The 57,671-nt window shown below is 69.7% G+C and carries 42 protein-coding genes (1 of these 42 only partly in view); 26 read left to right on the top strand and 16 right to left on the bottom strand.

What is annotated here, in order from left to right:
* On the top strand, positions 1 to 823 hold the final stretch of the coding sequence (locus tag TFC3_RS23405) for an RHS repeat-associated core domain-containing protein (protein ID WP_067503791.1). Its footprint begins 5,249 nt before the window's first position; the window shows 823 of its 6,072 coding nt (coding positions 5,250-6,072); the start codon falls outside the window, past its left edge; its stop codon occupies positions 821 to 823.
* Between the two features lie 61 nt (positions 824 to 884).
* On the opposite strand, the gene TFC3_RS23400 is transcribed toward TFC3_RS23405, so the two are convergent.
* The 3 genes from TFC3_RS23400 to TFC3_RS23390 all read right to left on the bottom strand — a co-directional run bounded on the left by TFC3_RS23400 (position 885) and on the right by TFC3_RS23390 (position 5,201).
* Complete coding sequence (locus TFC3_RS23400) at positions 885 to 2,108, bottom strand: multidrug effflux MFS transporter (RefSeq protein ID WP_067507342.1); 1,224 nt, start codon at positions 2,106 to 2,108, stop codon at positions 885 to 887.
* 233 nt (positions 2,109 to 2,341) lie between these two features.
* Positions 2,342 to 4,435: an amino acid adenylation domain-containing protein gene (locus TFC3_RS23395; RefSeq protein ID WP_067503788.1), complete on the bottom strand. Its 2,094-nt coding sequence runs from the start codon at positions 4,433 to 4,435 to the stop codon at positions 2,342 to 2,344.
* A gap of 97 nt (positions 4,436 to 4,532) precedes the next feature.
* Entirely contained in the window at positions 4,533 to 5,201 is a 669-nt protein-coding gene (locus TFC3_RS23390; RefSeq protein WP_067503785.1) for a response regulator transcription factor, read from the bottom strand.
* Between the two features lie 250 nt (positions 5,202 to 5,451).
* Here TFC3_RS23390 and TFC3_RS23385 point away from each other — a divergent pair, with 250 nt between their 5' ends.
* Positions 5,452 to 5,766, top strand: coding sequence for a phosphopantetheine-binding protein (locus TFC3_RS23385; protein WP_161952666.1), 315 nt, complete (start codon positions 5,452 to 5,454; stop codon positions 5,764 to 5,766).
* A 76-nt stretch (positions 5,767 to 5,842) separates the two neighbouring features.
* Here TFC3_RS23385 and TFC3_RS23380 read toward each other — a convergent pair whose 3' ends face one another.
* From TFC3_RS23380 to TFC3_RS23360, 5 genes are read right to left on the bottom strand one after another with little or no spacing between them, the layout of a single operon-like run.
* Positions 5,843 to 7,093 (bottom strand): sulfate adenylyltransferase subunit 1, encoded by a 1,251-nt coding sequence (locus TFC3_RS23380; protein WP_067503780.1) that lies wholly within the window; start codon positions 7,091 to 7,093, stop codon positions 5,843 to 5,845.
* Positions 7,093 to 7,989 (bottom strand): sulfate adenylyltransferase subunit CysD, encoded by an 897-nt coding sequence (cysD, locus tag TFC3_RS23375; RefSeq protein WP_067503778.1) that lies wholly within the window; start codon positions 7,987 to 7,989, stop codon positions 7,093 to 7,095. Before cysD ends, TFC3_RS23380 begins: the two co-directional genes overlap by 1 nt.
* Before the next feature lie 8 nt (positions 7,990 to 7,997).
* Entirely contained in the window at positions 7,998 to 9,158 is a 1,161-nt protein-coding gene (locus tag TFC3_RS23370) for a hypothetical protein (protein ID WP_067503775.1), read from the bottom strand.
* Positions 9,155 to 12,436, bottom strand: coding sequence for a non-ribosomal peptide synthetase (locus TFC3_RS23365; protein WP_067503772.1), 3,282 nt, complete (start codon positions 12,434 to 12,436; stop codon positions 9,155 to 9,157). Before TFC3_RS23365 ends, TFC3_RS23370 begins: the two co-directional genes overlap by 4 nt.
* Positions 12,433 to 16,407, bottom strand: coding sequence for a non-ribosomal peptide synthetase (locus TFC3_RS23360; RefSeq protein WP_067503771.1), 3,975 nt, complete (start codon positions 16,405 to 16,407; stop codon positions 12,433 to 12,435). Before TFC3_RS23360 ends, TFC3_RS23365 begins: the two co-directional genes overlap by 4 nt.
* A gap of 189 nt (positions 16,408 to 16,596) precedes the next feature.
* Between TFC3_RS23360 and TFC3_RS23355 the strand changes: the two genes are divergently transcribed.
* On the top strand, positions 16,597 to 17,862 hold the full coding sequence (locus TFC3_RS23355) for an MFS transporter (protein WP_067503768.1): 1,266 nt from the start codon (positions 16,597 to 16,599) through the stop codon (positions 17,860 to 17,862).
* A 64-nt stretch (positions 17,863 to 17,926) separates the two neighbouring features.
* Here TFC3_RS23355 and TFC3_RS23350 read toward each other — a convergent pair whose 3' ends face one another.
* On the bottom strand, positions 17,927 to 18,673 hold the full coding sequence (locus TFC3_RS23350; RefSeq protein WP_067503765.1) for a hypothetical protein: 747 nt from the start codon (positions 18,671 to 18,673) through the stop codon (positions 17,927 to 17,929).
* 201 nt (positions 18,674 to 18,874) lie between these two features.
* Between TFC3_RS23350 and TFC3_RS23345 the strand changes: the two genes are divergently transcribed.
* The 10 genes from TFC3_RS23345 to TFC3_RS23300 all read left to right on the top strand — a co-directional run bounded on the left by TFC3_RS23345 (position 18,875) and on the right by TFC3_RS23300 (position 27,721).
* Positions 18,875 to 19,465, top strand: coding sequence for a hypothetical protein (locus TFC3_RS23345; protein ID WP_201787204.1), 591 nt, complete (start codon positions 18,875 to 18,877; stop codon positions 19,463 to 19,465).
* A complete protein-coding gene (locus tag TFC3_RS23340) occupies positions 19,462 to 20,553 on the top strand; it encodes a BtrH N-terminal domain-containing protein (protein WP_082772249.1) in 1,092 nt (363 codons plus the stop codon). Before TFC3_RS23345 ends, TFC3_RS23340 begins: the two co-directional genes overlap by 4 nt.
* A 1-nt stretch (position 20,554) precedes the next feature.
* The gene (locus TFC3_RS23335; RefSeq protein WP_067503760.1) at positions 20,555 to 21,847 is read left to right on the top strand and encodes a DegT/DnrJ/EryC1/StrS aminotransferase family protein; all 1,293 of its coding nucleotides are present in this window, start codon (positions 20,555 to 20,557) and stop codon (positions 21,845 to 21,847) included.
* Complete coding sequence (locus TFC3_RS23330) at positions 21,844 to 22,698, top strand: transketolase (protein ID WP_236718269.1); 855 nt, start codon at positions 21,844 to 21,846, stop codon at positions 22,696 to 22,698. Before TFC3_RS23335 ends, TFC3_RS23330 begins: the two co-directional genes overlap by 4 nt.
* Complete coding sequence (locus TFC3_RS23325; RefSeq protein ID WP_067503757.1) at positions 22,691 to 23,623, top strand: transketolase family protein; 933 nt, start codon at positions 22,691 to 22,693, stop codon at positions 23,621 to 23,623. The genes TFC3_RS23330 and TFC3_RS23325 overlap by 8 nt, the downstream gene beginning before the upstream one ends.
* A 27-nt stretch (positions 23,624 to 23,650) precedes the next feature.
* Positions 23,651 to 23,818 (top strand): lysine biosynthesis protein LysW, encoded by a 168-nt coding sequence (lysW, locus tag TFC3_RS23320; protein ID WP_067503753.1) that lies wholly within the window; start codon positions 23,651 to 23,653, stop codon positions 23,816 to 23,818.
* Complete coding sequence (locus tag TFC3_RS23315) at positions 23,815 to 24,690, top strand: RimK family alpha-L-glutamate ligase (protein WP_067503750.1); 876 nt, start codon at positions 23,815 to 23,817, stop codon at positions 24,688 to 24,690. The genes lysW and TFC3_RS23315 overlap by 4 nt, the downstream gene beginning before the upstream one ends.
* The gene (gene argC / locus TFC3_RS23310; RefSeq protein WP_067503747.1) at positions 24,687 to 25,712 is read left to right on the top strand and encodes an N-acetyl-gamma-glutamyl-phosphate reductase; all 1,026 of its coding nucleotides are present in this window, start codon (positions 24,687 to 24,689) and stop codon (positions 25,710 to 25,712) included. The genes TFC3_RS23315 and argC overlap by 4 nt, the downstream gene beginning before the upstream one ends.
* A gap of 93 nt (positions 25,713 to 25,805) precedes the next feature.
* On the top strand, positions 25,806 to 26,663 hold the full coding sequence (locus tag TFC3_RS23305; protein WP_067503742.1) for a [LysW]-aminoadipate kinase: 858 nt from the start codon (positions 25,806 to 25,808) through the stop codon (positions 26,661 to 26,663).
* On the top strand, positions 26,660 to 27,721 hold the full coding sequence (locus tag TFC3_RS23300; protein ID WP_201787203.1) for a M20/M25/M40 family metallo-hydrolase: 1,062 nt from the start codon (positions 26,660 to 26,662) through the stop codon (positions 27,719 to 27,721). Before TFC3_RS23305 ends, TFC3_RS23300 begins: the two co-directional genes overlap by 4 nt.
* 33 nt (positions 27,722 to 27,754) lie before the next feature.
* Here TFC3_RS23300 and TFC3_RS23295 read toward each other — a convergent pair whose 3' ends face one another.
* Complete coding sequence (locus TFC3_RS23295; RefSeq protein WP_067503740.1) at positions 27,755 to 28,219, bottom strand: CGNR zinc finger domain-containing protein; 465 nt, start codon at positions 28,217 to 28,219, stop codon at positions 27,755 to 27,757.
* A gap of 59 nt (positions 28,220 to 28,278) precedes the next feature.
* Here TFC3_RS23295 and TFC3_RS23290 point away from each other — a divergent pair, with 59 nt between their 5' ends.
* Complete coding sequence (locus TFC3_RS23290; RefSeq protein WP_067503737.1) at positions 28,279 to 28,920, top strand: LysE family translocator; 642 nt, start codon at positions 28,279 to 28,281, stop codon at positions 28,918 to 28,920.
* Positions 28,921 to 28,993: 73 nt separating this feature from the next.
* Here the strand turns inward: TFC3_RS23290 and TFC3_RS23285 are convergent, their stop codons facing one another.
* Entirely contained in the window at positions 28,994 to 30,637 is a 1,644-nt protein-coding gene (locus TFC3_RS23285) for a beta-1,3-glucanase family protein (RefSeq protein ID WP_067503733.1), read from the bottom strand.
* A gap of 106 nt (positions 30,638 to 30,743) precedes the next feature.
* Positions 30,744 to 32,291: a ricin-type beta-trefoil lectin domain protein gene (locus TFC3_RS23280; RefSeq protein ID WP_067503729.1), complete on the bottom strand. Its 1,548-nt coding sequence runs from the start codon at positions 32,289 to 32,291 to the stop codon at positions 30,744 to 30,746.
* Positions 32,292 to 32,486: 195 nt separating this feature from the next.
* Between TFC3_RS23280 and TFC3_RS23275 the strand changes: the two genes are divergently transcribed.
* Genes TFC3_RS23275 through TFC3_RS23260 form a run of 4 tightly spaced genes read left to right on the top strand, consistent with a single transcriptional unit; the run spans position 32,487 to position 37,085 of the window.
* The gene (locus tag TFC3_RS23275; protein WP_067503726.1) at positions 32,487 to 33,656 is read left to right on the top strand and encodes an NAD(+)/NADH kinase; all 1,170 of its coding nucleotides are present in this window, start codon (positions 32,487 to 32,489) and stop codon (positions 33,654 to 33,656) included.
* Complete coding sequence (locus tag TFC3_RS23270) at positions 33,653 to 33,946, top strand: UBP-type zinc finger domain-containing protein (RefSeq protein ID WP_067503723.1); 294 nt, start codon at positions 33,653 to 33,655, stop codon at positions 33,944 to 33,946. Before TFC3_RS23275 ends, TFC3_RS23270 begins: the two co-directional genes overlap by 4 nt.
* A 10-nt stretch (positions 33,947 to 33,956) precedes the next feature.
* Positions 33,957 to 35,615: an FAD-dependent oxidoreductase gene (locus TFC3_RS23265; RefSeq protein WP_067503721.1), complete on the top strand. Its 1,659-nt coding sequence runs from the start codon at positions 33,957 to 33,959 to the stop codon at positions 35,613 to 35,615.
* Complete coding sequence (locus TFC3_RS23260) at positions 35,616 to 37,085, top strand: ATP-binding protein (protein ID WP_067503704.1); 1,470 nt, start codon at positions 35,616 to 35,618, stop codon at positions 37,083 to 37,085.
* Positions 37,086 to 37,148: 63 nt separating this feature from the next.
* Here TFC3_RS23260 and ppdK read toward each other — a convergent pair whose 3' ends face one another.
* Positions 37,149 to 39,824 carry a pyruvate, phosphate dikinase gene (gene ppdK, locus TFC3_RS23255; protein ID WP_067503702.1) on the bottom strand — a complete coding sequence of 892 codons (2,676 nt, stop codon included), beginning with the start codon at positions 39,822 to 39,824 and terminating at the stop codon, positions 37,149 to 37,151.
* Positions 39,825 to 40,065: 241 nt separating this feature from the next.
* Here ppdK and TFC3_RS23250 point away from each other — a divergent pair, with 241 nt between their 5' ends.
* From TFC3_RS23250 to TFC3_RS23210, 8 genes are all read left to right on the top strand, one after another.
* Entirely contained in the window at positions 40,066 to 42,663 is a 2,598-nt protein-coding gene (locus TFC3_RS23250) for a carboxylate--amine ligase/circularly permuted type 2 ATP-grasp protein (protein WP_201787202.1), read from the top strand.
* A gap of 57 nt (positions 42,664 to 42,720) precedes the next feature.
* Entirely contained in the window at positions 42,721 to 44,484 is a 1,764-nt protein-coding gene (locus tag TFC3_RS23245; protein WP_067503699.1) for an N-acetylglutaminylglutamine amidotransferase, read from the top strand.
* A gap of 21 nt (positions 44,485 to 44,505) precedes the next feature.
* The gene (locus TFC3_RS23240) at positions 44,506 to 46,275 is read left to right on the top strand and encodes a S9 family peptidase (RefSeq protein ID WP_067503696.1); all 1,770 of its coding nucleotides are present in this window, start codon (positions 44,506 to 44,508) and stop codon (positions 46,273 to 46,275) included.
* A 72-nt stretch (positions 46,276 to 46,347) separates the two neighbouring features.
* Positions 46,348 to 47,670 carry a nitrate/nitrite transporter gene (locus TFC3_RS23235; RefSeq protein WP_236718268.1) on the top strand — a complete coding sequence of 441 codons (1,323 nt, stop codon included), beginning with the start codon at positions 46,348 to 46,350 and terminating at the stop codon, positions 47,668 to 47,670.
* A 40-nt stretch (positions 47,671 to 47,710) separates the two neighbouring features.
* Positions 47,711 to 48,568 carry a hypothetical protein gene (locus TFC3_RS23230; RefSeq protein ID WP_067503690.1) on the top strand — a complete coding sequence of 286 codons (858 nt, stop codon included), beginning with the start codon at positions 47,711 to 47,713 and terminating at the stop codon, positions 48,566 to 48,568.
* 102 nt (positions 48,569 to 48,670) lie between these two features.
* A complete protein-coding gene (locus tag TFC3_RS23225; protein WP_067503687.1) occupies positions 48,671 to 49,174 on the top strand; it encodes a DinB family protein in 504 nt (167 codons plus the stop codon).
* A 310-nt stretch (positions 49,175 to 49,484) separates the two neighbouring features.
* Positions 49,485 to 51,635, top strand: a complete 2,151-nt coding sequence (locus TFC3_RS23215) for a SulP family inorganic anion transporter (RefSeq protein ID WP_067503681.1) — start codon at positions 49,485 to 49,487, stop codon at positions 51,633 to 51,635.
* A gap of 71 nt (positions 51,636 to 51,706) precedes the next feature.
* Entirely contained in the window at positions 51,707 to 51,952 is a 246-nt protein-coding gene (locus TFC3_RS23210) for a hypothetical protein (protein WP_369819641.1), read from the top strand.
* 235 nt (positions 51,953 to 52,187) lie between these two features.
* Here the strand turns inward: TFC3_RS23210 and TFC3_RS23205 are convergent, their stop codons facing one another.
* The 3 genes from TFC3_RS23205 to TFC3_RS23195 form a co-directional block, all read right to left on the bottom strand.
* On the bottom strand, positions 52,188 to 53,327 hold the full coding sequence (locus TFC3_RS23205) for a hypothetical protein (protein WP_153040352.1): 1,140 nt from the start codon (positions 53,325 to 53,327) through the stop codon (positions 52,188 to 52,190).
* Positions 53,254 to 53,838: a SigE family RNA polymerase sigma factor gene (locus TFC3_RS23200; protein ID WP_067503675.1), complete on the bottom strand. Its 585-nt coding sequence runs from the start codon at positions 53,836 to 53,838 to the stop codon at positions 53,254 to 53,256. Before TFC3_RS23200 ends, TFC3_RS23205 begins: the two co-directional genes overlap by 74 nt.
* An 82-nt stretch (positions 53,839 to 53,920) precedes the next feature.
* On the bottom strand, positions 53,921 to 57,671 hold a 3,751-nt coding region (locus TFC3_RS23195), incomplete at its 5' end, for a discoidin domain-containing protein (protein ID WP_067503671.1).

Here is a 57,671-nt window from a genome sequence, read left to right as displayed (position 1 = left end):
CAACCGCTACCGCGGCTACAGCGTGACCGCGGGCGGTAACACCGTCGCGCACACCTACCACTACAGCGATGACACCGACAAGCCGAGCTGGATCGCCGAGAACGGCTGGTACACCCGCCGGGTCAGCGGCCTGAACGGTGTGGCCGCCTATGTCACGGGCTCCGACGCCCACCTGGAATGGCAGATCACCAACCTGCACGGCGACGTCGTCGGGCTGCAGACCGGCAGCACCGCCGGTCTGGCCGCCACCTACCCGGTCGACGAGTTCGGCAAGTCGCTGAACGGCTCGGCCCCGCGGTACGGCTACCTCGGCGATGAGCAGCGCTCCGCGGACAACCCGGGCGGGCTGGTCTCGATGGGCGTACGCACCTACAACCCGGAGACCGGCCGGTTCCTGTCGACCGACGCGGTCTACGGCGGCAACGCCAACGCGTACGACTACTGCTCGGGTGACGCCGTCAACTGCACGGACACGTCCGGCTTGATGTCGTGCTACAAGTTCAACACCACGAAGAAGAAGAACTGGGCGCACATCACCTGGCTGTGGCACAACTGGTACCGCTGCAAGATGAGCCACCAGGAAGTGACCAACTGGCTCATCGGCGGCAGCGTCCCCAGCATTCTCAAGGACCTGCTGGCCAAGCCGCACCTGGTGGTGGTGCGGTGGAGCGCCGTGATGGCCCTGGTGTCGATCATCGGTGGCTTCATCTACAACCACAAATGCGCTAAGAGCCGGGGTATCGGCTGGGACTACTACAGCGGATACAACTTCCACAGCGTGTTCGTGTTCGACATCGGCATCTCCCGGATGTGGTGCCGCTGATCAAGCAGTGACCTGAGAACGGGCCCGTCGCCGGTTGGCGAAGGGCCCGTTCTTCATCTCGTCAGTGGGCGACAACCAGTTCCGGGTTGGGTTCCTCGACCGGTAGCCGCCACGGCCGGACCACCAGCGCGAGCACGATGTTGGCGGCCACCATGCCGCCGGCGATCACCAGGCCCATGCCGACCGCGTCGTTGCCCAGCACCCCGACCAGCGGGGCGGCCAGGGCGCCGACGCCGAACTGGATGGCGCCCAGCAGCGCCGCCGCTGTGCCCGCGGCCTCGCCGTGGCGGGACAGGGCCAGCGCCGGGGCGTTCGGCATGGCCAGACCGGTGGCGGCCAGCACCACCCACAGCGGCACCAGGATGCCGGACAGTCCGCCGAAACCGGTGCTGGCGAACACGAGCAGCACCACGCCGGCCGTCGCGCCGACCGCCAGCGAGGTGATCAGGATGCGGGCCGGGCTGAAGCGGCGCAGCAGCAGCACGTTGCCCTGGGTCGCGGTGATGAGCCCGATGGCCCCCGCGCCGAACACGAAGCCGAACTGCTGCTCGCTCATCCCGTATTCGTCCTGAAAGACAAAGGACGAGCCGGAAACGTACGCGAAGAGCGCCGCCATCGCGAGCCCGGCCACCAGCACGAGCCCGAGGTACGCCCGGTCGGTGAACAGCCGGCCGTAGTCGCGCAGCGTGCCGCCAACCCCACCGTTGCGGCGGCGCTCGACGGGCAGCGTCTCGGGCAGCCCCAGCGCGGTGACGGTCAGGATGGCCACCCCGAAGACGGTCAGCACGACGAACACGCCACGCCACGACGTCCAGTTGAGCGTGATGCCACCCAGGGTGGGGGCGAGGATCGGGGCGGCGCCCATCACCAGCATGAGCCGCGAGAGCAGCCGGGCGGCGGGCAGACCGGTGAACAGGTCGCGCACGATCGCCATGGCCACCACCGCACCCGCGGCGGCGCCGAGGCCTTGCAGGACGCGCAGCGTGCCGAGCACCGCGAGGTTCGGGGCGATCACGCACAGCACCGAGGCGAAGATGTGCACGCCCACGCCGAACAGCAGCGGGGTGCGCCGTCCGACCGCGTCGGACAGCGGGCCGACCAGCAACTGGCCGAGCGCCAGGCCGACCAGGGTGCCGGTCAGCGTCAACTGCACCGCGGCGGCCGTGGTGTGCAACTCGTTGGTGATCGTGGGCAGAGCCGGTAGGTACATGTCGATGGTCAGCGGGCCGAGGGCGATGAGGAAGCCGAGAACCAGCACGAGCCGCAGCCGGGCACCGGAGGACATCAGCTCCCCTGGCGTCTTGGCGGCTTGCGGCGGGACAGCGGTCGCCGGGTTGCCGGGCGCCTGGGTCATGGTGGATCCGTCCGTCGTCGGGTCGGTTCGCCGAACGGCGTCCGACACGGCTACGACAAGTTCCCTCCGCCCAGACCCATTCCCCGGCGACGCTGTTTGGTGGGCCTGATCACAGCAATTGTTACGGGTGCGTCAATGGTGCCCAACCGATGGTAATTCGCTGACTAATTCTTGATCAGCTCGGCAACCTTCGCCACATCACCGATGTCGGCCTGCCGGTCGATGACCTGCGCGGGGGGATTCCACCGGGGCTCGGCCGAGCTGATTCGCACCACCGCACCGGTGAATTCCTCCGGTCGATAAGACGAAACCGCTTCGGCATTGACATAGGGCTGGTCAACTCCGGAAAAGCCGGGTTCGATCAGGACGACCCGGGCCACTTCGGCACCGCCGGCGCGCAGTTGCACGGCGATCTCGTACGCCACCAGCGCGCCCTCCGCCTGCCCGGCCAGATGGTACGGCCCGTCCGGCAGGGCCCGGCGCAGCTCGGCAACGTGGCGCGCGGCGATCGCCGGGATGCCGGCCAGCGGCTCGCCGTCGTCCAGCCCGAACGCCTCCAGGCCGACGCTGGGCCGCTGATCGGCAACGGCGTCGGCGAGGTCGGCGTACTGGCCCACCTCACCGTCGGCCGCGTGCACCCAGATCCACGGCGGGGTGGAGCCCGCAGCGGTCAGCGGGACCAGGCAGGCCGACTCGCCGGCGCGCACGAGGGCGGGATCGGGCAGCCGTTTGCGGTCGGTCTTGCCGCTGGTGGTCATCGGGATCTCGGGCACCACCAGCACGGCGGAAGGCACAAGGGCGCTGGGCAGCCGGGCCGCGACCTGCTTGAGCAGCGAGGTTGTTACACCGGGGTCGCGGGGGCCGCAGACGTACCCGATGAGCTCGGCCATCCCGCCCGCGGGCCGGTGCACCACGGCCGCGGCGGCGCTGACGTCGGGGTGGCTGAGCAGCGCGGCCTCCACCTCGCCGAGCTCGATGCGCTGGCCGTTCAGCTTCACCTGGTCGTCGTTGCGGCCCAGATAGGCCAGGGTGCCGTCGCTCTGCCAGCGGGCCAGGTCCCCGGTGCGGTACATCCGGCCCGGCGCGAACGGGTCCGGCGGGAATTTCCCGGCGGTCAGCTCGGGGCGGTTGAGGTAGCCGCGAGCCAGACCCACCCCGGCCAGGTGCAGTTCCCCGTCGGCGCCCACCGGCACCGGGCGGTCCTGCTCGTCGAGCACGTAGCACCGGATGTTGTCGATCGGGCGGCCGATCGGCACCACGGTCTCGGTGTGCTCGGGCCGGCACTGCCAGAACGTGACGTCGACCGCAGCCTCGGTGGGCCCGTAGAGGTTGTGCAGTTCGACGCCGGGCAGGATGGCAAAGCACCGGTCGCGCAGGTCGGCGGTCAGCGCCTCGCCGCTGCAGAAGATGCGCCGCAGAGCGGTGGCGCGGGCGGCGTCGCGCGAGTTCAGGAACGAGCGCAGCATGGTCGGCACGAAATGAATGGTGGTCACCTGTTCCGCCGCGATCAGCCCGGCCAGATAGCCGTTGTCGCGGTGACCGTTCGGGCGGGCGATGACCATCCGGGCACCGACCATGATCGGCCAGAAGAATTCCCACACCGACACGTCGAAGGTGTCCGGCGTTTTCTGCAGCACGGTGTCGCCCGGACCGATCGGATATCGCCGCTGCATCCACTGCAGCCGATTGCGAATGGCACCATGTTCCACCATCACACCCTTGGGATTGCCTGTCGATCCCGAGGTGTAAAGAACATAGGCAAGATCATCGTTTCCGGGGTACGCGCTGAGCGCCGTTTCCGGCTGCGCCGAGCACTGCGCGTCGTCATCGAGCACGATGACCGGCCGATTCCCCGGGGGCAGCCGGTCGGCGACCGCGCGGTGGGTCAGCACCGCCCGGGCGTCGGTGTCGTCGAGCAGGAACGTCAGCCGCTCGGCCGGGTGGTCGCAGTCCAGCGGCACGTACGCGGCACCGGCCTTGAGTACACCGACGAGCATCAGCACGAGCTCGATGCTGCGCTCGGCGAACACCGCGACCAGGTCGTCGCGGCCGACCCCGAGCCCGGCGAGGCGGTGCGCGAGCTGGTTCGTCCGGCGGTCGAGTTCGGCGTAGGTGACGTCGTGATCGCCGAAGCGCAGGGCTACCGCCTCCGGCGTGGCGGCGGCCTGCGCGGCGATGCGTTCCGGGATCGTGCGTTCGTCGCCGTAGTCGTAGGCGGTGTCGTTGAACGCGGTCAGCTCGGGGTCGATGTCCACCATGGCGTCAGGCTAGGGGCGGGCCGAGCCGGGCAAGACCACCGTGATGTTGACCCCTGGGGTAAACGTGGTGACTACGCGCGTGCGGTGAACGTGGTGATTACGCGGGTTCGACCAGGCCGGCGCGAAAAGCGAATGAGACCAGCTGGGCGCGGTCCTTCAACTGCAATTTGCAGCGCAGCCGATAGAGATGGGTGCGGACGGTGGCCGTACCGATATAAAGCTCGGCCGCAATGTCCTCGGTCGACATACCGTGCGCGGTTAGCGTGAGAATTTCCTTTTCCCGGGGCGTGAGCACCGTGCCGATCGGCATGTCCGCTTTTACCTTTGACTGCACGTCATGCTCGCGGAACCACTCCATCAGCCGGTGCGCGATGCGCGGGCCGAGCATCGACTGACCCCGGGCCACCGCGCGGATGGCCATGGCCAGTTCCTCGCGGCTGGCGTCGTCGGCGAGCAGGCCGTTGGCGCCGGCGTGCAGCACCTCGGTCACCCGTTCGTCGATGTCCTTGATGGCGAACACGATGATGCGCGGTGCCGGATCCAGGGTCTCCCGGGCCAGCCGGCGGATCAGCTCCACGCCGTCGATGTGGTCCAACTGGATCCCGGTCACGACCACGTCGGGCAGGTGCTGGCGGGCCAGCATGATCGCCTGCATTCCGCTCTCGGTAGTGCCGATGACATTGATGTCCTGCTCGCCGGACAGCAGCGAGCGCAATCCATCCAGCACGAGCGGCCGGTCATCACATAACAACACCCGTAAGGGCACGACCGAATCTCCCGTCCCCGGCACCCGACACTCCCCGGCACCCGACGCGAAGGACGCTACCTTAGGTAGTGTTGGAGTCACTAGAGGTGAATCGAAATCTTTGTCATATAACACGGAAGCGCCGCAGTGGATGGTAAATGTCGCTTTCCCGGATTGACTTCGGTTAATGGCCGCCGTACGCCCAGCTTGCACAAAGGGTGTCCACGCTGGGCTGACTCGCAGGATCGGCGGCCCGTCCTATCGTCGGCGCATGAATGCGGACGAGCCGGCAACCGGGAATGTTGAACGAATTGTTGCGACAGTGTGGAGTGAACTACTCGACCGTTCTGTCGCCGATACGACACAAAGTATTTTTCAGCTCAACGCCACGTCGCTGCTGGCAACCGCGTGCGCGGGCCGGCTGCGCGAGCTGCTCGGCGTGCAGGTGAGCACGGCGCTGTTCTTCGAACACCCGGTAATCGCCGACTTCGCAGCCGTCATCGCCGCCGGACCCGACGGCAAACGCGCCGCCCGCCGCGCCGCCATCCTGATCCGCGCCCTGAGCCCCGCCGACCGCCCCGCCTGACGGGACGGCCCGGCTGCCGCCTTGACCGCGCTCCCCCGGGTCCGCGCCGCAGTGGTGCGGACCCGGGGGCGGCGTCTCAGGGCAGCCGGATCATGCCCCCGCCGAGCGTGCGCTTGGTCGTCGGGTCGATCACGATGAACCCGCCCGTCTGCCGGCTGCGCTGATAGTCGTCGCACATCAGCGGTTGGGTGGTGCGCAGCCGGATCCGCCCGATGTCGTTGAAGCCCAGCGAGTCCGCCCCGGCCCGGTGCAACGTGTTGACATCCATCCGGTACTCGATGTCCTTCACCAGCGCCGGCACCGTACGGGTGGTGTGCTTGACCAGCACCCGCATCCCCGGGCGCAGCTCCTCCGGGGCCATCCAGCACACCATCGCGTCGATGTCCTGGGTGGTCCGCGGCTGGTTGTTCACCCGGGTCAGCGTGTCGCCGCGGGACAGGTCGATGTCATCGGCCAGCCGCACGGTCACCGACATCGGCGCGTACGCCTCCTCGACCGGGCCGGCCGGGGAGTCGATCGCGGTGACCTTGCTCGTCATGCCGCTGGGCAAGGCGATCACCTCGTCGCCGACCCGGATCACGCCGGTGGCGATCTTCCCGGCATACCCGCGGTAGTCGTGGAACTCGGTGGTCTGCGGACGGATGACGTACTGCACCGGGAAGCGCAGGTCGATCAGGTTGGTGTCGGCCGCCACATGCACGGTCTCCAGGTGGTGCAGCAGCGACGGGCCCTCGTACCAGGGCATCTTGGTGGTGCGCTGCACGACGTTGTCGCCCTCCAGCGCCGACATCGGGATGACGCTCAGGTCGGGGATGCGCAGCCGCTCGGAGAACCGGCTGAACTCCTGGTCGATGGCCCGGAACGCGGCCTCGTCATAGTCGACCAGGTCCATCTTGTTGATCGCCAGCACCAGGTGCGGCACGCCGAGCAGCGAGCACAGCAGCGCGTGCCGGCGGCTCTGCTCGGTCATCCCGCCGCGCGCGTCGACCAGGACGATGGCCAGCTCGGCGGTCGACGCCCCGGTCACCATGTTGCGGGTGTACTGCACGTGCCCGGGGGTGTCGGCGATGATGAACTTGCGCCGTGGGGTGGCGAAGTAGCGGTACGCCACGTCGATGGTGATGCCCTGTTCCCGCTCGGCCTTGAGCCCGTCGGTCAGCAGCGCCAGGTTGATCTGCTCGCCGTCCCCGCCGGTGCGCCGGCTGGCCCTGGCCACCGCGTCGATCTGATCCTCGAAGGCGGTCTGCGTGTCGTACAGCAGCCGGCCGATGAGCGTGCTCTTGCCATCGTCGACGGAACCCGCCGTGGCCAGACGCAGAATGTCCATCAGAAGTAGCCCTCCCGCTTACGGTCTTCCATGGCGGTCTCGTTGACCCGGTCGTCGGCCCGGGTGGCGCCGCGCTCGGTGAGCCGGCTGGCCACGATCTCGGCCAGCACGTCCTCGTTGGTGACGGCGTCCGAGCGCACGGCGCCCGTACAGGTGGCGTCGCCGATGGTCCGGAAACGCACCTTCTCCATCCGGATGTCCTCGCCTTCGCGGCGGGGCAAGAACTCGTTGTCGGCGAAGAGCATGCCGTCGCGCTCGAACACCGCCCGTTCGTGCGCGTAGTACAGCGGGGGCAGGGCCAGCTCCCGGTCGGCGATGTACTGCCAGATGTCCAGCTCGGTCCAGTTCGACAGCGGGAACACCCGCATGCTCGCGCCGGGTTCGAGCAGTCCGTTGTAGAGGTCCCACAGCTCGGGCCGCTGGTTCTTCGGGTCCCACTGGCCGAACTCGTCGCGCACGGAGAACACCCGCTCCTTGGCGCGTGCCTTCTCCTCGTCGCGGCGGGCGCCACCGAACAGGGCGTCGAAGCGGTGCTTCTGGATGGTCTCCAGCAGCACCGGCGTCTGCAACGCGTTGCGCGAGACGTTGCCGGCCGGCTCACGCAGCGAACCGGCGGCGAGCGCCTCCGGGACCGAGCCGACGATCAGTCGTACGCCGATCTCCTCGACGTATTCGTCCCGGAACTCCAGCACCTCGGGAAAGTTGTGCCCGGTGTCGATGTGCACCACCGGGAACGGCACCCGGGCCGGCCAGAACGCCAGCTTGGCCAAGTGCAGCAGGACCACCGAGTCCTTGCCCCCGGAGAACAGCAGCCCCGGTTGCTCGGTCTCGGCCACCACCTCCCTGATGATGTGGACGGCCTCCGCCTCGAGCGCCGCCAAATGCGACAGCCGCATCGTCGTTGTCACGTGCGCTTTCTCCCTTCTTCCGTCATGCGGCGCCGCCCAGCGGCCAGCCACAGTTGTTCCGGGCGCCCGAAGCGAAGTGCTTCGAGGCGGATTCGCAATCGCAGGTCCTCGGTGCGGGCCAGCCGCACGGCAGCCAGCGCGGTGTCGGCGGCCAGCGCCAGCACCTCGGTGGCCACCCCCGCGTACGGCTGCCGGTTGTCGGCCAGTTGAGCCGCCCTGGTGAACGCAGCCCGGACCGCGGCCAGCGCGGCCCCGGCCCGGACCACGCCGGCATCCCCGCTGCCGGGTCCGGCGGCCAGCACGCGGTGCACCAGGCCACCCAGGTACGCGGCTTGGCGGATGCGCGCCCGCCCGAGGGGGCCCTCGGCGCAGGCGGTTTCCGGGGCCAGCCGGCACAGCAACGGGCTCGGGTCGCAGAGCGCAGCGGAGAATCGGGCCAGTCCGGTCGTACCGGGGGAGGCGGGTTTGTCGATCCACTCCAGCGCGTCGTAACCGATGAGGATGAGACCCACGTCGCCCGATCCGTCCAGGCGCACGGGCAGGACCACCGCGTCGACCTCGGCCGCGTCCACTGCCACACAGCCGTCGAGGATCTCCTGGGTCGCCATGGCATATGGCGTGGACCGGAAGCGGACCGATTCGAAACCCGCGGCCACCACGGCGAGCGTGCCCGCCTCCAGGCTCGGCAACATCTCGGCTTCCCCGGCGGCGGCCGCGTCGACGGCCAGCGCCTCGGCGACATACGTGCGACCGGTGCCGCGCTGTCCGTGCCGCTCGGCCACCGCCACGCTGCCGGTCAGACCGTCGGCCGCCTCCGCTGCCTCTTTCAGCGGCGCAGCCGATGGCACTGGCACCGGGGCGTTGCGGTAAGCCTGATCCAGCAGGTGCAGGCGATCGGCGTCCAGCTCGGCCCGGGAATAGCCGAAACCGTGCACCTGCGCGGCCCACAGCGCCACCGCCTCAGCGGTTCGCGCGCCGTAGAAGTCGGCAACGGGACTCCCGGTGTCGCACAACGCCTTGCTCGCATCGATCATCGCGGCGTGCCGGGCCAGCCCGGCCAGGAAGAAGTCATCGGGTTCGGGCAGGCCGTCGCGTACCGCGTCCAGCCACCGGCGAGCCTTCCACCAGTGCGCCTGCGTGGCGTCCTGAGCGATCACGGCGCCCCCTCCTCGGCGGCCAGCAACCGGGCCGCCTCCTCGTCGGACATGGACTCGATGAGCCGCAGCAACTCGTCGTCACCGGAGTTCGCCTGGTGCTCGCGCACTCGCTCGGCGAGGGCGTGTACGTGCGGCGCGCGGAAGAAGTCAGCGAGCGCGATTTCCACTCCGAACGCCTTGCGCAGCCGCGACACCACCTGGGCCGCCGCGAGGCTGTGCCCACCGAGCTCGAAGAAATCGCCGAACGGGTCGACCTGGCGCAGCCCGAGCAGCGGGGCCACGATGTCCTCGGCGATCGAGCGTTCGACTTCATCGGCGTACGTCACCGGAGTCGCCGGGGCCGCCGCGGCCGGTTCGGGGGCGGGCAGCGCCGCCCGGTTGACCTTGCCGCTGGTGGTCAGGGGCAACTCCGTGAGCACCACGATGCTCGCCGGGACCATGTACGCCGGCAGGTGCTCACCCAGCGCCGCCCGGATCTGCGCGCGGTCGAGATCCGGGGTGGCCGGGACGACGTAGCCCACGAGCTGCTTCTCGCCGCGTTCGTCCTGCCACGGCTGCACCACGCTCTGCGCCACCGCGGGGAGGCGGTTGAGCTGAGCCTCGATCTCGCCCAGCTCGATGCGCAGGCCACGGATCTTCACCTGCTGGTCGATGCGGCCCAGGAACGTCAGGGTGCCGTCGCGCTCGCGCTTGACCAGGTCACCGGTGTGGTAGAGCCGCCCGCCGGGGGCGGTGCCGAACGGGTCGGTGATGAACTTCTCGGCCGTGAGCTCGGGGCGGTGCAGGTAGCCACGGGCCAGGCCGGCGCCGCCGATGACCAGTTCACCGGCCACACCGGTGGGCACCAGGTTGCCCGCGCGGTCGAGCACGTGCGCCACGTGGTTGGCCATGGGGAAGGCGATCGGCGGGGACTGCGTCCAGGTGCCCGAGCACTCGTGGGCGATCATCGTGACCGTGCACTCGGTGGGGCCGTAGCCGTTGAAGAAACGCCGCCCGGGAGCCCAGCGGTTGACCAGCTCGGCAGGGAACGCCTCGCCGCCGACGAACACGATGCGCAGGCTCGGCAGGCGGTCCGGGTCCAGCAACCCCATCAGCGAGGGCGGCAGGTCCACCACGGTGATCGCGGCGCGTTCGAGCAGCCGCTGCAGCCGTTCGATGTCGAGCCGCTCGTCCTGGGTGGCCAGGTGCAGCCGGGCGCCGGTGAGCAGCGCGGCGAAGGTCTCGAACACCGACACGTCGAAGGTGTGCGAGGCGAAACCCAGCACCCGGTCGTCGGGGGTGAGGTCGAACAACTGCTGCACCGAGGTGATGAAGCTGACCAGGTTGTGCTGTTCGAGCAGCACCCCCTTGGGCGTACCGGTGCTGCCGGAGGTGTAGATGGCATAGGCCAGATCCTGCGGACCGGCCGGGCACGCCGGGGTCGCGTCGTCGAGACCGGCGAGCGCGGCCCGCGTTCCGGGATCATCAAGAACGATGACGGGTACGGCCTGAGCGGGCAGACCGCCGGCCGTCGTACTGGTGGTGATCGTGACGACCGGACGCGCGTCGGACAGGATGGCTTCGAGCCGGGCGCTCGGATGCCCGGGGTCCAGAGGCAGGTAGGCGGCCCCGGACTTGATCGTGGCGAGGATGGACACGATCAGGTCCACCCCGCGGGGCAGGCTCAGCGCCACCAGTTCACCGGGCCGCGCGCCGCCCGAGGTGAGCATCCGCGCCAACTGGTTGGACCGCCGGTCAAGTTCGCGGTACGTCACCTCCTCCTCGGCCACGATCAGCGCGACCGTGTCCGGGGCAGCCGCCACCCGCTCGGCGAACATGGCCGCCGCCGTGGTCTGCGGCACCGGCAGCTCCGGGCCGTTCCACCGGCGCAGCAACGCATCGCGCTCGGCGTCATCGAGCAGGTCGACCCCGGCCAGCCCGGCCCCGGGATCACCGGCCAGCGCGGCCACCAGCACCGCGTAGTCATCGGTCAGCGCGGCCACGCTCTCGGCGTCGAACAGGTCGGTGTTGTACTCCACCTCGACGCGGACCACGTCGTCGTGTTCCAGCACGAACCAGCTCATGTCGAAGCGCGCCGCGCCCGTGTCCACCGGCACCCGGGTCACCGTCAGGCCCGGCAGGTGCAGCTCGTCGCCGGCGTTCTCATAGGTGAACGAGATCTGGAACAGCGGCGAGCGGGCCGGGTCGCGGACCGGGCGGACCGCGTCGACGATCCGGTCGAACGGCAGCGAGCCGTGCGCCACCGCGCCGGGCAGCACCGCGCGAACCCGGCCGGCCAGCTCACCGAGCGTCGGGTCACCGCCGGCGTCCAGGCGGATCGGCAGCATGGACACGAAGTAGCCGATGGTCTGTTCGAGTTCGGGCCGGTTGCGGTTGGCCGTCGGGGTGCCGACCACCAGGTCGTCCTGCCCGGTGTAGCGCTGCAGCAGGGCGAAAAACGCTGTGACGTAGGCGATGTACGGCGTGACCCCGAGGTCGCGGGCGGTGGCGAGCAGCCGGTCGTGTTCGGCACGGGGGATGTCGGCCAGGTGCAGGCGCCCCCGGTACGTCATCTCGGCCGGACGGGGACGGTCGGTGGGGAACTCCAGGGTGGCCAGCCCGGCCAGCTGCTGCTTCCAGTACTCGCCGTCCTCCTCGGCGATCCGATCGCGTTGCCACAGCGCGTAATCCGGATACTGCACGGGCGTGGTGGTCTGCGCCCTGGACGAGTACGCCTGCGCGAGGTCAGCGGTGAACACCCCACGCGACCAGCCGTCGAAGATCACGTGGTGCACGGTGACCAGCAGATAGTGCCGGTCCGGCGCGGTACGCAACAGATGCGCCCGCCACAGCGGCGGCTGCTGCAGGTCGAACGGCAGCGCGGCCAACCGGCTCAGCTCGGCTTCAACCGTGCCGGCCGGGATGTCGCGCACCTCCACGGTTGCGGGGAGATCCGCGGTGACCACCTGCACCGGCCCGTCGTCGTCCTCGGCCAGGTGGGTGCGCAGCGCCTCGTGCCGTGTCACCACCTCGCTCACCGCGCCGGTCAGGGCCGCGACGTCGAGCGGGCCGGTCAGCTCGAAACCGAGCGGCACGTTGTACGTCGGCTGCCCGGGCGCCAGCCGGTCGAGGAACCACAGCGTCTCCTGCGCCGGTGACAGCGGCAGGCGCGTACCGGGTTCGCGGGCCACCGGTCCGCTGTCGCCGCCCTCGTCCTCGTCCTCGTCGGCCAGCAGCGCCAGCAGTTCGTCGCGTTCCTCGGCGGACAGGTCCGCCATCCGCTTCATCATGTCGCTCATGACTGTCTCCCCGTCTGCACGGCGCTCAGGCGCAGGGCAGCCGCGAGCGCGGCGGCCTGCTCGAAGATCGAGTAGTGATCGCCGGATACGACCTCATGGCGATCGACGTCCACCAGCCGTTCCCAAAGCCGGGCATGTTCCGGCCCGGACGCCTCAGCGGTGACCAGCGTGGTGGGCCCGGCGAACCGGCGGCCCTGGTGCTCGCGGAACGCCGCAACAGTGGCGCTGTACACCGCGACCCGGTCGGCCAGGTGCTGACGCAACCCGGGCGGTAGCAGGCCGGCCTCCTCCAGCCGGGCAGCGACCGCGTTGACGTCCCGCGGTGCCTCGGTGTCCTGCGGCGGATTGTGGCCCTGCAGCGCGCAGACGTCGGCGACGAAGCCGGCCAGCACATCGCCCTCGCGCTGCGTGCCGGGCGCCGGTGCGTCGATCAGCACCAGCGACACGTCCTCGCCCTCGGCGGTCAGTTGCACCGCCATCTCCTGCGCGATCACCCCACCGATCGACCAGCCGCCGACCCGGTACGGCCCGGCCGGCTGCGTCCCGCGAACCATGGCGACGTACGCGCGAGCCATGCCCCCGATGTCGCTCAGCGGTTCCTGCTTGCCGTCCAGCCCGGCCGCTTCGATGCCGTGCACCGCGCGCACCCCGTCGAGCGCCGCGGCGATCGGCAGGTACGGCACCACCGTGCCCCCGACGGCGTGCACGAGGAACACCGGCGAACCCGCCCCGGCGTCGTTCAGCGCCACCGGCCACGGCGTATCGGCCGGTTCCCCGGTGCCGTCGATGGTGGTGGCGATGCCGGCGATCGTGTTGGTGGTGTAGAGCTGCCGCAGTTCCAGCCGGGTGCCGAAGCTCTGTTCCACCTTGGCCACCAGCCGCATCAGGTGCAGCGAGTTGCCCCCGGCGGCGAAGAAGCTCTCGTCGATGTCGGGGTTGCCGGCGCCCCCGTCCGGCAGCACGTCGAGCCACAGCTCGGCCAGCTTGCGCTCGGTGGCGGTGCGCGGCGCGGTGCCCGGACCGCTGCGTCCCACCGGATCGGGCAGGGCCCGGCGGTCCACCTTGCCGCTGCTGGTCAACGGCAGCTCGGGGAGCACGGTGAAGCTGGCCGGGATCATGTGCAACGGCAGCCGATCGGCCAGGTACGCGCGCAGCTCGGTCTCGCCGGGATTGGGGGTCTCGGTGGCGATCCAGGCGGCGAGCTGGGGGCCGTACCCGTCGCGCTCGACGACCCCCACGCAGGCCTGGCGGATCCCCGGGTGGGTGCGCAAGGCGTGCTCGATCTCGCCCAGCTCGATGCGCAGGCCGCGCAGCTTGACCTGGTGATCGATGCGCCCGAGGAACATGATCGCCCCGTCCGGCAGCCGTTTGACCAGGTCACCGGTGTGGTAGAGGCGGCCGTCGGGGGTGGTGCCGAACGGGTCGGCGATGAACTTGCTCGCGGTCAGCTCGCTCTGCCCCAGATAACCGCGGGCCAGCCCGGCCCCGCCGATCACCAGCTCACCCGGCACGCCGGTGGGCACCAGCCGGCCGGTCGCGTCGACGACGTGCGCCACGTGGTTGGCCATCGGCAGGCCAATCGGCGGCGGGGCATCCCAGTGCCCCGCGCACTCCTGCACGATCATGGTCACCGTGCACTCGGTGGGGCCGTAGCCGTTGAACAGCCGGCGCCCCCCGTTCCAGCGGTTGACCAGGGCGCCGTCGAACGCCTCGCCGCCGACGAACACGATGCGCAGCGCGGGCAACCGGTCCGGGTCCAGCAGCGCCATGACCGAGGGCGGCAGGTCGGTGACGGTGACTTCCTGCGCCTCCAGCAACGCCTGCAGCCGGGGCGGGTCGGTGCGCTCGTCGTCGCGGGCGAGCACCAGCCGGGCGCCGGTGAGCAGGGCCGAGAAGGTCTCGAAGACCGACACGTCGAAGGTGTACGAGGCGAAACCCAGCTCCCGGTCGGCCGGGGTGAGCTCGAACAGCTCCTGCACCGAGGCGATGAAGGCGACGACGTTGCGATGCTCGATCAGCACCCCCTTGGGCGTACCGGTGCTGCCCGAGGTGTAGAGCACGTAGGCGAGATCCTCCGGGCCGGCCGTGAACTCGACCGGATCCGCGGACCCCTCGATGCTGTCGATGGCGAGGTGGTGGTCGGCGGCGATCTTGGCGGCCGTACCCGGCTCGACCAGGACGGTGACCGGGGCGGCGTCGGCGATGATCCCGGCGATGCGCAGCGGCGGGTGCTGCGGATCCAGGATCAGGAACGCGGCGCCCGCCTTGAGCACACCGAGCACCGCAGCGACCAGGTCCGGCCCGCGGGACAGGCAGATGCCGACGAACCGGCCCGGTCCGGCGCCGCGGGCAAGCAACGTCCGGGCGATGCGGTTCGAACGACGATCGAGATCCGCGTACGTCACCAGCGCGCCGTCGCACACCAGCGCCACGGCATCGGGCCGGGCGGCCACCTGCTCGGCGAACAGGCGCGGCAGTGTCGTGGCGGCAACCTCGCGCACCGGCCCGTCGTAGTCGTGCAGCAGCCGGTTCCGTTCGGCGGGGGAGACGAGCTCGACCTGCGACACCGGGCGGTCCGGCGTGCCGATGCCCTGTTCCAGCGCGGTGGTCAGGTGCTCGATGAGCCGGTGCATGCGCTCGCCGTCGAGGATCTCGGTGGCGTACTCGACGCTCACGCCCAGCCCGCCGTCGGCCTGCTCGGCCAGCGTGATGCTCAGATCGAAGCGGGCCCGGATCGACGGCGCCACGAATTCGGTGCTCTGCAGACCTTCCAGGCTCAGCGCGGCGGCGGCCACGGCACCGGGCTGCAGCGACATGCTGACCTGGAACAGCGGTGTCATCGCCGGGTCGCGGGGTGGGCGCAGCGCGTCGACGACCATGCTGAACGGCACGTCCTGGTGCTCGGCGGCACCCAGCACCACATCGTTGGCGCGCCCGGCCAGCTCGCGGAAGCTCGGATCCCCGGAGGCGTCGAAGCGCAGCACCACGGTGTTCGCCAGGTAGCCGACCACCTGTTCCAACTCGGGGCGGCTGCGCCCGGAGAACACCGAACCCACCGCGAGGTCGTCCTGGCGGGTGTAGCGCCCGAGCACCACCACCAGCGCGGCGGACAGCGTAGCCAGGAACGACACGTGCCCGCTGGTGGCGAAGCGCCGGGCCCGCTCGCACAGCTCGGCGCTCAGGGTCCCGGTCACCGTCTCGCCGGCCCAGGTGCGCTGGGCCGGGCGGGGCCGGTCGGTGGGGAAGTCGACCGTGGGTAGCCCGGCGAGCCGCTCCTTCCAGTACGCCAGCTCGCGATCCAGGTTCTCCCCGGACAGCCGGCGGCGCTGCCACGCGGCAGCGTCGACCGGCTGGATGCTGACCTCAGGCAGCACCTCGTCCGGGCCGGCGAACAGCGTCGCCAGCTCCTCGCAGAAGATGCCGTACGACCAGCCGTCGAACACGATGTGGTGGATGCACAGCAGCAACACGTGCTCGGTCTCGCTCAACCGCAGCAGGCCGGCCTGAAACAGCGGCCCGGTCTCCAGGTCGAGCGGCTGCGCGGCGGCTCGGGCGATGACGTCCTGCGCGCCCGGCTCGTCAACCTCGATGACGGGCAGCTTCACCTCGATCGCCGGGTCGATGACCTGACGCAGCTCGCCGTCCACAAGCTCGAAGCGGGTACGCAGCGCCTCATGGCGGGCCACCATTGAGCTGAGCGCCCTCCGCAGCCGCTCGGCGTCGAGAGGCCCGCTCAGCCCCACCGGCAGCACCAGCTGATAGACCACCGATTCGTTGTTGAGCCGGTCCAGAAAGAACATGCCGTCCTGCTGGTACGAGGCCAGCAGCACCCCGTCGCGCGGTTCCCGGCGCACCGCCTCGTCAGCCGGGCGGGCCGCCCGCTGGCGGAGCCGCTCCAGCAGAGTCCTTTTCACATCGGAAAGGCCCGCTGTCCGCTCGTCCGCCGCAGCAGGCCCGATCACCTCGGTCATGGCGTTCACGCTAGGGACGCCCCGGGGCTGCGTCTGTCGTGCCTGGATGAATGTCGGCTGACACGCAGTGCGCACCGCGCGCCAATTCTGCGCACGAATAACTGACCCCGTGTCAACGCCTGGATTACATCCGCCGTAACCGTCTTACCCGGCGCGCGCAGCAACCGGAGCGGTGTTATACCTGCAGGCGTGACGACCGCTGAAGCCACACCCGCCGTTTCGGTTTGGAAGCGACCCGGTTTTCGCCGGCTCTATGCGGGCGCAACCATTTCCTGGTTCGGTAGTGAAATCAGTGAGCTGGCAATTCCTCTGCTCGCGATCTCCACCCTGCACGCCACCTCCGGCGAGGTCGGGCTGCTGCGGGCCGCCCAGTTCGCGCCCTTCCTGCTGCTGACCCTGCATGCCGGCATCCTGGTCGACCGGATGCGCCGGCGCCCGCTCATGGTGGTCGCCGACTTCGGCCGGTTCGCGGCCATCGGGGCCATCCCGCTGCTCATCTGGCTGGGCTCGCACAGCGTCATACCCCTGCTGTTCCTGGTCTTCATCGCGGGTGCGCTGACCGTCGTGCACCAGATCGCCGACACGTCCTACCTGCCGAGCCTGCTGGACCGGGACGCGTTGATGTCGGCAAACGGCAAGCTCGGCGCCGCGGAGTCCGCCGCGAAACTCGGTGGGCAGGGCATCGGCGGTCTGCTGGTGGCGTGGCTGACCGCGCCGTTCGCCGTGCTGGTGGACGCGTTGAGCTATCTCGTCTCCGGTTTCCTGGTGGCCGGCATCCCGCATCGCGAGCAGCGTCCGCCCCGGCCCGAGCAGCGCCGGCTGCGCACCGAGGTCCGCGAGGGACTGGACTTCGTGCTGCGCAGCCGGATCATGCGGGCGCTGGTCGGTGAGGCGGCGACGTACAACTTCGCCAATGAGATCTTTCTGGTCGGCTTCTTCCTGTGGACCGCGCGCGACCTGGGCCTGTCGGCGTTTGTCATCGGGCTGCTGCTGAGCCTCGGTGCGGTGGGCGCGTTCGCGGGGGCGTCACTGGGTGAGCGGCTGTCCAACCGGTTCGGCTTCGGGGTCACCATGCTCGTCACCATGGTGGTGGGCAACGGGGTGGCGCTGCTGGTGGTGTTCGCGCACGGCGGCGGTGCGGGCACGATCGCGTTGCTGGCCACCGCGTTCCTGGTGCAGGGTTTCGGCACCGCGCTGGCCAACGTGCACAACGTGACGCTGCGCCAGACCGCGGTTCCGGAGGAGTTGCGCGGCCGGGTCAACGCGTCGTACCGGCTGATCTCGTGGGGGGTCATCCCGCTGGGCGCCGGGCTGGGGGGCGTGCTGGCCGGGGCGTACGGCGACCGTACCGGCGTTGTCATCGGTGCTGTGGGCCTGGCGTTGTCCTCGCTGTGGGTCGCCTTCTCGCCGATCCCGCGCATGCGCACCGCCCCGCGCGAGGACGACCTCGCCTGAGCTTCTCCGATCAGCCGGAAAGGGGGACTTCCGGTTATCGGAAGTCCCCCTTTCCGGCGTTGCGTCAGGAGACTTGCAGGCGGCGCTCGCGAAGCTTGTTGTAGTACGGCAGGTGGTAGCGGTAGAACTCGCTGAGCTCCGGGTCGTTCAGCACGTCGATGCTGTCACCGGCGTCAGGGCGGCGCTCGAAGCCACTGCTGTTGCCGGCGTCGCGGTGCCAGCGCTCGGTACGCTGCCACTGCGAGGGCATCCCCGAGTTCCACTGCAACGCCTCGGGCTGGAAGCCGATGCCGATCCGCTCGCAGTACGCCTTGACCGTCGCCTCCGGACGGTCGATGAGGTCGTCGGAGTCGACCACCACGGGTTCCTTGCCGGTGGCCGCCTCCACGGCCGCGTAGATCTCGTACAGCCGGGCGATGCCGATCTCGTCTCGGGTCAGCTCGGAGTTGAGCGCCTTGTGCGACGCGATGACCTCAGCCGGCTCGCGGATGATGAACGTGTGCACCGCCTCGCGCAGGAACGTGGCGTCGGCGAGCAGCCCCGGGTAGTGGAAATCGGTGGTGTCCTTGAAGAATGAGCGGCCAGGCAGGGCGCGCAGGGCCGCGATCAGCTCCGCCTCCCCGCGTACGGTGGTGCCGTCCACGTCCGCGGTGCCGAAGTCGGCCACGTGTGAGAACGGCTCGTGCACCACCCGGAAGTCGCCGCGCTCCATCACCATCCGCTCGAACGCGGTGGACCTGCTGCGCGGTGCGCTCCACAGGGCCAGGAGAAGCTGGCTGGTCTCCTCGCCGGCGGGTCGGGCATCTGCCATGATCAATTCCTTTCGGGCGTCGGAAGTGTGGCATCTACCCACTGCCGCCGCGGTGAACCGCGGTCGCGGCACATGTCAGCGCGACGCTTACCGCATTTAGGCACAGCGCACATCGAGCCCATTTCTTGTACGCGGGTGACGCCACGGTAATTGCGCATCACGCGGAATCGCAGGGAGCCCGTTCCGGCTTGAATTCGAGGTGTGCAGAACATCGACCTCTCACCGCTTCTCGACAATGTCGGGACCTCGACCACCGCCGATACCTCGGCCGGTCGGTTCAACGTGTGGGGCAATTCCTTCGCCGCGGAGGACCTGCCCGCCCCGGGCTCGGTCGTCATGGTCGACGCCGTGCCGTTCACCATCCCGCCGGTCGGTACCGGAGCGCCGGACAACGTGCGCTGTGCCGGCCAGTACCTGGCCCTGCCCGGCGGCCCGGCCACCGCCGACTGGATCCACGTGCTCGCCGCCGGTGAGCGCCGCGTCGAAGACGAGATAGCGCTGCACTTCGCCGACGGCTCGGTCGACTTCGAGCCGGTACGGGTCTCCGACTTCTGGGCCGCACCGCCGGCTTTCGGCGAGACCCGGGCGTTCGCAACGCTGATGAACTACCCGATCCACACGCAGTTCGGCGTGCCGGCCTCGGTGTGGTCGCAGCGGGTACCGGTTACCCGGCGCGCCCCGGTCGTCGGGCTGGGCCTGCCGCGCAACCTGGCCCTGCACATCTTCGCCGTCACCCTGCAGCCGGTCGCTGTTCTCACGGGCGGCGCAGTTCTCACGGGAGGCGAGCGATGACCGCGGTAGCCGATGCGCAGCAGAGCACCCGGGTGGTGCGCCCCAGCCAGGCACGCCGCCAGCCGCCGACCTTCTACCGCGACCCGCTGAGCTGTCTGCAGTCCATCTTCGGGGCGCTGGTCACCGACGCCGGTCACGACCCGGTCGCCACGCTCGGCGCCCGCTGGGAGTTCCGGCACATCCCCGGCGACGTGCGACCCGAGGAGTTCTACTTCCCCGAGCGCACCCAGGGCGACACCGCGGGCAGCATGATGCCGTTCCACCCGGTGCACTCGGCCTGGTCGGTGCCCGCCGAGGACGACCCGCTGGGCGAGCTGGCCGAGCTGATCGAGCGGGGCATCCTGCCCATCGCCGCGGTCGACAACTACTACCTGCCGTTCCGCCCCGCCTTCCACGACGTGCACGCCGCGCACCTGGTGCTCGTGTACGGCGTGGACCGGGCCCGCGGCCTGGTGCTCATCTCCGACACGATGCCCCCCGCGTTCGCCGGGCCGATCCGGGCCGAGGACTTCCTCAACGCGTGGGGCTCGGCCAACCCGGCAGACCACCAGGACGCGTTCTTCAGCGACTCCGGCATCGGTCGGCGCTACCTGAGCGTGCAAGTCGGCACCGACTGGCCCGACGAGAGCCCGGCCGCGCTGGCCGAGGTGCTGCGGACCAACGACGCCGACCTGACCGCCGGCCTGGCCGGCGAAGCTGCACAGTGGACCGGGCTGGCCGGGCTGGGCCGTTACGTCGAGCACGTGGTCGACGCCGCCCGCGACGCTCAGGCCGGGCCGCTCAAGGAGCTCTACACCTTCGGCTGGAGCCAGCAGGCGATGTGCACCCTGCACGGCGAGTTCCTGCGCACCCGCGGCAGCCAGTGGGACATCCCCGCGCTGCGCGAGGCCGGGCGGGCCGTGGAGACGGTGGCGCACACCTGGAGCGGCCTGCGGGTCACCGCGGCGCACGGCTGGCCCGACCCGCTGGCAGCCGCCGATGACCTGCACCGGCACGGCACCCGGCTGCGCCAGCGGTACGAGAACGCCGCGGTGGCCGTACGACGTGCTCTAGCTGTTCTGTCCCAGCCCGCCAAGGAGGAGGAGTGACGTGGACAAGCTCGCCGTGTTCGGGGGGCAACCCGCCGTACCCCGAGACCAGCGATCGGTGACCTGGCCGATCATCACCGAGGAGGATCGCAAGGCCGTTCTGAACGTCATCGACAGCGGCGAGCTTGTTTCCAACAGCGACACCCCGACCGCCGTGGACGACCTGGAGGCCCGCTTCGCCGAGAAGGTCGGCGTGGCCCGCTGCGTCGGGTTGTCCAACGGCACCACCGCTTTGCAGATCGCGTTGGCGGCGCTGGGGGTTGGCCCCGGCGACGAGGTCATCGTGCCGGCGCTCAGCTTCATCGCCTCCGGGCTGGCCCCGCTGCACCAGATGGCGGTGCCGGTGTTCGCCGACATCGACCCGGTGACCTTCACGATGGATCCCGAGGACGTCGAGCGCAAGGTGACCTCGCGGACCGCCGCGTTGCTCCCGGTGCATCTGCACGGCATGCCGGCCGACATGGACGCGCTGCAGCAGATCGCGAACCGGCACAGCCTGGCGATTGTCGAGGATGCGGCTCAGGCGCACGGGGCTTCGTACCAGGGTCGCCAGGTTGGCTCGCTGGGTAACGCCGCGGCCTTCAGCCTGCAGGTCACCAAGAATCTGCCCACCTGCGGCGAGGGTGGCCTGCTCACCACCAACGACGAGGCGCTGGCCGACAAGATCCGGATGACCCGCCAGTTCGGCGAGATCATCGAGGCCGGTAAGCCCCGCGACTACATCTCCTACCACCTGGGCTGGAACTCCAAGCTCAACCCGATCCAGGCAGCGTTCGCCGCCAGCCAGCTCAGCCGCTTCGACGACTACGAGCAGCGCCGCCAGGCCAACGTGAGCGCATTCCTCGACCGGCTGCGCCCGCTGGCCGGCCTGCAGGTGCCTGCCGAGCGCCCCGGCTCCACCCACGCCTGGCACATCCTGCGCTTCCGCTTCGACCCGGCGGCGATGGGACTCGACGGTGTCCGCCCGACCGCTCTGCGCGGTGCGCTGCGCCGGGTGCTGCGCGCCGAGGGCGTGCCGCTGTCGCAGTACCAGCTCATGACCCTGCCGCAGCAGCAGGTGTTCCAGGAGCGCACCGGTTTCGGCCGCGGCTACCCCTGGGCTGCCCTGGAGGGCGGGAGCGCGCCGGACGCCGGTCACCCGGTCGCCGAGGCGATCATCGAGGACTCGCTGACTCTGCAGAAGCGCCACCTCAACCCGGACAGCGGCCCGCTGCTGCAGCGCTACGCCGACGCGTTCGAAAAGGTCTGGGGCAACCTGGACCTGCTCGCCAAGCTGGCGAGGGCCGAGTCGTGACGCTGACCGCCGGCCCCGGGACCGAGGAGCTCAAGGCCCACGCTTTGCGCATCCGCGAACGGATCGTGGACGTGTGCGCCACTCCCGAGGGCGGTCACCTGGGTGGCTCGCTGTCGCTGGTCGAGGTGCTGACCTCGCTGTACTTCGACATCATGCGCGTCGACCCCGGCCACCCCGACGACCCCGAGCGCGACATCTTCCTGCTCAGCAAGGGCCATGCGGCCATCGGGCTGTACTGCACCCTGGCTGAGCGCGGCTTCTTCGACCCGGAGGAGCTCAGCGGGTACGCCACAACGGGCAGCCGGTTCATGGCCCACCCGGTCAAGGCGGTCCCCGGCGTCGAGATGCCCACCGGCTCGCTGGGTCACGGGCCCGCGCTGGCCATCGGGTTCGCGCTGGCGGCCCGGCTGTCCGGTTCGGCGCGGCGCACGTTCGTGGCGATCGGCGACGGCGAGATGCAGGAAGGCTCGGTGTGGGAAGGCGCGATGGGCGCCGCCGCACTGGGCCTGGACAACCTGGTAGCCATCGTGGACCGCAACGGTCTGCAGCTGACCGGGGCGACCGAGGACATCGTGCCGATGGAATCGGTGGGGGAGCGGTGGCGCAGCTTCGGCTGGGCGGTGCGAGAGGTCGACGGCCAGGACATCGCCCAGGTACGTGCGGCGCTCGCCGAAACCCCCTGGGAACCCGGGCGCCCCAGCGTGCTGGTGGCCCGCACCACCAAGGGCGCCGGTGTCCCGTTCGTGGCCGGCAACGCCAAGAGCCACTACGTGAACTTCACCGAACGCCAGCACGGCCGGGCCCGCTCGGCCCTGCGCCGCAGCGCACCGCGGGGAGGCGGCGATGAGTGACACGCTGCCCACCCGGCAGGCGTACCGCAACCGCCTCGTCGAGTTGCTGCCCGAGCACGAGCGGGCGATCTGCCTGGACACCGACACCGGGCTGTTCTCCGGGGTCGACTTCGGCTCGGCCGCCGAGCGCTACGTCAACATCGGGATCGCTGAGCACAACCTGATGGGCATGGCCGCGGGCATGGCGGCCAGCGGGTGGACGCCATACGTGAACACGATGGCCGCGTTCGCCACGTCCCGGGCCATCGAGGCAATCAAGATCGACATCGCGTACAACGCGGTGCCCGTACGCATCATGGCCACCCACGGCGGCCTGTCCGCCGGGCACCTGGGCCCGACCCATCAGTGCCTCGAGGACCTCGCGGTGATGCGTGCCCTGCCGAACATGACAGTGGTGGTGCCCGCCGACGCCGAGGCCACCACGGCCCTGGTCGACGACTCGCTCACCCTGCCCGGCCCGCTGTACGTCCGGCTCGGCCGCAAGGCCACCCCACCCCTGCCCGGCGCCGAGCGCCCGGTCATCGGCAAGCTGCAACGGCTGCGCCCCGGTACCGAGGTCGTCATCGTCGCCTGCGGGCCGTACCCGGTGCACGCCGCCCTGCAAGCCGCCGACCAGCTCACCGGCCTCGACGTGGGCGTGGTCAACGCGCACACGCTCAAGCCGTTCGACGTGGCCGGCTTGCTCGACGCCACCGCCGGGGCACGGCTCGTCGTCACGGTCGAGGAGCACTGGCGCTCCGGCGGGCTCGGCGCGGCCGTCACCGAGACCCTCGCCGAACACAACCCCATCCACGTGAGCCGCATCGGCATGCCGGACACGTTCGCCGGCTACGTCGGCTCCCAGCAGGACCTGCTCGAACACTACGGCATCACCGCCGATGCCGTGGTCCAGGCAGTGCACCAGCAGCTCACCGCCACCCGATGATCAGCACCGTCCAGAAGGGAAACCCCCGTGATCGCCGCCTGCCCTGAATGCGAGAACAAGATCGACCTGCCCGACACGACCCGGCTCAGCGAGGTGGTCGAATGCTCCGACTGCCGCAGCGAGCTCGAGGTTGTCTCGACCGACCCGGCGCTGCTGGTCATCGCGCCCGAGGCTGAAGAGGACTGGGGCGAATGAGCGCCTCGATCGGTCTGATCGCATCGCGGCTGCGTCTGGAGGAGAAGCGTCTGCTCGACGCGTTCGCCCAGCGCAACGTGGAGGTGGAGGTGGTCGACCCGCGCGCGCTGCGGTTCGGCCTCACCCAGACGAGCCTGCCCTGGCAGGTCGCCCTCAACCGGGAGATCTCGGGGACCCGGGCACGCTACGGCGCGCTCAGCCTCGAGGCCGCCGGGGTCACCACGCTCAATTCCGCAAAGGCCAGCGAGATCTGCGGCGACAAGTGGCAGACTTCCGTGGCGTTGCGGGAGGCCGGCGTTCCCACCCCGCACGCGGCGCTCGCTCTGACCCCGGAGGCCGCGCTGGACGAGATCGCCGAGATGGGCTATCCCGTCGTACTCAAGCCCCTCAGCTCGTCGTGGGGCAAGCGGGTGTCCCTGATCCGCGATGCCGATGCGGCGGAAGCGGTGCTGGAGCACTGTGCGGCGTTGCCGTCGCCGCAGGCGCACCTGATCTACCTGCAGGCGTACGTCGAGAAGCCCGGCCGTGACATCCGGGTCGTGGTCGTCGGCGACCAGGCGGTGGGAGCCATCTACCGCTCGTCGAAGGGCTGGCGTACCAACGTGGCGAAGGGAGCGACCACGACGATCTGCGACCTGCACGGCGACCTCGCCGACATCGCGATCGGCGCGGCCCGTGCGGTGGGTGCCGATATCGCCGGCGTCGACCTGGTGGAGGACACCGACGGTCGGCTGCTGGTGCTGGAGGTCAACAGCGGCGTCGAGTTCGCCGGTTTGCAGCGGGCTCTGGGTGAGGGGTGTGACGTGCCCGGGAAGATCGCCGACCTGGTCATCGAGCGCGCCGGTGCGGTTCCCGCGGGAGCCCTCTCATGATCAGGGCTGCGGTGCTCGGCGGGGCCGGCTACATCGGCGGTGAACTGCTGCGCCTGCTCGTCGGCCACCCCAAGGTCGAACTGGCAGCCGCGGTGTCCAGCCGGCTTGGCGGCAAGCGGATCGACGGTGTGCACCCCAACCTGCGGGGGGTCACCGACCTGACGTTCTGCAGCGAGGAGGAGCTTGGCGAGTACGACGTTCTGTTCCTGGCATCGGCGCACGGCTCGACGATGTCCCTGTTGCCCCGGCTGGCCGGGCACGCCAAGACGGTCATCGACCTGTCCGGCGACTTCCGGCTGACCGACCCGGCGCAGTACGAGCGCTACTACGGCATCGAGCACACCGCTACCGACCTGCTGGGCGACTTCGTGCCCGGGGCGCCGGAGCTGGCCCGCGAGGCGTTGAAGAGCGCCGACCGGATCGCGGTGCCCGGGTGCATGGCCAACGCGGCGATCCTGGCTTTGCGCCCGGTGGCCGCCGAGGGGCTGATCGAGCCGGACGTCACCATCGACGCCCGGACCGGTTCCAGCGGCTCGGGGGCCACCGCCGGCTCGAACAACATCCACGCCGAACGCAGCGGTGCCATGCGGGTCTTCGCACCCGCCGGGCACCGGCACGAAGCCGAGATCGCGCAAGCCTGCGGGGTCCGGCCAACCATGACCGCGACCGGTGTGGAAGCCGTGCGCGGGGTCCAGGTGCTCTGCCGGGCGCAGCTGCGCGACGGAGTGGACGAAGCCGCGGTACGACGGGCGTACCGCAAGCACTACGCCGGTGAGCCGTTCGTGCGGGTCGTGGCCCAGCGCCGCGGTGCGTACCGGTTGCCGGAGCCCAAGATCCTGGCTGGTTCGAACTTCTGCGACGTGGGCTTCGCAGTCCGTGAGGAGCCCCGCCAACTGCTTGCGGTGGCGGCGCTCGACAACCTCGTCAAGGGTGGCGCCGGCAACGCCGTGCAGTCGCTCAACATCCGGATGGGCTGGCCCGAGCGGCTCGGCCTCGAATTTCCCGGCTTGCATCCGGTCTGATCACGCAGTTCGCTTCGCCGCCGCGTGGAGTCCGCACGGGCTCCACGCGGCACCCCTCCCGCAGTCCCCGCCGCACGTAGGAAGGACGTACCGATGAACAACGACGAGAAGGCGCCTGTCACCGTGGTCAAGATCGGCGGCAATGCCGAGGTCGACGCCGATGTTGTCTGCGACGACATCGCCTCGCTGGTCGCGGACGGCCGCCGGGTGGTGGTCGTGCACGGCGGATCGGCCGAGATCGAGCGGCTTGCCAGCGAACTGGGTGTCCCGCAGACCAAGCACGTCGCCCCGGACGGGGTCACGTCGCGGCGCACCGATGAGAAGACCATGGAGGTCGTCACGCTGGCCCTGGCCGGCTCGGTCAAGCCCAAGCTCATCCGCGCGCTGGCTCGCCGGGGCGTCCGGGCGCTCGGGCTGACCGGTTTGGACGGGCACCTGATGCGGGCCCGGCGCAAGAAGGCGCAGCGGGCCGTCGTGGACGGGCGCACGGTCATGGTGCGCGACAACCTCGCCGGCACGGTCGAGCAGGTGGATACCGCGGTGCTGAGCCTGGCCCTGGACCAGGGCATCGTGCCGGTCATCTCGCCACCGGCCATCACCATCGACGGCGAGGCGGTGAACGTCGACGCCGACCGGGCTGCCGCCGCGGTGGCCGCAGCGGTTCGGGCCGACGAGCTGGTGCTGCTCACCGGGGCGGCCGGGGTGCAGGCCCAGCCGGACGACCCGGACTCGGTGCTGCCCGAGGTGGCAGTGGAGCCGGCCGGGCCGCCGCCGCGTTGGGCCAAGGGTGGGATGGCGCTCAAGCTGGTTGCCGCCCGCGAGGCGCTGAACGGTGGTGTGCCCAAGGTCATCGTCGCCGACGGGCGCAGCAACAAGCCGGTCCGGGAGGCGCTGGACGGTTCCGGCACCAGAGTCGTGGTTGCCGCGGCCGACGATCGGATGGCGGCGTGAACAACGACGAGGCGGTCGAGCTGCTGCACCGGATGATCGACATCCCGTCGCCGTCGGGCCGTGAGGCCGATGTAGCCGATTTTCTCGCGCACGCGCTGGCCGGTGCCGGGCTGCGCTCGCGCATCGACGAGGTCGGCAACGTGGTCGGCGAGATCGGCACCGGCGACGGCCCGACGATCGCCTTGATCGGTCACATGGACACGGTGGACGATCCCATCCCGACGAGAGCCACCGGCAGCCGCATCTACGGTCGCGGTGCGGTGGACGCCAAGGGGCCGCTGGCGGCGATGATCGCCGCTGCGGCGACTGCCGGCCCGCAGTTCCCGGGCACGCTGATCGTTGCCGGGGTGGTCGAGGAGGAGACGCCGGCCTCGCGCGGGGCCATGAACGTGCGGCGCCAATGGGAGAGCCCGGACGCGCTCGTCATCGGTGAACCCAGCGGGTGGAACGGCATCGTGCTGGGTTACAAAGGCAAGGTGGACATCGCCTACAAGGTGCACCGGGCAGCGACGCACCCCAGCAACCCGGTGGAAAAGGCGGTCGAGGCGGCTGCGGCCTTCTGGACCACCGCGGTCGAGGCAGCCGGACCCGAGCGCAGCCACGCCGCGTTCGACCTGCCCGGCATCACGCTCTACGAACTGACCGGCGACATGGTCGACGCACGGCTCGAGCTGAGCTATCGCACGCCGCCGGGCTTTGACATCGAGGGCGTGGTGGCGCGGCTGCGGGAGGCGGCCGATGACGGGGTCGTCGAGGTGCTCAATGCGGTCCGCGCGGTGCGGACCACCAGGCGCGATCCGGTGGTGCGCTCACTGACCGCGGGCATCCGGGCGCGTGGCGGCACCCCGCAACCCAAGCTCAAGACGGCCACCTCCGACATGAACACCCTGGCCGAGGTCTGGGACATCCCGATGGCCACGTACGGCCCGGGGGACAGCTCGCTGGACCACGCGGAGAACGAGCACATCGTCATCGAGGAGTTCCTGCACGGCGTCGGGGTGCTCGGCACCGCGATCGAGGAGCTCAGCGTGGTGCTCAAGGAGAAGGTGAGGATCTGAGTACAGACCGATGCGGACCGGCACCACGAAGGCTCATTCTTCGTGGTGCCGCTGCCTTTCCCGGTACGCCCGCACGCGCGCCCGGTTGAGACACGTCTGCGAGCAGTAGCGTCGCTGCCGCCCGGGCCGATCCAGATGGGCGTCGGCACAGTCGGCGCCGTCGCAGGTGCGCAGCCGCACCCAGCCGTCCTCGCGCACCACGGCCAGCAGGGCCAGCCCGCATCCGGCGGCCAGCAGCTCATCTGGGGAGTCGATCCCGCTGTGCCACTGCACCGCGCCGTGCTCGTCCACGACCGGTGCCGGTGCGGCCGCGGCGAGCAAACCGTTCAGGGCCTCGGCCCGCTCGGCATCGGTGTCCGCGGCGAACACCTGATAGACGCGCCCGGCCACGTCGCCGTGCTCGCCCGCCCCGATGAGCCCCGCGGCCCGGCGGGGGATGCCGGCGTGCTCGTTGACCAGGGTGACGAGCTTGTCGAGGTCGATGTCGGGTACCACCATCCGGCAATAGTAACCCCTTCCCGGCATAAAGTGGTTACTGGGCGGGTACCCCCTGCGTCATGGAGACCGGAGCTCTCGTCGACGTGACCGTCCTTCCGACCTTCCTGGCCGCCGTAGTGCTGATCTGCGTGGCACCCGGGCCCGACATGGCGTACATGGTGGCCACCGGAATAGCCGGCGGCCGGTCAGCGGCCAGCCGCGCCGCGTTCGGGGTCTCGCTGGGCGTCGTGGTCTACGCCATCCTGGTGGCGGCCGGGCTGGGCCTGGTCGTGGCCCGCCACCCCACGGTGCTGACCGCCCTGCAGATCTTCGGCTGCGCGTACCTGCTGTGGCTGGCCTACGACACCTGGCGCGACGCCCGCAGCGAATCGCCGCTGGACACCGACGCCGAGGACCACGGCTGGTTCCGCCGGGGCCTGATCGTCAACCTGAGCAACCCCAAGTGCATGCTGTTCTTCCTGGCGTTCCTGCCGCAGTTCCTCGGCGGCGCCAAGCAGCCGGTGCTGCAGATGCTGATGCTGGGCCTGCTGTTCCAGGTGATCGGCCTGATCGTCGACATGGCCATCGGCTGGGGGGCCAGCAGCGTGCGCGACCGGATCCTGAGCCGCCCCCGGGCCCTGCGCGCGATGACGTACGTTTCCGCCTCGGTTTTTGTCGTGCTGGCCGCCGTCGTCGGCATCGAAGGTGTCCGATCCCTGTGAAGGCGTAGGGGAAATGAAACGGCGCGCCGTCCCCCGCCAGGGACAGCGCGCCGCGCTTGGTGCAGAAGAGCGATCAGAACGGCGTCATGACGATCCCGGCCTGCCGGGGGTCGCCGTCGTGCACGAGCGACTCCTGGTTCTGCACATCGTCGAAGGCGAAGGCGTACGCCTTGCCGTCCACCATCTGGTCGTGGATCACCTTCGCGTAGTGGTTGCTCGGCTCACCCTGGTAGAAGTCCGCGCCGGTGCCGCTCGGCTGGGTGTCGAGCCGGCCCAGCGTGGTGCGCTGCATCGCGGCGCACAGCGTGCGGGCGATCGGACCCACCACCAGGTCGTTCGGGGCACCCAGGGCACCGTCGCAGCCCCACACGTTGGCCGTCGACGGCTTGGTGAACGAGGCAACCACCTTGCCGCTGCCGTCGGTGAAGTTCATGACGTTGCCGCTGGTCTTGCCGAAGAACTTGGTGTTCGGCTGGTCGCCGAAGGGCACCACGGTCAGCGTCTTGCCGGCGTACGCGTTCCACGCCGAGGTGATGTACGGGTCCAGGTACGTGGCGCTCATCAGCCCGGCATCGGCTGCCTTGCCCGGAGCCAGCACCCGCAGCACCGTACCGTCGGAGCGGGTCACCACGCTCTTGGCAAAGGCGCTCTGGCCCTTGATCGCGTCGATGACCTTCTGCCGCCCGCCGGTCTTGAGCTCACCGGTCTTGCTGGTCGCGCCGTTGCCGCCCTGCACGCTGACGATGTGCGGGACCGCGAACATGTCGACCTGCGAGCTGTTGAGCCACAGCCCCGAATCGTTGAGCGTGAACTCGCTCCAGTCGAACAGAATGTCGTGGTTCGGGTCGCCCGAGGCCCACGGCGCGGGCTGCACCAGCCCGTCGGTGGTGAGCCGGAAGTCGAGCTTCTTGCCGAACGACATGTACAGCCGCCCGGACAGGTTCTTGGGCATCTTGATGGTGGTGCTGCCGCCGTTGGCCGGGCCCGGGATCGACACGTCGGGGGCGGGGACCGGAACCGGCCCGCCGCCGGTCCAGTTGGTGAAGGTTCCGGCGCTGGTGACGTACCCCAGCTTCCCGGTCGTCAGGTTGACGCCCAGCAGGTAGAGGTAAACGGCGTCGGAGCGCCCGGTGTTGTTGGTGACCGTGACCGGCAGCAGGTTCGAGGCCGGCGGCGGGGCCGGGTTCTTGGTCGGCGGCGTGGTGGGTGCCGTCGTGGGCGGCTTGGTGGCCGGGGTGGTGGCCGGCGGCTTGGTCGTCGGCGTGACCGTGGGGACGGTCGTGACCGGCTTGGTGGTGGCCGGCGCGGTTGTCGGCTGTGTGCCGCCGCCACCGCAGGGCTGGCCGTTGAGCAGGCAGTTGATCGGGGTGCCGCCGCTGCCGGTGAAGCCGAAGCTCGCCTTGGCGTCCACCGCGATGCTGCCGTTCCAGGCGCGGTTGGTGAACGTGCGGTGCTGGCCGCTGGCCGTCATGTCGGCTTCCCAGAAGCTGCCGATCGTCGCGCCTGCGGGCAGGTCGAACTCGACCTTCCAGGCGGTCAGAGCCTTGGGCCCGCCGTTGACGATGGTGACGTCGCCCTGCCAGCCGCTGCCCCAATCGGAGGTCTTGGTGAAGGTCGCAGTGGTCGCCGCAGCCGAAGCGGGCAGGGCTATCCAAGCGGTTCCCGTGGCCGCCACCACGGCGGCCACGCTGAGGATGAGAGATCGCTTACGGGGCATGCGCTTATTATTAGGAGTCTTAAACGGTCAGCGGTTAATTAAGACGATCATTAAAGTTCCGCTAAGCGGGGGCTGATCCAGGAGCAACCCCCGCTTCCGGTACGTCCTAAGCGCGCCCCCACTTCTGGTTCGCGCCACCGACGCAGTCCCACAGGTGCAACTGGGCGCCGTCGTTGCCGTTCCAGTCCTTGATGTCGACGCACTTGTTCGCCTGCGGGTTGACCAGGTCACCGGCGGCGGACAGCACGAACTGCTGCGCCGGGTTGCCGCTGCAGCCAACGATCTGCACCGCCGCGCCGTTCGCCGTCGAGCCCCACGCGATGTCCAGGCACTTGTTGTTCGAGGTCTGCAGGGTGCCGTTCACGAAGGTCCAGCGCTGGGCGGCCGTACCGTTGCAACCCCACATCTGCACGAGCACGCCGTCGGAGAAGTTGCCGTTCGGCACGTCGATGCACTTGTTGTTCCAGTTGCTGACCACTGCGCTGGTGCTGCCGCTGCCCCCGCCCGAGGTGGTCAGCGAGAGCCCGTACACGCCGAGGATCTCGTTCACCGGCTGGAACCAGGTGGTGCCGCCGCTCGTGCAGTTGCCGGTCACCCCCGAGGTCACGCCCTGAGCCTGGTTGCCCGAGATGACCGAGCCGCCGGAGTCACCGGGCTCGGCGCATGCGCTCATCCGGCTCAGCCCGTTGACCGCGCCCTGGGCGTAGTTGACGGTCTCCTCGCGGCCCTGCAACGTGCCGCAGCGCCAGCCCGTGGTGCGGCCCGAGCGGCAGATCGAGCTGCCGATCGCGGCGTCCTGCGACCCGGCGACGATCACGTTGCCCCCGGCGTAGTTGTTGACCCAGGGCTGTGGGGTCCAGTTGCCGTTGGTCCGGATCCACGAGTAGTCGTTGCCCGGGAACGACGAGCCGGCGAAGGTGCCCTGGGCGACGTTGTTGTTGCCCAGCGTGGGGCTGTTGACGCCGCCGCAGTGCCCGGCGCTGACGAAGCCACCGGCGACCGGGAAGCCGACCGAGCACAGCGTGTTGCCGTTGATGACGTACTGGTCGCCGCCGCGGATGTCGTACACCGTCCGGGGGGCCTCGGCGGTGGTGACGACCTCGACCGCGCCGGCGCCGCTGTCCTGGGCGAACGTGCGGGCGGTGGCCTCGGCACCCGGTGCGGCGTCGATCACCACGGTGTTGCGGGCGACATCGACGTGCCAGCCGCGGATAGTGGTGCCCTTGAGCCGGCCGGCGGCCTTGTCGAGCTTCGTGCGCGCCGCCTTCAAGTCGCTCTGGCTGCGGGTGACGAGCTGAGGAAGGGCGCCTTCGGATCGTACGGCGGCAGCTTGCTTCTGATCGGTGATGCCCACCGTGAGCCGGTCGCTGCCGTCCTGGATCCACGCGCCGGCGAAGGTGTTGCCCAGCCGGGCCGTCAGCCGCCTCTGGATCACCGGGGCAGCCGCCTCGGTGGCCAGCCGGGCCGCGATCTGGTCGTCGTTGAGGTGCAGGTCACGACGCATCGCCGCAACCATGCCGGGGTCGATGTCGAAGCGCGCCGCGGCGGGGGTGGCAGCGGCTGCGGCGCTCGAGGTGAAGGTCACGGCGGGTACGCCGGCAGCGAAAGTCAGTGCCGCGGCGGCGACGCCGAGCGCTTTCGGAACACGGGGCATGGGGATGTGGTCCTTCCGCTGATCTGGGAAGACGGGGAAGGAGAGCGCTCTCTGGATCGGAGTCTGTCGATTCGTTAACGAGCTGTCAACATTGTTTGCTGATCTTTGCGCGGGGGAGGACTATTGCTGCTTCTCGCCGTTGCGGCGGCGACGTGCAAAGCTCAACGCGGAGGAACCGGGAAAGGGGTCGCGGGCATGGGCATGGTCAAGGTGGTGGGGCTGGTGCTGCACCCGCGCCGCGACTGCGGGGCCGCGATCGACGCCATCGTGCGCTGGGCCGCCTCCCGCCAGGTCACCGTGCTGGGCCTGCACGACGAGATCACCCGCATCGACTGCGACGCGGTGGCGGTCTCGGCCGAGGAGATGGTCGAGCGCGCCGGGCTGCTGGTCAGCCTGGGCGGTGACGGCACCATGCTGCGCACCATGCGCCTGGTCGAGGGGCGCAAGACCCCGGTGCTCGGGGTCAACGTGGGCCGGCTCGGGTTCCTGGCCGAGGTCGACCTGCCCGACCTGGACGGCGCGCTGTCGGCGATCGACGAGCACAACTTCACCGTCGAGTCGCGCACCGCCGTGCGCACCGTGCTGCCCGAGGGCAAAGAGGTGTCGGCGTTCAACGACATCGCCATGGTCCGGGTGCCCGGCGACGGCCTGGCGCACATCGCCATCAACGTCGAGGGCAGCAACTTCGTGCGCTACGCGGCCGACGCCGTCATCGTGGCCACGCCGACCGGTTCGACCGCCTACAGCTTCTCCGCCGGCGGCCCGATCGTCTCGCCGAACGTCGAGGGCCTGCTGGTCAGCGCGTCCGCCGCGCACTCCTCGTTCAACCGCTCGCTGGTGCTCTCGCCCGACGAGCAGCTCGACCTCGACGTGCTGGCCACCAGCGGGCGGCTCGCCATCGAGGTCGACGGCATCATCCAGGGCTACGCCGGGGCGGGCGACACGCTGCGCATCACCCCGGTCCCGGCGGCCGCCCAGGTGATCCGCTTCGGGCGCACCTCGTTCTACGAGCGGGCCCGGCGCAAGCTGCGCGTCGAGGGCAGCGCCCAGGTCGGTGCGGGCGACCCCGGGGACGCCGTGGTGGTGGACAGCTTCGAGCAGTCCCGCTACGAGGTCCAGATCGGCGGTGAGCTGGCCGGCGTGCTGCACTACCGCCGGCACGGCGAGCAGATCGAGCTGGCTCACACCGACATCGACTCGGTGTTCGAGGGCCGGGGCCTGGGTGGCCGGCTGGCTGCCGCGGCCCTGCTCGACGCCCGCCGCCGCGGCACCCCGGTGAGCGTGACCTGCCCGTTCGTCACCGGCTACGTCGAACGTCACCCCGAATACAAGGACCTGCTAGCCGCTTCGGAGGCCTCCGCGTGAGCGATCCCGTCTGCACCCACCTCGACGAGGCGAAAGATGTCACGCCGTCCGGCCAGGGCTGCGTGGAGTGCCTCGCCTCCGGCGGCCGCTGGGTGCACCTGCGCGTCTGCATGACCTGCGGGCACGTCGGCTGCTGCGACTCCTCGCCCGGCAAGCACGCCACCGCACACTTCCACGCCGGCTCCCACCCGCTCGTCAGCTCCTACGAGCCCGGCGAGGACTGGTGGTGGTGCTACCAGGACGAGGCCGCCTTCTCCGTCCCCGACCGCCCCACTTTCACCTACGGCTGAGGACTGACTCATGGGTCACCCCGCGATCCTGACCGTCGACGACGACCCTTCGGTGTCCCGGGCCATCGCTCGTGACCTGCGCCGCCGGTACGGCGAGACCTACCGGATCATCCGGGCCGCCTCGGCCGCCGACGCGCTTGACGCCCTCAAGGACCTCAAGCTGCGCGGTGGCCGGGTCGCGGTGATCCTGGCCGACTACCGCATGCCCCAGATGAACGGCATCGAGTTCCTGGAGCAGGCCATGGACCTGTTCCCCAACGCGCGCCGGGCGCTGCTGACCGCGTACGCCGACACCGACGCCGCGATCCAGGCGATCAACGTGGTGGACGTGGACCACTACCTGCTCAAGCCCTGGGACCCGCCGGAGGAGAAGCTCTACCCGGTCATCGACGCGCTGCTGGACGCCTGGCAGGCCACCGGCGACCGCGAGGTGGCCGACATCCGGGTCGTCGGGCACCGGTGGAGCGAGCCGTCCTACCAGATCCGCGACTTCCTGGCGCGCAACCTGGTGCCGTACAAGTGGTTCTCCGCCGACGACCCGGAAGGGTTGCGCCTGCTGGAGGCCGCCGGGGTGGGGCCCGAGTCGATTCCGCTCGTGGTCACCGCGGACGGCCGCGCCCTGCACCAGCCCTCCACCGGCGAGGTGGCCGAGGCGGCCGGGTTGTCCACCGCCCCCAACCGTGACTTCTACGACCTGGTCATCGTCGGCGGCGGCCCGGCCGGGCTCGGCGCCGCGGTCTACGGCGCGTCCGAGGGCCTCAAGACGCTGCTGGTCGAGCGGCAAGCGGTCGGCGGCCAGGCCGGGCAGAGCTCGCGCATCGAAAACTACCTCGGTTTCCCCGACGGCATCTCCGGCGCCCAGCTCACCGACCGGGCGCGCCGGCAGGCCGGCAAGTTCGAGGCCGAGGTGCTCAACACCCGCGAGGTCACCGGTCTGCGGCTGGACGGTTCGGCGCGCACGCTGACCTTCTCCGACGGCGGCGAGATCTCCGCGCACTCGATCGTGCTGGCCACCGGCGTTGCCTACCGCCCGCTGGTCGCCGAGGGCATCGCCGGCCTGACCGGCTCCGGGGTCTACTACGGTTCCGCCTCCACCGAGGGGCCCTCCTGCGCCGGCAGCGACGTTTACATCGTCGGCGGGGCGAACTCAGCCGGTCAGGCCGCGCTCTTCTTCTCCCGGTACGCCCGCAGCGTCACCCTGCTCGTGCGAGGCGACTCGCTCGAGGCGTCGATGTCGTACTACCTGATCCAGCAGCTCGACCGGATCGAGAACATCTCGGTGCGCACCCGCTGCGAGGTGGTCGGCGCCGCCGGCAACGGGCACCTGCAGACAATCACCGTGTGCGACAGCAAGAACGGCTCGGTGGCCAGCGTCGAATGCGGCTACCTGTTCATCTTCATCGGGGCCGAACCGCGCACCGACTGGCTCGGCGACGCGCTGGCCCGCGACGAGAAGGGCTTCGTGTACACCGGGCCGGATCTGCTCCGAAACGGCACCCGTCCAGCGGGATGGGATCGCGACCGGGATCCGTTCTACCTGGAGTGCAGTGTTCCCGGCATCTTCGCCGCCGGCGACGTCCGGGCCAACTCGGTCAAACGGGTGGCCTCGGCGGTCGGCGAGGGCGCGATGGCCGTCACGCTGGTCCATCGTTACCTGGAGGCACAGTAGATGTCCGGCCCCGTTGAGGAGATCAAGCTTCAGCCCTGCGAACCCGGCAAGCTCGGCATCGACGAGCTGCGCACGCTGTTCCTGTTCGAGAAGCTGACCGACGATCAGCTCACCTGGATCGCCCAGCACGGCTGCACCATGCACGCCCCGGCCGGCTCGCTCGTGCTGCGCGAGGGCGACCCGGCCGACCAGTTCTTCATTCTGCTCAGCGGCACCATCGCGCTGACCCGCCGGGTCGGCCAGGACGACGTGGAAACCAACCGCACCGAGCAGCGCGGCGTGTACATGGGCGCCACCCAGGCCTACATCCGCGATGAGGGCGTGCAGCGCAAGTACATGGGCTCCATGCGGGCGCTTGACGACTCCGACTTCTTCATGATGTCGGCGGCCGACTTCGGCAAGATGATGCGCGAGTGGTTCCCCATGGCGATCCACCTGCTCGAAGGCCTCGCCCTGGGCATGCGCAGCACCCAGGCCGCAATCAGCGAACGCCAGCGGCTGATGGCCCTGGGCTCGCTGTCCGCCGGGCTCATGCACGAGCTCAACAACCCGGCCGCCGCGGCTTCCCGGGCCACCGGCGCCCTGCGCCAGCGGGTGGCCGGCATGCGCCACAAGCTCGGCATGCTGGCCGCCGGCAAGGTTCCCCCGGAACGGCTCGTCGCGCTGGTCGAGCTGCAGGAAGAGGTCATCGAGCGCGCCGCCAAGGCCCCGGTGCTGACCGCCATGCAGACCGCCGACCGCGAGGACGAGCTGGGCGAGTGGCTGGAGGAACGCCACGTCACCGGCGCGTGGGACGTGGCAGCGGTGTTCGCCCAGGGTGGGCTCGACGTGGAGTGCCTGGAGCAGATCCAGGCCAAGCTCGAAACGCCGAAGCTGCTGGACAAGGCGGTCCAGTGGATCAGCTACGCGCTGGAAACCGAGCAACTGATGAGCGACATCGAGGACGCCACCGGCCGGGTGTCGAACCTGGTGTCGGCGGCCAAGCAGTATTCCCAGCTCGACCGCGCCGCCCACCAATGGATTGACGTGCACACCGGCCTGGACAGCACGCTGGTGATGCTCAGCCACAAGATCGGCACCGGCGTGAAGATCGAGAAGGAGTACGACCGCACCCTGCCCCAGATCCCGGCCCACCCGGCCGAGCTGAACCAGGTGTGGACCAACATCATCGACAATGCGGTCCAGGCTATGAGCGCCGCCGGCACCCTGACCGTGCGCACCTACCGCGAGGATGACCAGGTCATCGTCTCGATCGGCGACACCGGCCCGGGCATCCCCGACCACGTCCGCAAGCGCGTCTTCGAACCCTTCTTCACCACCAAGCCCGTGGGTGAGGGCACCGGCCTGGGCCTGGACATCTCCTACCGCATCGTCACCAACGGCCACGGCGGCGACATCCTCGTGCAGTCAAAGCCTGGCGACACCAAGTTCCTGGTCAAGCTCCCCATCACCGAGCCACCCTCCCGCTGACCCAGCCGCGTCCATGGAGATCAAGCTGCTGGCCGGCTACGCCTGCCGGCCGCCCGTGCCGGATCAGCGGCTGTCCGAGCCCTCCCCTGTCACCGCTGCCCTGCCCGCTTCCAGGCGCGCGATCGGCACCCGGAACGGCGAGCATGACACGTAGTGCAAGCCCACCTGGTCGAAGAAGTGCACCGACTCCGGGTCGCCACCGTGTTCGCCGCACACCCCCAGCTTCAGGTGCGGCTTGACCTGGCGGCCCTCCTCCGCGGCGATGCGGATGAGCCGGCCGACGCCCTCGCGGTCGATGGCTTCGAACGGGGAGATGCCGAAGATGCCCAGTTCCAGGTAGCGCCAGAAGAAGGCGCCCTCCACGTCGTCGCGGGAGAAGCCCCACGCCATCTGGGTCAGGTCGTTGGTGCCGAAGGAGAAGAAGTCGGCGGCTTCGGCGATCTGGCCCGCGGTCAGGGCGGCGCGGGGGACCTCGATCATCGTGCCGATCAGGACCTGGACGCCGGTGCCGGCGATCACCTCCTCGACGATGTGCTCGCCCTCGCTGCGGACCATTTCCAGCTCCTGCACCGCGCCGACCAGGGGGACCATGATTTCCGGGCGGGGATCCAGGCCCTCGGCGGCCAACTGGGCGGCGGCCTGGGCGATCGCTCGCACCTGCATGGCGAACAGGCCGGGGATGACCAGCCCGAGACGCACCCCGCGCAGGCCCAGCATCGGGTTCTGCTCATGCATCCGGCGTACGGCATCCAGCAGTTGTTCGTCCTCGGAGTGCTCCTCACCGCGTTCCCGGGCCACCGCGACGGACACGGCAAGCTCCTCCAGCGACGGCAGGAACTCGTGCAGCGGCGGATCGATCAGGCGCACGGTCACCGGCAAGCCGTCCATGGCCCGGAACAGCTCGATGAAGTCGTCGCGTTGCAGGGGCAGCAGCGCGTTGAGCGCCTTGGTGCGGTCGACCTCGCTCTGGGCCAGGATGAGCTTCTCCACCAGCTCCTTGCGGTCGCCGAGGAACATGTGCTCGGTGCGGCACAGGCCGATGCCTTGCGCGCCGAACCGACGAGCCCGTGCAGCGTCCGCACCGGTGTCCGCGTTGGTGCGCACGGCCAGGCGGCGGCGCTGGTCGGCATGGCGCATGATCGCGTCGACGGCCTCGACCAGCGTGGAATCGACCCGCTCGCCCTCGAAATACTGGACGACCTCCGACGGCCGCACGGGGACCGGGCCGAGGTAGACGCGCCCGCTGGTGCCGTCGATGGAGATCACGTCACCTTCCGAGACGGTACGGCCGGACACCGCGAACCGGTCGGCGGCGATCTCCAGCTCGTCGGCACCGCAGACACAGGTGCGACCCATGCCCCGGGCGACGACTGCCGCGTGGCTGGTCTTTCCGCCCCGCGCGGTCAGGATGCCCTTGGCGGCGATCATCCCGGCCAGGTCCTCCGGGTTGGTCTCGCGGCGCACCAGGATGACGTCGTGACCGGCCGCGGCCAGCTCGACGGCCCGGTCGGCGCTGAACACGGCCTGCCCGGCCGCGGCACCCGGGGAGGCGCCGATGCCCCGGGTCAGCGTGGCGGGCTCGCCGGCCAGGTCGAAGCGCGGGAACATCAGCTGGGCGAGCTGGGCCCCGGACACCCGGCGCAGCGCCTCATCGAGGTCGATCATGCCCTCGGCGACCAGCTGAGCGGCAATGCGGAAGGCGGCTCCCGCGGTGCGCTTGCCGACCCGGGTCTGCAGCATCCACAGCTTGCCGCGTTCGATGGTGAACTCGATGTCACACAGGTCGCGGTAGTGGCCCTCGAGCGTGGCCATGATGGCGAGCAGTTCGTCGTACGAGCGCGGGTCGAGGTCTTTGAGTGCCTGCAGCGCCACGGTGTTGCGGATCCCGGCGACCACGTCCTCACCCTGCGCGTTCTGCAGGTAGTCGCCGTAGATGCCCTGCGCGCCGCTCGCCGGGTCGCGGGTGAACGCCACGCCGGTGCCCGAGTCCGGTCCGAGGTTGCCGAACACCATGGCCACCACGTTGACAGCGGTGCCCAGGTCGGCGGGGATGCGCTCCTGGCGGCGGTAGAGCACCGCGCGCTCGGCGTTCCAGGACCGGAAGACCGCCTCCATGGCCTGGCGCATCTGCTCGCGGGGCTCCTGTGGGAACTCGCGACCGGTGTACTTGACGAAAATGCGTTTGTACCGCTCGGTCAGCGCCCGCAGATCATCGGCGTCCAACGCGAGATCGTCGGTTACTCCGCGGACTTTCTTGGCCTCTTCGAGGGCATCGGAGAATTCTTCTCCGGGAACGTCGCACACGGTTTTGCCGAACATCTGCAGCAGCCGCCGGTAGGAATCCCAGGCGAACCGGTCGTCGCCGCCGGCCTGGGCCGCGAGTCCGGCCACGCTGGCGTCGTTGAGCCCGACGTTGAGCACCGTCTCCATCATGCCCGGCATCGAGAACGCGGCCCCCGAGCGCACCGAGACGAGCAGCGGGTCGGCGGGATCTCCCAGCTCACGACCCATGCTCTGCTCCAACGCGGCGAGCTGGGAGTCGATCTCGGCGGCCAGCCCGTCCGGCGCGCTCCCGGTGGCCAGGTAGGCGCGGCAGGCCTCGGTGGTGACGGTGAATCCGGCCGGCACCGGCAGCCCCAGCCGGGTCATCTCGGCGAGGTTGGCACCCTTGCCACCGAGCAACTGCTTGAGATCTTTGTGGCCTTCGGAAAAATCGTAGACATACTTCTGGACAGCCATTGATCGCCTCCAAAGGGAATTCACGGAGGTTAAATGCCGTGAACAACCATTCTCCAGCGACCGTGAAGAATTGCACAGGCTCGCGCACGCCGCTGCTCGCTGCGGCGCTCCCGCGAGCAGAAGTGCGCAGGTGTCAGGTTCGTCATGCTTGGTTGCCGTTGGAAATGGGCACGTCACAGGACTGGCACATGAGCTGACAAGGCTCCGGGCAAGCGGACGAACGACATAGGCGGTCAGACACATGACGGAGTCACTAAGGCTCAGCAAGGGCAGCGAGGGCGAGGGCGGCGGCAAGCCCGTGGCCGGCACCGCGCTCACCCTCGGTGTCGAGGAAGAACTGCACGTGGTGGATCTGAAGAGCCGTGAGCTGGTGCCCCGCGCGCCCGAAGTGCTGCAGCAACTGGACGAAATCAACTACTCCGCCGAGCTGCACCGCTCGGTGGTGGAGACCAACACCCCGGTCGCCCAGGGCCTCGACGACCTGCGCGAGGGCATCGTCGGGCTGCGCCGGCGGGCCATCGGGGTGGCCGAGTCGCTCGGGCTCGGCCTGGTCGCCGCGGGCACGGTCCCGATCGTCGACCTGGACTCGCTGCCGGTCACCCCGACCTCGCGCTACCGGCGGATGGTCGACGAATACCAGATGCTGGCCCGCGAGCAGTTGATCTGCGGGGCCCAGGTGCACGTCGGCATCGCCGACCGCGACGAGGCCGTCTCGATCGCCCAGCGGGTGACGCCGGCGCTGCCGGTGCTGCTGGCGTTGTCGACCAGCTCGCCCTACTGGATGGGCGAGGACAGCGGGTACGCCAGCGTGCGCTCGCTGGTGTGGATGCGCTGGCCCACCGCCGGGGACAGCGGTGTGGTCACCGACGCCGCTGACCATGACGCTCTGGTCGGCGACCTGATCGCCTCGGGCACGATCAGCGACCCGAAGATGGTCTACTTCGACGTGCGCCCGTCGGCCCACCTGCCCACCGTCGAGTTGCGGGTCACCGACTCCAGCCCCGATGTGGACACCGTGGTGCTGCTCGCCGGGTTGTTCCGCGGCCTGGTGCTGCGCGCCCAGCAGGACTACCGCGCCGGGCGCCCGGTGGTGCCGACCCGCCCGCCGCTGCACCGCGCGGCGATGTGGCGAGCCGCGCGCTCCGGGCTCGAGGGCGATCTGCTGGACCTGCCGCACTCGCCTGCCCCGGTGCCCGCCGCGGTGGCGGTGGAACGGCTGGTCGCCGATCTGCGCCCGCAACTGGAGGAGCTGGGCGACTGGGAGCAGGTGTTCGACCTGTCCGTGCGCTCGCTCAGCCGGGGCAGCTCGGCTGCCCGTCAGCGGCGCGCGATGGCCCGGCGCGGGCGCATCTCCGACGTGGTCGACCTGGTCGTGGCCGACACCCGCGGCGGCGCCACCGGCATCGGCCCGGACGGGCAGAGCGTCCCGGCCGGGCTCACCCCGTACGCGGCGGTCGGCGATGAGGCGTTCCCGAACGGTGACGTCGCTTCGTCGTACGAGGGAATCGTCACGGTCCTGAGCGCCCTCGGGCCGGCCGGCCTGCGTCGCCGCGAGGACGCCAAGGACGACGAACAGCGCGCCCGCGGCATCACGTTCAGCGTGGCCGGCGAGGCGGCGACCCGGCTCTTCCCGTTCGATCTCGTGCCGCGCATCGTGCCCGCCGCTGACTGGCAGCAGCTCGACGGCGGGCTCATCCAGCGGGTGCGGGCGCTCGACGCCTTCGTCAACGACGTGTACGGCGAGCGCGAGGTGGTCCGCGACGGCATCATCCCGGAGTGGGTCATCGACGGCTCCCCCGAGCTGCGGCCCAGCGGCGCCCTGATCAACCGGCCCGGCGTGCGCGCCCAGGTGGCAGGGGTCGACCTGGTCCGCGACGGCGACGGCAACTGGTGTGTCCTGGAGGACAACCTGCGCGTGCCCTCGGGCATCGCCTATGCCATGCAGAACCGGCGCCTGGCCGAGACCGTGCTGCCCGAGCTGCCCCGCCCGGACTCGCTGATCAGCCCCGAGTCGACTCCTCAGCTGCTCAAACGGGCGCTGCTGGACGCGGCCGGGGCGGCGGCGGGTGACGATCCTCAGTTGGTCGTGCTCAGCCAGGGCCCGGATGACTCGGCGTGGTTCGAGCACACCATGCTGGCCGAGGAGATGGGCGTGCCGCTGGTGCGCAGCACCGACCTGCTGGTCGACGAGGGCGTGGTGCACCGCGTGCGCAACGGCCGCAAGCACCGCGTCGACGTGATCTACCTGCGGATGGGCGAGGACAGCCTGGTGCACTCGCCGGGCGCCGACGGGATGCCGCTGGGGCCGAGCCTGGTCACCGCGCTCAGCGCCAACTCCGTCGTGCTGGCCAACGCCCTGGGCAACGGCATCGGCGACGACAAGGCGGTCTACGCGTACGTCCCCCAGCTCATCGAGTACTACCTCGGTGAGAAGCCGCTGCTCAACGACGTGCCCACCTACCTGTGCGGCATTCCCGAGCAGCGGGCCGAGGTGCTCGACCGGCTGGCCGAGCTGGTCCTCAAGCCGGTGGACGGCTACGGCGGCGACCGGGTCATGATCGGTCCGCACGCCGGGGAGCAGGACCTCGCAGCGGTACGGCGCCAGATCAAAACCGCCCCGCACCGCTGGGTGGCGCAGGAAGTCGTGGCGCTGTCGACCGCCCCGGTGTTCGACGGTCACGAACTCTCACCGCGGCACGTGGACCTGCGCGCCTTCGTGTTCACCGGCCGCGAGTCGGTGGTCGCCCCGGCCGCCCTGACCCGGGTCGCCCCGGCCGGCAGCATGATCGTCAACTCGTCGCGCGGCGGCGGCTCAAAAGACACCTGGTTGCTTTCATAGGGCTGCTGTCACAGCAGTGAAACACCCCGGAAACGAACAGCGTGGAGGTTGTTGAACATGTGCGGAATCGGCGGCGAACTCAGGTTCGACGACCGGGCGGCCGACCCCGGGGCCGTCCGCCGCATGCTGCCCTGCCTGCAGCACCGCGGCCCGGACGCCGAGGGACTGTGGCACGACGGGCCGGTGGCTCTCGGCCACCGCCGGTTGCAGATCATCGACCTGTCGGCCTCCGGCGCGCAGCCCATGACCGACGAGCAGCTCGGTCTCACGCTGGTCTTCAACGGTTGCATCTACAACTACCAGCAATTGCGTGCGGAGCTGCGGGGGTACGGCTACACGTTCTTCTCGTCCTCGGACACCGAGGTGATCCTCAAGGCGTACCACCGGTGGGGCGCCGACTGCGTGCAGCACTTCCTGGGCATGTTCGCCTTCGCCGTCCTGGAGCACGCCACCGGCACGGTGATGCTGGCCCGCGACCGGCTCGGCATCAAGCCGATGTACCTGGCCGAGACGCCGGGCCGGCTGCGCTTCGCCTCCAACCTGCCGGCCCTGCTGGCCGCCGGTGACGTGGACACCTCGATCGACAAGGTGGCCCTGCAGCACTACATGACGTTCCACTCGGTGGTCCCGGCGCCGCGCACGATCATCACCGGTGTGCGCAAGCTTCCCCCGGCCACGGTGCGCATCATCCAGCGCGACGGCCGGTCCACCGAGCACGTGTACTGGGAGGCCTCCCACACGCGCAAGGCCGCTGACAACTGGCCCGAGGCCATTCATGAGGCCCTGCGCACCGCTGTCGAGCGGCGAATGGTCGCCGACGTGCCGGTCGGCGTGCTGCTGTCCGGCGGGCTGGACTCCTCCTACATCGTGGCGCTGCTGGCCGAGCAGGGTCAGCGCGGGCTCACCACGTTCTCCATCGGCTTCGAATCGGCGGCGGGGGAGAGCGGCGACGAGTTCGCGTACTCCGACATCATCGCCAAGCAGTTCGACACCCGTCACCACCAGATCAGGATCGGCCGGGACCGGTTCCTGCCGGCGGTGGCCCGTACGGTCGCGGCGATGAGCGAGCCCATGGTCAGCCACGACGCCATCGCCTTCAACCTGCTCAGCGAGGACGTCGCGCAGCACGTCAAGGTGGTGCAGTCGGGGCAGGGGGCCGACGAGATCCTGGCCGGCTACAGCTGGTACCCGCCGCTGGCCGGCGTGGCGCGGGATCGCGCTGTGGACGCGTACGCGCAGGAGTTCTTTGATCGTCCGCACCGTGAGCTGGCCCGTCAGCTGAACCCGCAGTGGCTGATCGACACCGACGTCAGCCGCGAGTTCGTTGCCGCCCACTTCGCCCGCCCCGGCGCCGCAACCGCAGTGGATGCGGCGTTGCGGCTCGACACCCAGGTCATGCTCGTTGACGATCCGGTCAAGCGGGTCGACAACATGACCATGGACTGGGGACTGGAGGCGCGGGTGCCGTTCCTGGATCACGAGCTCGTCGAGCTGGCCGCGGCCTGCCCGCCGGAGCTCAAGCTCGCCCAGGGTGGCAAGGGCGTGCTCAAGGACGCGGCCCGCGGCGTGGTGCCCGACGAGGTCATCGACCGGACCAAGGGCTATTTCCCGGTCCCGGGCATCCGGCACCTCGAGGGACGCATGCTGGAGATGGTCCGCGACGCCCTGCACGCCCCGGCGGCCCGCGATCGGGCACTTTTCCGCCCGGAGTATGTTGACGCGCTCCTGGCCGTCCCCAACACTCCTCGTACAACCCTCGGCGCGAACCAGCTCTGGCAGGTTGCGCTGCTGGAGATGTGGTTGCAGGACAAAGGCATCTGATCTGCTGAAGGAGGACCCCGTATGACCGGTCAGCTCAACCGTGTCGACGTCACCGTTTTGCCCGCCGGCTGGCTGACCAAAGGGTCCTATCCGTCCGAGGTCTCGGGTAGCTGGTCGCCGGCGTTGTCGCCGGACGGCCGGCACGCGGCGTACGTGTCGGACCGCAGCGGCATGCCCAAGGTGTGGGTGCAGCCGGTGGGCAGCGACCTGACCTTCCTGGTCGACACCGGCGACGAGCCGGTCGTGTCGGTGCACTGGTCGTACGGCGGCGGCTGGCTGGCCTGCGTGCTCGCGCCCGGCGGGGCCCCGCGTACGGAGGTGTGGCTGGTGCGCCCGGACGGCTCGGCGCTGCACCAGGTCGCCGGCTTCGGCGCGGACAGTGCCGAGAACGTGCGGTGCCTGCCGGGGCGCCCGCTGCTCGCGGTGACCGAGAACATGACCACCACCCTGCTCATCGACGCCGCCGAGGGCACCCGCACGCAGGTCTGCACCGGCGAGCTGGTGTCGCTGTTCGACGTGTCCCGCGACCGTTCCCGGGCTCTGCTGCGGCTGGGCCCGCGCGGCAGCCGCTACGTCGTCGTCCGCGACCTGCACACCGGTGTCGACGAGTACGTGACCAGCGGCGAGCAGGCCTGCTTCGCCCCCGACGGCTCGATCTGGGCGCGCAGTGACACCGGCGACCGCCCGGTGCTGCTGCACGGCACCGAGATCGTGGCGTCGGCGGCGCAGGCCGAGGTCGAGGCGTTCGCGCTCACCGCCGACGCCAGCGAGGTCGCTGTGCTGTGGAACGTCGACGGCGGCCGCTCCGAGCTGACGGTCGGCACCACGGCGATCGACCTGCCCGGCTGGGTCGCCGCGAACCCGGTGTGGAGCGCCGACGGCAGCACGCTGGCGTTCACCGCCGAGGGGCCCGGCCAGCCGCACGGCGTGTGGACCTGGTCGGCCGAGGGCGGACTCGCGGCGGTCTCGGTGGACGAGGTGACCACCGACGCGGTGCTGCCCACGCTGCGCCGTTTCCCGTCACACGATGGGCTGGAGATCAGCGGGTGGCTGTTCGAACCGGCCACGCCCGGCCCGCACCCGACCGTGCTGTGGCTGCACGGCGGACCCGAGGCGCAGGAGCGGCCCGGGCACGGCCCGCTGTTCCAGTCGCTGGTGGCGCGCGGGATCGCGGTGTTCGCCGCCAACGTGCGCGGGTCATCGGGCTTCGGGCGCACCTTCGTCAACGCGGACAACGGCGCGCTGCGCTACGCGGCGATCGCTGACGTGGCGGCGTGTGTGGACCACCTGGTCGCGAGCGGGGTGGCCGATGCCGCGCGGGTTGGCTGCATGGGACGGTCGTACGGGGGCTACCTGACGTTGGCGGCGCTGGTGACGTACCCCTCGATGTTCGCGGTTGGTATTGATGTCTGCGGCATGAGCAACTTTGCGACGTTCTACGAGCACACCGAACCGTGGATCGCGGCGGCCGCGGTGTCGAAGTACGGCGACCCGGTGCGCGACGCCGAGCTGCTGCGTGACCTGTCGCCGATCACCCGCATCGACAACCTGCGCACACCGCTGATGGTGGTGCACGGCGCGAACGACAGCAACGTGCCGGTGATCGAGGCCGAGCAGGTCGTCGAGGCGCTGACCGACCGCGGGGTCGAGCACCGGTACCTGCTGTTCCCGGGTGAGGGTCACGAGCTGCTGCACCGCTCCTCGCGCGCCGAATATTTGCGCGAGACCCTCGACTGGCTGGGCGGTCACCTGCTCGGTGGATCTATGACGGGTAACACGTCCCTTTTGTGACCGACGACGTTGCCGCTCGCGGCCCTTCAGGGGAAGGGTGGAGGGCACGCGAGCGGAAACGGAGACATGGACATGCGAGGCGGGGCCCGGGCATGGGCGGTGTGGGCCGTCGGGCTCTCGGCATATGTGGTGGCGGTGCTGGACCGCACGTCGCTCGGCGTGGCCGGGCTGGATGCGCAGCAGCGCTTCGGGATCGGCGCGAGCGCACTGGCCTCGTTCGCGGTGTTGCAGCTACTGGTCTACGCCGGACTGCAGGTGCCCGTGGGCGTGCTGCTGGATCGCTTCGGCTCGCTGCGCCTGGTGGTCGGCGGCGCGCTGATCATGGCGGCCGGTCAGCTGCTGATGGCCTTCTCCGACGGGCTCGGCGGCGCGATCGTGGCGCGGGTGCTGGTCGGCGCGGGCGATGCGATGACGTTCATCAGCGTGCTGCGCCTGGTGCCACAGTGGTTCCCGACCAAGCGCGTCCCGGTCGTGACCCAGCTCACCGGCATCATCGGGCAGTTCGGCCAGATCCTGTCCGCGGTGCCGCTGGCCGCGCTGCTGGCCGGGCCCGGCTGGAGCACTGCGTTCCTTGGCGCCGCAGGCACTGGGATCTTCATCGCGGTGGTCGCGCTGGTGGCCCTGCACGACAGCCCCGACCGGCGGATCAGCTCCGGCGAGGCGATCACCGCGCGCCTGCTCGGCGCCGACCTGGTCACCGCGTGGCAGCACCCGGGCACCCGGCTCGGGCTGTGGACCCACTTCAGCACCCAGTTCCCCGGCACGGTGTTCGCGCTGATCTGGGGCTACCCGTTCCTGCTGGCCGGCGAGGGCCTGTCGCGGGGCACGGCGAGCACGCTGCTGACCATGTACGTGGTGGTCGGCATGATCGGCGGTCCGCTGTTCGGCATCGTGGTGCAGCGTCACCCGCTCCGGCGATCCTGGGTGGTGCTCAGCGTCGTGGCGGCCAATGCGCTGGGCTGGGGCATCGTGCTGGCCTGGCCGGGCCGGGCGCCGCTGGGGGTGCTCGCGCTGCTGATGATCGCGCTCGGGCTGGGCGGTCCCGGCTCGATGATCGGCTTCGAGTTCGCCCGCACGTTCAACCCGCCCAACCGCCTGGGCACCGCGACCGGCATCGTCAACGTCGGCGGCTTCGTGGCCTCGCTGATCACCATTCTGCTGGTCGGGCTGATCCTCGACGCCCGCACCGGCGGATCGGCTGATTACGACATAGCAGACTTCAAAGTCGCGCTTTCGGTGCAGTACGTACTGATGGCCATCGGTGTCCTGGGTATTCTTCGAACCCGTCGGCTCGCCCGGCGACGACTTGCGGCCGAGGGCGTCCACGTCCGGCCGCTGCGTGAGGTGCTTGCCGAACGCGGGTGGTTTAACGCCCAGCGCATCGGTAAAGGCTGAATCTCGCGCCGTATCTACAACAGCTTCGTGTGAGGAGGACATGACTGAGTACGCACCGGACCGTCTCTGGTCCGGCATCCAGGTCAGTAAGGTCATCGCCGGAACGTTGGCGGCGGTGACTGCGGCAGTGCTTGGCTCCTTCCTGGGAGTCGCCGGCACCCTGGCAGGAGCGGCGTTGGCCAGCGTGGTCGGCTCCGTAGGAACGGAGATCTTCAACAACTCCCTGAAACGCGGTACGAAAACCCTGCAGCAGGTGGCGCCCACGTTCGTCAAGGCGCCCGCCGCGGTCGGCACCCCCGAGGTGGCCGCCGCGACCGAGCAGGAGAACCCGGCGCACACCACGCCGGTGGAGCCGCGCAAGCCGATCCGCTGGAAGCCGGTGACGATGGGCGCGGTCGCCGTGTTCATCATCGCCATGGGCGTGATCTTCGCGGTGGAGGCGATGGCGGGCGAGCCCCTCAACTCCCTCACCACCGGCAAGTCCTCGAACGGCTCGACCATCTCGCACCTGGTGGGCAACAACAGCGACAGCAAGCCCACCCCCGCGCCATCGGCCACGCCGGCGGAGTCCGCGGACCCGCAGCAGAGCGGCGAGCCGACCGACGACCCGTCCTCGGCCACGGACGGCACGCAGCCCAGCGACTCGGCGACCACCTCGCCGACCGGTGAGCAGACGACCGAGCCGACCAGCCAGCCGACGACGGACGCGCCGCAGACCGGCACCCCGGACTCGGGCACCGGCGACGGCACGGGCACGGGGACGGGCAACGGCTCGAACAGCAACTCCGGCTCGAACAGCGACTCGGGCTCGAACAGCAACTCGGGCTCGAACAGCAACTCGGGCACCACCTCGGGTGAGCAGTCGCGGCAGGACCTGGCTCCTGCCCCGACCGAGTAGGCCGCTGATCATCACGGCCCCGGCTACCGCCTTCGCGGTGGTGGCCGGGGCCGTTTCCTTTGCCCCGATCGCGGGGACTAACCCGGCGACGAGGGGAGCGACATGAAGGTGACCGAGCTGCTGGCCGAGGCGTACGGCCGCCTGCCCGACCTGGTGTCCGGGGCGGTGCAGGATCTCAGCGCCGAGCAGCTGGCCCAGGCGCCGGCGCCAGGCGCGAACACGGTCGGCTGGCTGGTGTGGCACCTCACCCGGGTGCAGGACAGCCACATCGCGGAGCTGCTGGACCAGGATCAGCTGTATGCCTCCGGCGAGTGGGCGGCAAGCTTCGGGCTCAACCCCGACCCCGGCGACACCGGGTACGGCCACAAGCCCGGCCAGATCAGCCAGGTGCGCCCCCGCGACGCTCAGGCCCTGATCGACTACTACCAGGCCGTGCACGACCGCACGCTCAAGTACCTTGCCGGACTGTCCGAGGCGGACCTCGACCGCGTGGTCGACGAGGGCTGGGACCCGCCGGTGACCCTCGGTGCCCGGCTGATCAGCGTCCTCGACGACGACGTCCAGCACGCGGGTCAGGCCGCCTATGTGCGCGGGTTGGTGAAGTAGGCGCGGCCCTGATGCGCGCCTGTCTGGGTGACAGCGCGGTGCTGTCCTTCGACGCTGAGCGTCGCGACAAGGTGGTCGGCGTGGTCCTTGGGCGAGGCTTCCTCCAGTTGGCCTCGCCCACCGAAGTCAACCAGAACCTGGTTGCTGCGGGGGAGCCCCCCGCGCCGCCCCAGTGCCTGGGAGGTCGCTGAGAGTATCGGCAGGATCAACGATATGTAACAAGGCGTTCACGGAGCCTGGTTATGGTGACCGGAATATCCCGCTTGAGGGATTCTCATTTCTCGCCGTAACGGCTCCGAAAGGGACCATCATGCCCACGCCGGACATTGCCGACGTAGATGCGCCCCAGCGCTGGCGGAACCTGCTCAAGCACGACCTGCCCGCGTCGATCGTCGTCTTTCTCATCGCCATCCCGCTGTCGCTCGGCATCGCCGCAGCCTCGGGGGCGCCGCTGCTCGCCGGGCTGGTCGCCGCCGTGGTCGGCGGGGTCGTAGCCGGACTCCTCAGCGGCGCCCCGCTGCAGGTCAGCGGGCCCGCGGCCGGGCTCACCGTGATCGTCGCGGGCACCGTGGCCGACTTCGGGTGGGCCGCCACCACCGCGATCGTGGCCATGGCCGGGCTCGTGCAGCTGCTCCTCGGCGCGCTCAGGCTCGGCCGGGCCGCGCTGGCCCTGTCGCCAGCCGTCGTGCACGGCATGCTCGCCGGCATCGGCATCGTGATCGCGCTCAGCCAGGTGCACGTCGTGCTGGGCGGCGACGCGCAGAGCGAAGCCTGGCAGAATCTGCGCGAGTTGCCCGCCCAGATCGTCGGGCACCACGGTCAAGCCGTGCTCCTCGGCGTGCTCACCATCGCCATCCTGCTGCTCTGGCCGCGTTTCGTGAAGCTGTCGCTGCTGCCCGGCGCGCTGGTCGCGGTGAGCGTGGCGACGCTGACCGCGGGTCTCGGCGGCTTCGACGTCGCGCGCGTCGAATTGCCCAGCAACCCGCTCGGGGAGCTGACCTTCCCGCACCTGCCCGAGGGCGGGTTCGTACCGGTCGCGGTGGCCGTGCTGACGATCGCGTTGGTGGCCAGCGTGGAGTCGCTGCTGTCCGCGGTGGCCGTCGACAAGCTGCACGACGGCAAGCGAGCCGACCTGAACAAGGAGTTGCTCGCCCAGGGCGCGGCGAACACAGTGTCCGGTGCGCTCGGCGGATTGCCGGTTACCGGCGTGATCGTGCGCAGCTCGACGAACGTGGCGGCCGGGGCTCGTACCCGGATGTCCGCGGTTCTGCACGGTTTGTGGATTGCCCTTTGTGTGCTGGCCTTCACCGCGCTGCTGGAGCAGATCCCGCTCTCCGCGCTGGCCGCTGTGCTTGTCGTGGTCGGGTTGCGGCTGGTGAGCCTGGCACAGATCAAGTCCTATCGGCGCCATCGCGAGCTGCCGACGTACCTGGTGACCGCCTTTGCCGTGGTCTTCACCGATCTGCTCACGGGGGTGGCGCTGGGCATGGCCACGGCGGTGCTGCTCATGCTGCTGCGCCTGGCGCGCTGCGAGATCACCCGCAGCTCCCCGGCGGACGGTCAGTGGTCTGTCGTCATCACCGGAACCCTGGCTTTCATCGGAGCCGGTCGGGTGGCCCGGGAGCTGTCGGCGGTCCCGGCCGGAGCCCATGTGGAGCTGGAGTTGCACCTCGACTACCTGGATCAGGGCGCCTTCGAAAGCATCAAGGACTGGCAGGAGGCGTACGTCCGCAGCGGCGGGACGGTGCACATCCGTGAGATGCACGGCCGGTGGTTCCGGGAGGCCACCTCGGGCCGGCTCGGCGGGAACAAGTCGCACCGGCGCATGCCGCGGTTCCTGGGCTCGTGGTCGCAGTGGGTGTCGCGGAGCGAGCGGCGGGCCGCGATGCAAGCAGGGATTGACGAGTTCGAGCGCAGTGTCGCGCCGCTCGTGCAGCCGCATCTGGCCGATTTGGCCCGGGAGGGTCAGCGGCCGGAACAATTGTTCATCACGTGTGCCGACTCACGGCTTGTCCCGAACCTGATCACCACCAGCGGACCCGGTGACCTGTTCACCATTCGCAATGTGGGAAACATCGTGCCCGCCTATGGATCCGGGGATGCCTCGGTCGGCGCCGGTATCGAATATGCGGTTGATGTTCTCGGCGTTTCCGCGATCACCGTGTGCGGGCATTCCGGCTGCGGCGCGGTGCGGGCCCTGATGGGCGGAGCCGCCGGTACGCCCTCGGATCTCGGTGCCTGGCTGGCCGAATCCCGCGTGGCCTTGTCCGCATCGGACAGTGAAGAGGACTGCATCACCGCCAATGTGGCGCAGCAGATCGAGAACATCCGCAGTTATCCCAGCGTGCGCACGGCAATCGACGCGGGCAGGTTGACGCTGACCGGTTTCTATTTCGATCTGGCCGAGGCGCGGATGTATTCCGTCGAGCGAGGGGAGCGCAAGCCCGTCAATGTCGCATGACTGACAGATGCGCTTTTGCCATTGAGCTACGCGACGGTACGGCCCAAGGTGAATCGGGGGCTGGAGGTGACGTGGCAACGGCGCAGCGAATGGTACGGGCGGGGGACATCGTCATTGTGGGGCGGGCTGCCAGCGTGCAGTTCGCCGGTTCCGCCGGGTTCGCGTACCGCATCGTCGAAGTGGATGCGCGCCCCACCTACGACGGCTGGGTGTGGCTCGACGGTTTCCAACTCGATCGATGCGGCAGGGCCGTGCTGCGGCGCCGGATATTCGTCCGAGAGGCTGGTTTACGCCGCCGCCATCCCAGGCAAGCATGAGTCATGGCCCATAGTGAATCTTCACTGACTCCCGGTGACATCGTGTTCGTCGGGCGCGCCGCCAGCGTGCAGTTCACGGGCCGCTCCGGGTTTGCCTTTCGGATCATCGCCGTCGATGCCCGGCCCACCTACGACGGCTGGGTATGGCTGGAGGGCTACCAGCTCGACATCCGCGGACAGGCCGTAGCCCGGCGACGCATCTTCGTATGCGAAGCCGGGCTACGGACCGGGCAACTCAGACCGTTACCGGCTTCCAGGAACTCTGGTCCGCGAGGTCGGTGAGCCGCAGCCCCTCGGTGATCTGCCTGACCTGGGCGTCGGTCAGCGTCTCGCCGTAGTTGTTGACGTCGACCAGGTAGTCACCCTTGACGATCGTGCAGGAGCGGTTGCCCTCGAAGCAGTGCACGCCGTCCCGGCCCCTGATCGAGGAGATCTTGGATTCGCCCTTGGACACGGTGATCGCCAGATGCCCCGGCAGGATCTCATCGATGCGGGTGGCCGGGTCGGCCACCGCACCCTGCTGCAGGAACACCTTCGAGCCGGGCAGCCCGGTTGACGCGTCGTTCTGGGCCACCGCGACGGCCTGCCACCCCTGAGGCAGATAACCAAAGGTGTACGGCACCTTGAGCTCGCGCTTGCTGCCGGTGCTCAGCTTGGCCGCGATCTGCGCCACCTCGGCCCGCGTGATGTCGGTGTGACCGTAGTTGGGCACCAGGGTGGCCCAGGCGTTGTCGGCGTACTGCCACGCCAGCGCGGACCGTACCCACTTCTTCGATTCGTCGCCGGGCTGCGCGAACGTCCAGTCGCGCCCGATCGCCTCACGGCCATCCACCCTCAGCCGGTATTCGTCGCCGATGACCAGCGTCGCATCGCCAGCGCCGCCGAACGTCGACGGGTCGTACACATCCTTGTCGTACACGGTGATCGTGGCCCCGGCATACGGGTACGTCGTCCCGTTGTCGTCCGGCCACGTCTCGCCGTCGTACACCGGCAGCTCGGTGTACCCATCGGTGACCTGACCGGCCGGGCCGACCGTGTACCTGCCCACCTGGTACGTCCCCAGCGTGGTGGTGAACCGCACCTTCTTGACCGGCAGCGGCGGCGTCGCCGGCTTGGCCGGGGGAGCCGAGAACGAAGCCACCGGCGCCGACGGGGCAGCGGCCGGCGCGAGCCCGTCGGCGCCACCGCGGGGGCTGAACTGAACCACCGCGGTCGCCGCGATTGCCAGGCAAGCAACGGCGCCGCCGCCCATCGCCGTGAGCCGCTTGGCGCGCACCCGGCGGGCGCGGCCGATGATGTCCTCAGTTGTCGTGTGCGCCGGCGGCGGCGGTGCGGCCTGCGCCGACTTCAAAACGTCCTGGATGTGGTACGACACGCTCGTCCCCTTCGTCGTGCAGCATGATGTCGTCGGCGGCCAGCACGGCTCGCAAGGTGGCCAGCCCTCGGGCGCTCTGGCTCTTGACGGTGCCGGGCCGGCATTTCAGGGCCTCGGCGGTTTCCTCGACGCTGAGACCCTCGAGGAACCTCAGGACGAGCACCGCGCGCTGCCGTGCGGGCACATGTGCCAGAGCCGCGCGTAACCGCAGCCGCTCGTCGACATCACCGGCGTGATCGGGCAGCGCCACCTCCGGCAGCGAATCCCCGAACGAGCGCTCCCGCCGCCACGGCCGGCGTTTCTCGCTGATGGCGGCCCGGACCACCATCGTGCGAACGTAGGCATCCGGGGCGGTGATCTTGCTCCAGCGCAGGTACAGCTTCGCCAGGGCGCCGGCGACGGCGTCCTCGGCGGTCTGCCAGTCGCCGCAGGTCACGTACGCGAGGGCCCGCAGCGGCTCGAACCGGCTGCGGGCGAACTCGCGGAAATTGTCCGCGTCTTCGGCATCCACTCGGTCGTGCTCCCTTCCTCGCCGGTAAGAGGTGCGGCAGGCTTGGAAGGGTTGCACGGACGGCCGAGAAACTTCGAAGACGTCAGTTGCGGTTGATGGTGAATGTCGACGTGGTGTTCTCGATGTCCCGGTAGTTGTTGCTCAACTGCAGGTTGGTGAAGGTGGCCGAGCCGGCAGCGGGGCCCTGGTTCGCCTCGGGCAGCGGGTTCGCCCAGACGGCGAAACCGGACTTGGCGTCGTACTCGTCACCGCTCTTGCGGGCGCCGGTGATCGAGACGTTGGTGAACACGGTGTCCTTGATGATGTTGACTGGCTGGCCGCCGACATACTGGGTCTGGAACATGATGCCCGCGTACGTGGGATCGACGATGTCGACGTTGCTGACCCGGATGCCCTGGAACACCTTGGACGCCGAGAACAGCCAGATCGCCGGGAACACCTGCGCGCCCCAGAAATGGCCACCGGCCCGCACAATCGTGATGTTGTCGAACACGGTCGGCGGGCTGGCTCCGAAGCCGTTCATCGGGTAGCCGAAGTCCAGCGAGCTGATCGTGATGCCCGAGTACACCAGCGTGTCCGCGATGTAGATGTTGCGGAAGGTGTTGGCGTACCCGCCGTACACCGCGATGCCGGCGGCCCGCCAGGTCAGCGTGGTGCTCAGGTTGGAGTACACGTTGTTGATCTCGTCGCTGCCGCCCGCGTCGATCGCCGAGAACAGCGCGAAGCTGTCGTCGCCGGTGGCCCGCGCATCGTTGTTGTCGACCAGGTTGTCGGTGCTGCCGTTGGTCATGTTGACCCCGTCGGCGAACGTGTCACGGATCCGCGAGTTCTTGATCACCATCCGGTCGGTGTTGGCCCCCCAGTACAGGCACACCACGTGCTCGGCCCAGATGTTGTCGATGGTTATCCCGGACAGGTTGGCGAAATCGAACACCTTGCCCGGCCCGTCGACGCGGATGGTGTAGTTGCCGAAGAACGCGAAGTTCTTGAACGTCGACCCGTTGGCCCCGGCGTCGGCCCGGAAACCGGCGTCGGTCTGCGCCTGATCCTGCGGCGTGACGAACCGGGTGTACCAGGGCCCGGCACCGACGACCTGGATGGCGCGGCCGTACACCTGCAACTTGTTGGCCGTCGAGTAGTCGCCCGCCGGCAGGTAGACCCCCGCCTTGCTGGTGTCCATCCGGGCCGCGTCGAGCGCCGCCTGCACGGACTGCTGGTCAAAACCGGTGGGTACCACGTACGTGGCCGGGTTCGGGTTGGCGATCGGCGCGACCTGCTCGGTGTTGACGAAGTCGACAGCGATGGCGCCGCCGTTGCCGCTGTCCTTCTGCAGCTTGATGGTGCTGCCGGCCGGGAAGGAACCGGTCAGGAAGGTGTTCGCCTCGTCGTAGATGTGCCGGGGGTTCGTACCCGAGTTCTGTGGCTGATCTTCTTGCCCATAGAGCCACGCAAAGCGCGAGGTGAGCGGCAGCGTCTTGTTCAGTGTGCCGTTGACGTAGACGTTGATCGAGCTGGTGGTGGTATCAGGGATCGAGAACCGCGCGACGATCGTGTTCGTTGCCGCCCGGGTGGTCCACTGCACGTACGCGCCGGTTGTGGTCAACGTGACCGCCTTGCGCCCGGACGCCTCACCGGCCAGATCCCCCACCTTGCGGTTCGGGCCGACCACCTGAGCGCCGCCGCCGAGCGTGCCATCCTCGGCCTCGTACATGTCGTACGGCATGTTGGCGCCGCGGCCCACGAAGAACGGCTTCTCGCTGGTGTTGTTGGCCTGCTTGACCGCCAGCTCGTTGGCGTCGGCGGCGACCACCGTGCGCACCGTGTACTTGCCGTTCGCCGCCGTCCACGTGCCCAGGCTGATCGCCGGGGAGGACGCCCCCGCCGCCAGCGTGCCCGTCCACGAGCCGGTCAGCGTCTTGACCGTCGACCCGTTGTCACCGGCCACCGTGAGCGTCACCGCGTGCGCGCCCCCGGCCGTAGCCGTCGTGCCCTGGTTCTTGAGCGTCACCGAGAACGTGACGGTCTGGCCTGCCGACGGGTTGCCCGGCGACCAGCTCACAGCCGACGCGATCAGGTCCGAGCTCTGCACCGGGGCGACGACCAGGTTCGAGGGGTTCGTGTACTCGTTGTTCGCCTCGTTCTGCTCGATGACGGTGTTCGCCTCGTCGGCTACGGCGCTCAGGGGGTAGGTGCCGGCGTTCTGGGCTGGGATGGTTACGGTGACTGTTGTTGAGGCTCCGGCGGGCAGGGCTGGGACTTGTTGCTCGGCTGCCTTCGCTGCGCCTACGTGGATGCTGATTTTGATGGCTGGGCTGGGGGCGGTGCCGGCGTTGCGGACCGTGGCCGACACCGTGATGGTGTCGGTCTCCACCGGAGCTGCCGGGGTGAACGACATGCCTGTGACGGTGAGGTCCGGGTTCGGGGCCGGCACTCCGATGACCTGGAACTCGGCCACCTGTCCGCTCGGTGCGCCGCTGTTTGCCGTGAAGCTGAGCCGCACGTCCGCCGCTGTCGCGCTGACCGGGATGCTGACGGTGTTACCCGACGCCGGGTTGAACGTGTAGGTCGCTTCCGCCACCAGCGTTGTGTAAGCGGTGCTGTTCTGTTCCCGGCCGAGAACCGCAAATCTTTGCGTGCGGGGGCCCCAATCGCTTGCCGGGTTGAGCTTCACCACGACCGTGCTGAGCGCCGCGTTTGCCCCGAGCGCCACCGTCAGGTTCGCGGGATAGGCGCTGCCTTCCCAGTACGTCGCCGTGTCGTTGTCGTTGGCATTGCTCGCCACAAACGTGAAAATCGACGACGACGCGGTGATCGGTTTCCCCACCGCCAGGTTCGTGCCGTCGGAAACCGACCCCGTCCGCGTCACCGTATTGCTGGCCGCCGACACGTTCCCAGCGGCATCCCGCGCCTTGACGTAGTAAGCGACGGTCACGTTCGCCGGCTGGCTGTCCACAAACGTCAACGCGTTGACCGTAGTTTTCAGCTGCCCGTTCGCATAGACCTCATACCCGGTCACCCCCACGTTGTCGCTCGACGCTCCCCACGCCAGGCGGATCTGCCCCGCCGCCGGCTGCGTGTAGGACAACGTCCCCGGTGTTGCCGGTGCCACGGTGTCGCCGCTCTGCCCGGTGCGGGTGACCGTGTTGCTGTTCGCCGACACGTTGCCGGCCGCGTCGCGGGCCCGCACGTAGTACTGGACCGTTGCGCTGTCCGGCTGGTTGTCGAGGTAGGTCGTCACGTTCCCGGCCACCGTGGTTTTGAGCTGGCCGTTCGCGTAGACGTCGTAGCCCGCCACGCCGGTGTTGTCGGTCGAAGCTGACCAGGTGAGCCGGATCTGCCCGCTTGACGGCTGGCTGAGCGTGAGGTTCCCCGGCGTGCTCGGCGCCTGCGTGTCACCCGCCGCCGGCCCGTAGACCTCAAGCTCGCTGATCTGGGCCGCCGGCCAGCCCGTGTTACCCGTGACGGTGAGCCTCACATACCGGGCCGTCGCCGCCGGGAAGTCAATGGTGACCGTGTTGCCGGACGCCGGGTTGAACGCGTAACCCGCGCTGCCCTTCAACGTGGTGAAAGAACTTCCGTTGCTGCTGCCCTGAACTGCCAGGGTTTGCGTCCGGGTCTGCCAGGCTGCTGCCGGGGGGAGCTTGAGGATCACCTGGTTCGTGGCGGTGGCCTGGCCGAGGTCGACTTGGAGCCATTGGGGGAAGGCGTTGCTGGCGCTCTCCCAGTAGGTGGAGGCGTTGCCATCGCCGGCGTTTGCTGAGGTGTAGACGTCGGCGTAGGTGCTGGCCGAGAAGGTCTTGTTGGCGGCCAGGTTGGGGGTGGCTGCTTGGGCG

Source organism: Actinoplanes sp. TFC3 (genome assembly GCF_001553785.1).
Taxonomy (GTDB): domain Bacteria; phylum Actinomycetota; class Actinomycetes; order Mycobacteriales; family Micromonosporaceae; genus Actinoplanes.
The sequence above is the reverse complement of the archived record's forward strand: the minus strand, read 5'-3'. Positions and strand labels throughout refer to the sequence as shown.

Coding starts and splice junctions, on each gene's coding strand:
- TFC3_RS23295 (WP_067503740.1), bottom strand. CDS start 28,219: ATGGTGGTACCCGACATCGACCTCGACAAGCTCGTCACCCTGGTCAAC.
- TFC3_RS23360 (WP_067503771.1), bottom strand. CDS start 16,407: ATGACCGAGGTGATCGGGCCTGCTGCGGCGGACGAGCGGACAGCGGGC.
- TFC3_RS23240 (WP_067503696.1), top strand. CDS start 44,506: ATGACCGGTCAGCTCAACCGTGTCGACGTCACCGTTTTGCCCGCCGGC.
- TFC3_RS23215 (WP_067503681.1), top strand. CDS start 49,485: ATGCCCACGCCGGACATTGCCGACGTAGATGCGCCCCAGCGCTGGCGG.
- TFC3_RS23385 (WP_161952666.1), top strand. CDS start 5,452: ATGAATGCGGACGAGCCGGCAACCGGGAATGTTGAACGAATTGTTGCG.
- TFC3_RS23265 (WP_067503721.1), top strand. CDS start 33,957: ATGGGTCACCCCGCGATCCTGACCGTCGACGACGACCCTTCGGTGTCC.
- TFC3_RS23350 (WP_067503765.1), bottom strand. CDS start 18,673: ATGGCAGATGCCCGACCCGCCGGCGAGGAGACCAGCCAGCTTCTCCTG.
- TFC3_RS23260 (WP_067503704.1), top strand. CDS start 35,616: ATGTCCGGCCCCGTTGAGGAGATCAAGCTTCAGCCCTGCGAACCCGGC.
- TFC3_RS23285 (WP_067503733.1), bottom strand. CDS start 30,637: ATGCCCCGTAAGCGATCTCTCATCCTCAGCGTGGCCGCCGTGGTGGCG.
- TFC3_RS23250 (WP_201787202.1), top strand. CDS start 40,066: ATGACGGAGTCACTAAGGCTCAGCAAGGGCAGCGAGGGCGAGGGCGGC.
- TFC3_RS23245 (WP_067503699.1), top strand. CDS start 42,721: ATGTGCGGAATCGGCGGCGAACTCAGGTTCGACGACCGGGCGGCCGAC.
- TFC3_RS23235 (WP_236718268.1), top strand. CDS start 46,348: ATGCGAGGCGGGGCCCGGGCATGGGCGGTGTGGGCCGTCGGGCTCTCG.
- TFC3_RS23305 (WP_067503742.1), top strand. CDS start 25,806: ATGAACAACGACGAGAAGGCGCCTGTCACCGTGGTCAAGATCGGCGGC.
- ppdK (WP_067503702.1), bottom strand. CDS start 39,824: ATGGCTGTCCAGAAGTATGTCTACGATTTTTCCGAAGGCCACAAAGAT.
- TFC3_RS23395 (WP_067503788.1), bottom strand. CDS start 4,435: ATGGTGGACATCGACCCCGAGCTGACCGCGTTCAACGACACCGCCTAC.
- TFC3_RS23340 (WP_082772249.1), top strand. CDS start 19,462: ATGACCGCGGTAGCCGATGCGCAGCAGAGCACCCGGGTGGTGCGCCCC.
- TFC3_RS23325 (WP_067503757.1), top strand. CDS start 22,691: ATGAGTGACACGCTGCCCACCCGGCAGGCGTACCGCAACCGCCTCGTC.
- TFC3_RS23315 (WP_067503750.1), top strand. CDS start 23,815: ATGAGCGCCTCGATCGGTCTGATCGCATCGCGGCTGCGTCTGGAGGAG.
- TFC3_RS23275 (WP_067503726.1), top strand. CDS start 32,487: ATGGGCATGGTCAAGGTGGTGGGGCTGGTGCTGCACCCGCGCCGCGAC.
- TFC3_RS23290 (WP_067503737.1), top strand. CDS start 28,279: ATGGAGACCGGAGCTCTCGTCGACGTGACCGTCCTTCCGACCTTCCTG.
- TFC3_RS23365 (WP_067503772.1), bottom strand. CDS start 12,436: ATGAGCGACATGATGAAGCGGATGGCGGACCTGTCCGCCGAGGAACGC.
- argC (WP_067503747.1), top strand. CDS start 24,687: ATGATCAGGGCTGCGGTGCTCGGCGGGGCCGGCTACATCGGCGGTGAA.
- TFC3_RS23230 (WP_067503690.1), top strand. CDS start 47,711: ATGACTGAGTACGCACCGGACCGTCTCTGGTCCGGCATCCAGGTCAGT.
- TFC3_RS23400 (WP_067507342.1), bottom strand. CDS start 2,108: ATGTCCTCCGGTGCCCGGCTGCGGCTCGTGCTGGTTCTCGGCTTCCTC.
- TFC3_RS23280 (WP_067503729.1), bottom strand. CDS start 32,291: ATGCCCCGTGTTCCGAAAGCGCTCGGCGTCGCCGCCGCGGCACTGACT.
- TFC3_RS23380 (WP_067503780.1), bottom strand. CDS start 7,093: ATGGACATTCTGCGTCTGGCCACGGCGGGTTCCGTCGACGATGGCAAG.
- cysD (WP_067503778.1), bottom strand. CDS start 7,989: ATGCGGCTGTCGCATTTGGCGGCGCTCGAGGCGGAGGCCGTCCACATC.
- TFC3_RS23225 (WP_067503687.1), top strand. CDS start 48,671: ATGAAGGTGACCGAGCTGCTGGCCGAGGCGTACGGCCGCCTGCCCGAC.